Annotated in this window: 56 protein-coding genes and 5 tRNA genes (2 of these 61 running past the window's edge); 7 read left to right on the top strand and 54 right to left on the bottom strand. The window is 39.5% G+C overall.

What is annotated here, in order from left to right:
- From pduL to ACXYMX_RS04960, 32 genes are all read right to left on the bottom strand, one after another.
- On the bottom strand, positions 1-761 hold the 5' portion of the coding sequence (gene pduL / locus ACXYMX_RS05115) for a phosphate propanoyltransferase (protein WP_459043151.1). The gene continues 94 nt to the left of window position 1, outside the view; 761 of the gene's 855 nt are visible here — the first part of the coding sequence; its start codon is at positions 759-761; its stop codon lies beyond the left edge, outside the window.
- 105 nt (positions 762-866) lie between these two features.
- Entirely contained in the window at positions 867-1,160 is a 294-nt protein-coding gene (gene eutM / locus ACXYMX_RS05110; RefSeq protein WP_459043150.1) for an ethanolamine utilization microcompartment protein EutM, read from the bottom strand.
- 19 nt (positions 1,161-1,179) lie between these two features.
- Positions 1,180-2,709 carry an aldehyde dehydrogenase family protein gene (locus ACXYMX_RS05105; RefSeq protein ID WP_459043149.1) on the bottom strand — a complete coding sequence of 510 codons (1,530 nt, stop codon included), beginning with the start codon at positions 2,707-2,709 and terminating at the stop codon, positions 1,180-1,182.
- A 34-nt stretch (positions 2,710-2,743) separates the two neighbouring features.
- Complete coding sequence (gene eutL, locus ACXYMX_RS05100; protein WP_459043148.1) at positions 2,744-3,397, bottom strand: ethanolamine utilization microcompartment protein EutL; 654 nt, start codon at positions 3,395-3,397, stop codon at positions 2,744-2,746.
- A 51-nt stretch (positions 3,398-3,448) separates the two neighbouring features.
- On the bottom strand, positions 3,449-4,417 hold the full coding sequence (eutC, locus tag ACXYMX_RS05095; protein ID WP_459043175.1) for an ethanolamine ammonia-lyase subunit EutC: 969 nt from the start codon (positions 4,415-4,417) through the stop codon (positions 3,449-3,451).
- Positions 4,418-4,429: 12 nt separating this feature from the next.
- Positions 4,430-5,776 (bottom strand): ethanolamine ammonia-lyase subunit EutB, encoded by a 1,347-nt coding sequence (locus tag ACXYMX_RS05090; protein WP_459043174.1) that lies wholly within the window; start codon positions 5,774-5,776, stop codon positions 4,430-4,432.
- Between the two features lie 37 nt (positions 5,777-5,813).
- Positions 5,814-7,259: an ethanolamine ammonia-lyase reactivating factor EutA gene (locus tag ACXYMX_RS05085; RefSeq protein WP_459043147.1), complete on the bottom strand. Its 1,446-nt coding sequence runs from the start codon at positions 7,257-7,259 to the stop codon at positions 5,814-5,816.
- A gap of 148 nt (positions 7,260-7,407) precedes the next feature.
- Positions 7,408-7,902, bottom strand: coding sequence for a EutP/PduV family microcompartment system protein (locus ACXYMX_RS05080; protein ID WP_459043146.1), 495 nt, complete (start codon positions 7,900-7,902; stop codon positions 7,408-7,410).
- 12 nt (positions 7,903-7,914) lie between these two features.
- Positions 7,915-8,256 (bottom strand): BMC domain-containing protein, encoded by a 342-nt coding sequence (locus ACXYMX_RS05075; protein WP_459043145.1) that lies wholly within the window; start codon positions 8,254-8,256, stop codon positions 7,915-7,917.
- A gap of 131 nt (positions 8,257-8,387) precedes the next feature.
- The gene (gene eutH / locus ACXYMX_RS05070) at positions 8,388-9,626 is read right to left on the bottom strand and encodes an ethanolamine utilization protein EutH (RefSeq protein ID WP_459043144.1); all 1,239 of its coding nucleotides are present in this window, start codon (positions 9,624-9,626) and stop codon (positions 8,388-8,390) included.
- A 118-nt stretch (positions 9,627-9,744) separates the two neighbouring features.
- Positions 9,745-10,317, bottom strand: coding sequence for an ANTAR domain-containing response regulator (locus ACXYMX_RS05065; RefSeq protein ID WP_459043143.1), 573 nt, complete (start codon positions 10,315-10,317; stop codon positions 9,745-9,747).
- Positions 10,292-11,740 carry a sensor histidine kinase gene (locus ACXYMX_RS05060; RefSeq protein ID WP_459043142.1) on the bottom strand — a complete coding sequence of 483 codons (1,449 nt, stop codon included), beginning with the start codon at positions 11,738-11,740 and terminating at the stop codon, positions 10,292-10,294. The genes ACXYMX_RS05065 and ACXYMX_RS05060 overlap by 26 nt, the downstream gene beginning before the upstream one ends.
- 239 nt (positions 11,741-11,979) lie before the next feature.
- A complete protein-coding gene (locus ACXYMX_RS05055) occupies positions 11,980-12,513 on the bottom strand; it encodes an MgtC/SapB family protein (protein WP_459043141.1) in 534 nt (177 codons plus the stop codon).
- A gap of 257 nt (positions 12,514-12,770) precedes the next feature.
- Positions 12,771-14,528 carry a putative 2-aminoethylphosphonate ABC transporter permease subunit gene (locus ACXYMX_RS05050; protein ID WP_459043140.1) on the bottom strand — a complete coding sequence of 586 codons (1,758 nt, stop codon included), beginning with the start codon at positions 14,526-14,528 and terminating at the stop codon, positions 12,771-12,773.
- A gap of 70 nt (positions 14,529-14,598) precedes the next feature.
- On the bottom strand, positions 14,599-15,594 hold the full coding sequence (locus tag ACXYMX_RS05045) for an ATP-binding cassette domain-containing protein (RefSeq protein ID WP_459043139.1): 996 nt from the start codon (positions 15,592-15,594) through the stop codon (positions 14,599-14,601).
- A 140-nt stretch (positions 15,595-15,734) separates the two neighbouring features.
- Positions 15,735-16,790: a putative 2-aminoethylphosphonate ABC transporter substrate-binding protein gene (locus ACXYMX_RS05040; protein ID WP_459043138.1), complete on the bottom strand. Its 1,056-nt coding sequence runs from the start codon at positions 16,788-16,790 to the stop codon at positions 15,735-15,737.
- 56 nt (positions 16,791-16,846) lie between these two features.
- Positions 16,847-17,380 carry an MgtC/SapB family protein gene (locus tag ACXYMX_RS05035; protein ID WP_459043137.1) on the bottom strand — a complete coding sequence of 178 codons (534 nt, stop codon included), beginning with the start codon at positions 17,378-17,380 and terminating at the stop codon, positions 16,847-16,849.
- Positions 17,381-17,456: 76 nt separating this feature from the next.
- Positions 17,457-18,461 carry a histidinol phosphate phosphatase domain-containing protein gene (locus ACXYMX_RS05030; protein ID WP_459043136.1) on the bottom strand — a complete coding sequence of 335 codons (1,005 nt, stop codon included), beginning with the start codon at positions 18,459-18,461 and terminating at the stop codon, positions 17,457-17,459.
- Between the two features lie 13 nt (positions 18,462-18,474).
- Positions 18,475-19,257, bottom strand: a complete 783-nt coding sequence (locus tag ACXYMX_RS05025; protein WP_459043135.1) for a DeoR/GlpR family DNA-binding transcription regulator — start codon at positions 19,255-19,257, stop codon at positions 18,475-18,477.
- Positions 19,258-19,521: 264 nt separating this feature from the next.
- Positions 19,522-19,971, bottom strand: a complete 450-nt coding sequence (locus ACXYMX_RS05020; RefSeq protein WP_459043134.1) for a hypothetical protein — start codon at positions 19,969-19,971, stop codon at positions 19,522-19,524.
- A 3-nt stretch (positions 19,972-19,974) separates the two neighbouring features.
- Positions 19,975-20,172 carry a helix-turn-helix transcriptional regulator gene (locus ACXYMX_RS05015; RefSeq protein ID WP_459043133.1) on the bottom strand — a complete coding sequence of 66 codons (198 nt, stop codon included), beginning with the start codon at positions 20,170-20,172 and terminating at the stop codon, positions 19,975-19,977.
- 150 nt (positions 20,173-20,322) lie between these two features.
- Positions 20,323-21,042, bottom strand: coding sequence for a MerR family transcriptional regulator (locus tag ACXYMX_RS05010; RefSeq protein ID WP_459043132.1), 720 nt, complete (start codon positions 21,040-21,042; stop codon positions 20,323-20,325).
- A gap of 140 nt (positions 21,043-21,182) precedes the next feature.
- Entirely contained in the window at positions 21,183-22,205 is a 1,023-nt protein-coding gene (locus ACXYMX_RS05005) for a hypothetical protein (RefSeq protein ID WP_459043131.1), read from the bottom strand.
- A gap of 510 nt (positions 22,206-22,715) precedes the next feature.
- On the bottom strand, positions 22,716-24,146 hold the full coding sequence (locus ACXYMX_RS05000; RefSeq protein WP_459043130.1) for a carbon starvation CstA family protein: 1,431 nt from the start codon (positions 24,144-24,146) through the stop codon (positions 22,716-22,718).
- Between the two features lie 180 nt (positions 24,147-24,326).
- Positions 24,327-25,055 carry a LytR/AlgR family response regulator transcription factor gene (locus ACXYMX_RS04995; protein ID WP_459043129.1) on the bottom strand — a complete coding sequence of 243 codons (729 nt, stop codon included), beginning with the start codon at positions 25,053-25,055 and terminating at the stop codon, positions 24,327-24,329.
- A complete protein-coding gene (locus ACXYMX_RS04990; RefSeq protein ID WP_459043128.1) occupies positions 25,055-26,794 on the bottom strand; it encodes a LytS/YhcK type 5TM receptor domain-containing protein in 1,740 nt (579 codons plus the stop codon). Before ACXYMX_RS04990 ends, ACXYMX_RS04995 begins: the two co-directional genes overlap by 1 nt.
- A gap of 140 nt (positions 26,795-26,934) precedes the next feature.
- Positions 26,935-27,834: a DMT family transporter gene (locus tag ACXYMX_RS04985; protein WP_459043127.1), complete on the bottom strand. Its 900-nt coding sequence runs from the start codon at positions 27,832-27,834 to the stop codon at positions 26,935-26,937.
- Positions 27,835-27,907: 73 nt separating this feature from the next.
- Positions 27,908-28,915 carry an NAD(P)H-dependent flavin oxidoreductase gene (locus ACXYMX_RS04980; RefSeq protein ID WP_459043126.1) on the bottom strand — a complete coding sequence of 336 codons (1,008 nt, stop codon included), beginning with the start codon at positions 28,913-28,915 and terminating at the stop codon, positions 27,908-27,910.
- Positions 28,912-29,286, bottom strand: a complete 375-nt coding sequence (locus ACXYMX_RS04975) for a DUF5412 family protein (protein ID WP_459043125.1) — start codon at positions 29,284-29,286, stop codon at positions 28,912-28,914. The genes ACXYMX_RS04980 and ACXYMX_RS04975 overlap by 4 nt, the downstream gene beginning before the upstream one ends.
- A 113-nt stretch (positions 29,287-29,399) precedes the next feature.
- The gene (locus ACXYMX_RS04970; RefSeq protein ID WP_459043124.1) at positions 29,400-29,591 is read right to left on the bottom strand and encodes a YwbE family protein; all 192 of its coding nucleotides are present in this window, start codon (positions 29,589-29,591) and stop codon (positions 29,400-29,402) included.
- 76 nt (positions 29,592-29,667) lie between these two features.
- Complete coding sequence (locus tag ACXYMX_RS04965; RefSeq protein WP_459043123.1) at positions 29,668-30,264, bottom strand: class I SAM-dependent methyltransferase; 597 nt, start codon at positions 30,262-30,264, stop codon at positions 29,668-29,670.
- Between the two features lie 34 nt (positions 30,265-30,298).
- Entirely contained in the window at positions 30,299-31,867 is a 1,569-nt protein-coding gene (locus ACXYMX_RS04960; RefSeq protein WP_459043122.1) for an amidohydrolase, read from the bottom strand.
- Positions 31,868-31,951: 84 nt separating this feature from the next.
- Between ACXYMX_RS04960 and ACXYMX_RS04955 the strand changes: the two genes are divergently transcribed.
- The 5 genes from ACXYMX_RS04955 (at position 31,952) to pstA (ending at position 36,453) form a co-directional block, all read left to right on the top strand.
- On the top strand, positions 31,952-32,392 hold the full coding sequence (locus tag ACXYMX_RS04955) for a YtoQ family protein (RefSeq protein ID WP_459043121.1): 441 nt from the start codon (positions 31,952-31,954) through the stop codon (positions 32,390-32,392).
- Between the two features lie 182 nt (positions 32,393-32,574).
- Entirely contained in the window at positions 32,575-33,348 is a 774-nt protein-coding gene (pstB, locus tag ACXYMX_RS04950) for a phosphate ABC transporter ATP-binding protein PstB (protein ID WP_459043173.1), read from the top strand.
- Positions 33,349-33,549: 201 nt separating this feature from the next.
- The gene (locus ACXYMX_RS04945) at positions 33,550-34,521 is read left to right on the top strand and encodes a PstS family phosphate ABC transporter substrate-binding protein (protein ID WP_459043120.1); all 972 of its coding nucleotides are present in this window, start codon (positions 33,550-33,552) and stop codon (positions 34,519-34,521) included.
- A 106-nt stretch (positions 34,522-34,627) separates the two neighbouring features.
- Positions 34,628-35,566: a phosphate ABC transporter permease subunit PstC gene (gene pstC / locus ACXYMX_RS04940; protein ID WP_459043119.1), complete on the top strand. Its 939-nt coding sequence runs from the start codon at positions 34,628-34,630 to the stop codon at positions 35,564-35,566.
- A 38-nt stretch (positions 35,567-35,604) separates the two neighbouring features.
- Positions 35,605-36,453, top strand: coding sequence for a phosphate ABC transporter permease PstA (gene pstA, locus ACXYMX_RS04935; protein WP_459043172.1), 849 nt, complete (start codon positions 35,605-35,607; stop codon positions 36,451-36,453).
- Positions 36,454-36,684: 231 nt separating this feature from the next.
- Here pstA and ACXYMX_RS04930 read toward each other — a convergent pair whose 3' ends face one another.
- From ACXYMX_RS04930 to ACXYMX_RS04865, 14 genes are all read right to left on the bottom strand, one after another.
- Positions 36,685-38,289 (bottom strand): diguanylate cyclase, encoded by a 1,605-nt coding sequence (locus ACXYMX_RS04930; protein ID WP_459043118.1) that lies wholly within the window; start codon positions 38,287-38,289, stop codon positions 36,685-36,687.
- Positions 38,290-38,384: 95 nt separating this feature from the next.
- Complete coding sequence (glmM, locus tag ACXYMX_RS04925) at positions 38,385-39,734, bottom strand: phosphoglucosamine mutase (RefSeq protein ID WP_459043117.1); 1,350 nt, start codon at positions 39,732-39,734, stop codon at positions 38,385-38,387.
- A 39-nt stretch (positions 39,735-39,773) separates the two neighbouring features.
- On the bottom strand, positions 39,774-41,063 hold the full coding sequence (locus tag ACXYMX_RS04920; protein ID WP_459043116.1) for a CdaR family protein: 1,290 nt from the start codon (positions 41,061-41,063) through the stop codon (positions 39,774-39,776).
- Positions 41,056-41,895 (bottom strand): diadenylate cyclase CdaA, encoded by an 840-nt coding sequence (cdaA, locus tag ACXYMX_RS04915; RefSeq protein ID WP_459043115.1) that lies wholly within the window; start codon positions 41,893-41,895, stop codon positions 41,056-41,058. The genes ACXYMX_RS04920 and cdaA overlap by 8 nt, the downstream gene beginning before the upstream one ends.
- On the bottom strand, positions 41,883-42,011 hold the full coding sequence (locus tag ACXYMX_RS04910) for a hypothetical protein (protein WP_459043114.1): 129 nt from the start codon (positions 42,009-42,011) through the stop codon (positions 41,883-41,885). Before ACXYMX_RS04910 ends, cdaA begins: the two co-directional genes overlap by 13 nt.
- Before the next feature lie 73 nt (positions 42,012-42,084).
- Positions 42,085-42,723 carry a zf-HC2 domain-containing protein gene (locus tag ACXYMX_RS04905; RefSeq protein WP_459043113.1) on the bottom strand — a complete coding sequence of 213 codons (639 nt, stop codon included), beginning with the start codon at positions 42,721-42,723 and terminating at the stop codon, positions 42,085-42,087.
- Positions 42,724-42,735: 12 nt separating this feature from the next.
- On the bottom strand, positions 42,736-43,299 hold the full coding sequence (sigW, locus tag ACXYMX_RS04900; protein WP_459043112.1) for an RNA polymerase sigma factor SigW: 564 nt from the start codon (positions 43,297-43,299) through the stop codon (positions 42,736-42,738).
- Positions 43,300-43,536: 237 nt separating this feature from the next.
- The gene (gene rocF, locus ACXYMX_RS04895; RefSeq protein WP_459043111.1) at positions 43,537-44,442 is read right to left on the bottom strand and encodes an arginase; all 906 of its coding nucleotides are present in this window, start codon (positions 44,440-44,442) and stop codon (positions 43,537-43,539) included.
- 66 nt (positions 44,443-44,508) lie between these two features.
- A complete protein-coding gene (locus ACXYMX_RS04890) occupies positions 44,509-46,620 on the bottom strand; it encodes a sensor domain-containing protein (RefSeq protein WP_459043110.1) in 2,112 nt (703 codons plus the stop codon).
- Positions 46,621-47,837: 1,217 nt separating this feature from the next.
- Positions 47,838-47,909 (bottom strand) — tRNA-Gln (locus ACXYMX_RS04885).
- Between the two features lie 43 nt (positions 47,910-47,952).
- A tRNA-Tyr gene (locus tag ACXYMX_RS04880) sits at positions 47,953-48,037 on the bottom strand.
- Positions 48,038-48,171: 134 nt separating this feature from the next.
- Positions 48,172-48,243: transfer RNA gene (locus tag ACXYMX_RS04875), tRNA-Glu, on the bottom strand.
- A 234-nt stretch (positions 48,244-48,477) separates the two neighbouring features.
- Positions 48,478-48,553 (bottom strand) — tRNA-Thr (locus ACXYMX_RS04870).
- A 3-nt stretch (positions 48,554-48,556) separates the two neighbouring features.
- Positions 48,557-48,631: transfer RNA gene (locus ACXYMX_RS04865), tRNA-Asn, on the bottom strand.
- Between the two features lie 252 nt (positions 48,632-48,883).
- Here ACXYMX_RS04865 and ACXYMX_RS04860 point away from each other — a divergent pair.
- A complete protein-coding gene (locus ACXYMX_RS04860) occupies positions 48,884-49,546 on the top strand; it encodes a hypothetical protein (protein WP_459043109.1) in 663 nt (220 codons plus the stop codon).
- A 43-nt stretch (positions 49,547-49,589) separates the two neighbouring features.
- Here ACXYMX_RS04860 and ACXYMX_RS04855 read toward each other — a convergent pair whose 3' ends face one another.
- Positions 49,590-50,273 carry a KinB-signaling pathway activation protein gene (locus ACXYMX_RS04855; protein WP_459043108.1) on the bottom strand — a complete coding sequence of 228 codons (684 nt, stop codon included), beginning with the start codon at positions 50,271-50,273 and terminating at the stop codon, positions 49,590-49,592.
- A gap of 149 nt (positions 50,274-50,422) precedes the next feature.
- On the opposite strand from ACXYMX_RS04855, the gene gerD reads away from it, so the two are divergent.
- Entirely contained in the window at positions 50,423-51,010 is a 588-nt protein-coding gene (gene gerD / locus ACXYMX_RS04850) for a spore germination lipoprotein GerD (protein ID WP_459043107.1), read from the top strand.
- Positions 51,011-51,034: 24 nt separating this feature from the next.
- Here the strand turns inward: gerD and ACXYMX_RS04845 are convergent, their stop codons facing one another.
- The 7 genes from ACXYMX_RS04845 to ACXYMX_RS04815 all read right to left on the bottom strand — a co-directional run.
- A complete protein-coding gene (locus ACXYMX_RS04845) occupies positions 51,035-52,093 on the bottom strand; it encodes an Mrp/NBP35 family ATP-binding protein (protein ID WP_459043106.1) in 1,059 nt (352 codons plus the stop codon).
- Positions 52,094-52,176: 83 nt separating this feature from the next.
- Positions 52,177-52,887, bottom strand: a complete 711-nt coding sequence (locus tag ACXYMX_RS04840) for an N-acetylmuramoyl-L-alanine amidase (RefSeq protein ID WP_459043105.1) — start codon at positions 52,885-52,887, stop codon at positions 52,177-52,179.
- A gap of 113 nt (positions 52,888-53,000) precedes the next feature.
- Positions 53,001-53,297 (bottom strand): rhodanese-like domain-containing protein, encoded by a 297-nt coding sequence (locus tag ACXYMX_RS04835; protein ID WP_459043104.1) that lies wholly within the window; start codon positions 53,295-53,297, stop codon positions 53,001-53,003.
- Between the two features lie 61 nt (positions 53,298-53,358).
- Complete coding sequence (locus ACXYMX_RS04830) at positions 53,359-54,066, bottom strand: YetF domain-containing protein (RefSeq protein WP_459043171.1); 708 nt, start codon at positions 54,064-54,066, stop codon at positions 53,359-53,361.
- Between the two features lie 175 nt (positions 54,067-54,241).
- Complete coding sequence (locus ACXYMX_RS04825; protein WP_459043103.1) at positions 54,242-55,441, bottom strand: M20 metallopeptidase family protein; 1,200 nt, start codon at positions 55,439-55,441, stop codon at positions 54,242-54,244.
- A gap of 335 nt (positions 55,442-55,776) precedes the next feature.
- Positions 55,777-57,042, bottom strand: coding sequence for a DNA cytosine methyltransferase (locus ACXYMX_RS04820; RefSeq protein ID WP_459043102.1), 1,266 nt, complete (start codon positions 57,040-57,042; stop codon positions 55,777-55,779).
- Positions 57,043-57,586: 544 nt separating this feature from the next.
- A protein-coding gene (locus ACXYMX_RS04815) for a peroxiredoxin-like family protein (RefSeq protein WP_459043101.1) crosses the window boundary here: on the bottom strand, positions 57,587-57,671 show its end. 560 nt of this gene lie beyond the right edge of the window; only the last 85 of its 645 coding nucleotides appear in the window; its start codon lies beyond the right edge, outside the window — the gene reads right to left on this strand; it ends in the stop codon at positions 57,587-57,589.

Here is a 57,671-nt window from a genome sequence, read left to right as displayed (position 1 = left end):
GAGCCCGTACTGTTTTCGACGTCTAGCTGAGTTAACAGCTTGCCTTCAAATGTACTGCTCGATACTTGCGGTGTAGCTGCTACAGGTTGAGATACATGTGTTGTGGCTGGTTGCCCTTCTACAATAAGTCTACCTGCCTGTCCTGTTCTAATAAAACCAGCATTTGCTTCGTCTGTATCAATATGCATTTCCAATCGATACGATGAAGAAACTCGAACAAGAACGCGATCAAATGTCATTGGACGTTCTGTTTCTGCTTTCACCTGTACATATTGACCATTTGAAACTCCAAATCCTTCTGCATCACTTGGCGACATATGAATATGAGATTGAGCAATAATGAGCCCTTCCTCCAAATACAAACTGCCTTTAGGCCCAATAATTGTAACTGGTGAAGACCCTTCTATATTACCTGATTGACGAAGTGGTGGCTTAAGCCCCAATGCAAACGCATCTGTTTGACTCACTTCTACTTGAGTTAGATTTCTAGCTGGACCAAGCACCCTCACTCTACTAATAGAGCCTTTAGGTCCTGCCACCGTCACTGTTTCTTCCGCCGCAAACTGATTCGGCTGAGAGAGTTCCTTCAGTTTTGTTAGTCCATGTGAAGGTCCGAATAAAACAGCAAGGTCATGTTCCGATAAATGAACATGACGCGCTGAGACTGCGATGGGAACCTCGGACGGCTTCAACGTCGAACCTTTTTTATTCACTTGCTGAAGTACCTCTTCCACAATTGACTGTATCCACTGTGGATCCATAACGGTTCACCCCTCTTTCCTTACATAATTTCATTGGCGTAAACAACAAGCCTTAAAATGAACAAATTATGTCACTTCAAGACTTGCGATAACGCACCATATTGATTACTTATTATCTGAAAGTTGTGGAAGAATTGATTCAATTTCGTTGTGAGGACGTGGAATTACGTGAACTGAAATTAGTTCTCCTACACGTTGTGCTGCTGCTGCTCCTGCTTCAGTTGCCGCTTTTACAGCACCAACATCTCCGCGTACCATTACAGTTACAATTCCTCCACCTACGTGAACTTTACCTACCAAATTAACGCTAGCTGCTTTCACCATTGCGTCTGCTGCTTCAATCGAACCTACCAAACCTTTTGTTTCAATCATTCCTAGTGCTGACATTTCTCTAGCCATAATATATTCCTCCAATTAGTTAGTTTTTATATTGTTTTAATACTTGTGAAACCAATTTTGATACTTCGTCTACATCTACTTCGCCGCTTTTCCCCATGGATTCAACAACACTTTTCACAATTGCACTTGTGTCGTCTTGAGGCGCCTCGCGTTTTTCTGGTGCTGGCATCGACCCTTTTTTCGGTATCGATACTTCCTTAATACCATACGCCATTCGTTTGATATTAAGTAAATGCTTCGCTGTAACGTTGTCTGATGTAATATTCCCACCAAATGTTCCACATCCAAGCGTCAATGATGGAGCGAGGGCTGTTGTGCCACCAACCGCACCAATCGATGATAACGTGTTTACCATGATTCTTGAAACAGGTAAGTCAAGAGAGAACTCACGAGCTATGTTGTCATCTTCCGTATGGATTGACAAACTGTGACCACGGCCACCCAAGTCAAGTAAATCGCTACAAATTTGTTTTGCATCAGCTGTATCTTGTGCTTTATACATCGCGAAAATTGGTGAAAGTTTCTCCAATGAAAACGGAATATGTTTACCAATTTCGGTTTCTTCAGCAACAAAGATTCGGATAGAGTCATCTATTTCAATTCCAGCAAGTTCTGCAATAAGTGCTGGGCTTCTACCGACAATTTTCGGGTTAACTTTTCCTGGGACTGGTGAAATAACTTTTTCCATACGTTTCTTTTCTTCAGCGTTCAGGATGTAAGCACCATTGTTTTTTAACTCACGGACAACCATTGAGTAAACATTTTTGTCTACGACCATTGCTTGTTCTGTTGCGCAAATTGTTCCGTAGTCGAATGATTTACTATCTACAACCATCGCTACTGACTTTTCAATTTTAGCTGTCTTCTCAATATAAACAGGTACGTTACCAGGACCAACACCATAAGCTGGTTTACCTGAGCTATACGCAGCCTTGACTAGCGCTCCGCCACCTGTTGCAAGTATTAAATTGGTATCCTTATGCGTCATTAAAGCTTGTGTCGCTTCCATTGATGCGAGTGACAACCAACCAATTAACCCTTCAGGTGCTCCTGCTTCAATTGCTGCCTTTTCACAGACTTTCAATGCTTCAGTCGTACACTTCACCGCATAAGGGTGAGGACTCACAACAATCGCATTTCGTGTTTTAAGCGCAATTAAGGTTTTAAAGAATGCCGTTGACGTTGGATTTGTTGTAGGAATAATTGCTGCAACAACTCCAAATGGAGCTGCAATTTCAACTAAACCTTTTTCTTTATCTTCTGAAATGATGCCGACAGTTTTAAGATCTTTAATCGATTCATATACATCTTTAGAACCTACATCATTCTTGATCTTTTTATGTTCGACGACGCCCATTCCTGTTTCTTCAACAGCTAAGACAGCAAGATCATAAGACTTTGCATACGCTGCATCAGCGACTGCTTTTACAATCTTATCTACTTGTTCTTGCGAAAAAGACATATATTGAAGTTGTGCGTCTTTCGCTTTCCTTACTGCATTTCTCATTTCCTGAAGTGCTAGTAAGTCTTTATCAGCGATTGCAGACATAGTATCACGCTCCTTTAAGAAGTTACTAATTTATTTAATAACGTAATGGGTTTTTAACTAATTCGATGATTGCATCCCTAAATGCATCCGCTGCTGCTTGGCATGCAGACTGGCTACCTGTTAAGAGTCCGCCTCCAAAGTTTGTTTCCGAAGGGGGTTCAAACAGTACCTTTATATCTACGTCTGCAGCTTTTAAAGCCGCATCCAAGCCTACAATGGATTCAATTGGCGGTGCAATGAGATAAGCGATAGCGTCTCCCTCTTTCACACCTGCAAGTTCTGATAAATAACTTCCAGTACGAGAAACGACATGTGCATACAATACATGACTTGCATCGTCATTTAACGCTTCAAAATGTGCACCAGAATCAACCATTGTTTCTATAGCTTCAAGCCCACTTCGCACTTGCTCTGGTGTAGGACCTGCAATAACACCAATAAATTCACCAGACAACGGGCCTGATGGATGACCCGAACCCGCGTAGAAAGATTTTGCATACACAACTTCGACGTCTGCATACTTCGTTGCTTCATCCAAAGCAGTGTAACCAATATCATCAATCGTCGATGTAAACATGCCAATGCTACGATGTTCTTTTTTAAGGTTGTATTTCTCAGCCAATCCCGCATCGACATTCGGAATTATTTTCACAGATAACAAGTCTGCTTTCACTCTAGGTAGTTGCATTTCGTCAATCAACCTCCCTTAAATTATTGGTGCTTCTAATTCTCGGTTCGATTATCCTTCTTTTTCAACAAGCTTTACTCCACTTGCCTCGTACTTCAATACTTTTTGAATAACCGTTCCTAAGTAAGCACCTGCTTCAACTGGTGGGATTCCACCTTTATGAATGTTCGAAACGACCATTCGATCGGCTTCAATTGCACCAGATCTAGGCTTATAACATAAGTAGGCACTCAATGAATCAGCACTTACAAGTCCTGGACGTTCACCTATGAGGATGATTACAACGTCCGGCGTCAATAAATCACCGATTTCATCCATTAGCGCGACTCTGCCTTTATCTACATAGAATGTTGTTCCAATTGGAATGTTTAAGTTGCTTAGCGATTGCTTTAACGATAAATACACATCTTCAATATTTGTCTCAACCGCACTGGCACTCAATCCATTTGAAATAACAATCTGAACCGTTGGAGACTTTTCACAGCGCTCTAAAACGGTTTTTTTCGACTCGTCAGAAAGTTTTCGACCGTAATCTGGACGGCGAATGTATTCTTCTTTGTCAGCTACTCTCGTTTCTACAGAAAAAATATCCAGGTTTTTCAAAATAGATGGATCTACTTCACCATAAACAGCATCTACAGCAGCTGCATGGTCATATCTGAATTTGAGCCATGTGTCTGTTCTAGGTCGACTCCCAGTACCCGTTCGACCGACAGCAATTCTTGAAGGAGTTTTCTTACGCATTTCTTCAAGCTGCTGCTCTTTTTTTGCTAGTGCATCTTCTGACTGGGCAGTGGGTTTCCTTATAGATGTCGATGTCGGTACACTTTTAACTTCCTTCGTTACAAGTGGTTTAATCGAAATTAAGGAATCATTTGATGTCTTGTTCAGTTGTTCAATAATTGGTTGACCGACAGATTTATTGTCTCTCAACGCAACTTCTGGTTGTTTCGTTTGTTTATCATCATTTAAACGCTCCACAACCAATTTCGTAATCGATGCAATTAGTTCTTCATTCAACATAGTCGCCTCCTATCCCGTGAAAATTGTCGGATCTCCTGCACGAGCACTTAATCGCCCATTTTCAAAAATCCCCATCTTCTCCAGCCACTCAGCATATTCCGGAGCGGGGCCTTTGCCTAACGTATGTCTTAATGTTGCGATGTCATGGTAACTCATCGATTGGTAATTCAACATACAGTCATCACCCATAGGAGCTGCAATGATAAAGTTTACACCCGCTGCTGTCAATAACACACCAAGGTCTTCGTTATCATTTTGATCGGCTTTAATATGGTTTGTGTAACAAATGTCTACTCCCATAGGGATACAGTGCATTTTCCCCATAAAGTGATCTTCGAGACCAGCTCGCGTTACTTGTTTGCTATCATATAAGTACTCAGGTCCGATAAATCCAACTACCGTATTCACGATGTATGGATCATAATGACGCGCAAAGCCATAGTTACGTGACTCAAGTGTTACCTGGTCAATACCATAATGAGCTTCTGCTGACAATTCAGATCCTTGTCCTGTTTCAAAGTACATACGATTAGGACCTGCACTTGTGCAGTAATTTTTCGCCATATCCGTAGCATCTTGGATAAGTTGAGCTGAAATACCAAATGAACTGTTTGCTTTTTGTGTTCCTGCGATACTTTGGAAAATCATATCTGCAGGGGCACCTCTCTCAATCGCCTTCATCTGCGTAGTTACGTGAGCAAGTACACAGTTTTGCGTAGGGATTTCCCATGTATTAATAAAATCATGACTCGCTTCAAGCAATCTCTTTACACTCTCAACTGAGTCATCAACTGGATTTATTCCAATAACCGCGTCACCAACACCGTAAGATAGTCCATCTCGTAAAGATGCGAGCATTCCTTCTACACTATCTGTTGGGTGGTTTGGCTGAAGTCTCGAAGCTAGCGTTCCTTTTTGGCCAATCGTAATATTACATGTCGATAAAACTTCAATCTTCCCAGCCGCATGGACAAGGTCTAAATTGGACATGAGTTTAGTTGCAGCTGCAATCATTTCACTCGTCAAACCTCGACTGATGCGTTTTAATTCTCTATCGCCGTTTCGATCATCTAAGATAAATTCACGAAGCTCAGCAACAGACCAGTTTTTCATGCTGTTATATATCGGTTCGTTGATGTCATTCTCAATAATAAATGACACTTCATCTTCTTCGGGATCTAAAAAAGGGTTATTACGGATGTCCGAAAGTAAAATATCACTCAAGACAGTTTTTGCCGCAATTCGCTCCTGCACCGTTTCAGCTGCTATTCCAGCTAGGCGATCCCCCGATTTTTCTTCGTTTGCTTTTGCGAATACTTCCTTTAAATTTTTAAATTGAAAGGTTTCTGCGCCCATGGTTGTTTTCAAGTTCAACTTGTCGTGCCCCCTTACTTTAGGAATGAAAGGTCAACGTTTTTATAACAACAGGTACAACACCTGACTGCATAATCTGACCAATATCCATATAATCCCCATGCTCTACCTCAATTTGGTCGACACACAGGATGCTTTGTTGCTTATCCAACGCTTGTAATGATTGTCCTAATACTTTCGCGTGATCACTTTGCAACACAATGATTAAAGGTTGTCCTGGATTAGGCTTTGATAAACGAGCTTCTAGCAGTTCTTTAGCCATTTGTTGAATATCTTTAAATCGAAGATAGGGTAAGTTTGTTAAATAGAGAACAAAGTTTTGGCCTTCTTTTCCAGGGTCATAGACCTCAACAGCCTTGTCCATACTTACCTTTAGTTTATTCAGGCCCACTGTAAAGTCATCTTCGAATGAAATTTCAAATACCGGGAGATTCTTTTGTGGCAAGTCATTGCTATCCACTTGAATCGTAGCTCCACTAATATTCGTCGTTTGTGTACCTGCACCTAACACGGTTGCGCGAACTGTCTCTGCCGGAACACGCCATTCAAACTGGTTCTTGTCCATCTCATTGCGCAGTTCAGCCGCCAGTTCCATTCCGATATCATCGTAGACAGCATCTGAGTCAGAGTGTTCTTCATGCTTGTAAATACATTCTGAAATACCGCCTGAAATAAATACAACTTCTACATTCCTGGTCCAATTTGGTTTGTGACCTAAAAGTAAAATATCGTCTTCAGGTGCATCTTTTTTCGACAATGTTCGAACCAATGCCTTCGTTAGTTCCGAAACTACTCTAGTTACAGTTGACGAAGATTTGTCATCTCCAACGCTTAAATTCCAGCCTTTCCGTTCCAATAATTGCTGAATTGGTCGAGAAATACTTTTCACTTTACCCATTTCAAACTCGATCAACCTACCGCCTACGTGGAGAGTTGCAGTTCCCGCAAGTTTTTCGCCATCGTAAACAGCTATGTTAGCTGTACCGCCACCAATATCTACATTCGCGACCATTCGATCGGTTCTTTTCGCATAATCAAAAGCACCAGAACCCTTAGCCGCAATTATTCCTTCAAGATCCGGTCCAGCTGTAGCAACTAAAAATTCTCCCGCAGTATCGGATAAATGATGAACCATTTCTTCTGCGTTTTTCTTCGTGGCTGTTTCACCAGTTATTATAACTGCACCCGTTTGAATTTCTTTGGGCGAAACACCCGCCTTTTCATATTCTCTGCTTACGATTTCAACGACTTCTTGTAAATCAATCACTGTTGGTGACAAAAGCGGTGTGCGGAAAATCGGACTACGATAAAGAACTTCTTTATCCACAATTTCAATTCTCGGAACATGCATGCCTCCTGCCATATTCATCAACGTAAATCGACTGATGACAAGCTTCGTCGTACTCGTACCTATGTCTATGCCTGCACTTAGTAGCGTTTCTTCATGAGAATGTAAACTTCTCAAATCCTTACACCACCTCACTAAAAGGAAAAACGCCCCTATAAAGCAGAATCTGAGTTCTGTGAATAAGAGGCGCCATTGCCTAAATGCTATACTTTTTTTAATGAATCCTCTTTAAAGATAACGTAAATTTTGCTTAATGTAAAGGTTTTCACATGCAAATAGCGGGATCTTCATTATGTTTTTCAATGTAGTTTTCCACTTCTTTTTTGTTTGAACAGGAAACTAAATCCCTAAGTATTTGTATCCCCTGCCCCGTAAGTGCAGAAGTCTTAATAATGGGTCCACCTGCCACTACTTGTTTTAAGCGATGTAGCGCTAGCTCTACATCCGCATTTGGGTGATCTACTTTCGTAATTACGCCTACAGGTATTTTAGAGATGCCTGTACTAAAACCGGGAGGAAAGATTAACTTATCTCCTGTAGCGTCTTGAATATAAAAAACATGCGTTACTTCTAAAGAGGTGGCCATTATATTTTTATAAAACATTGGGTTCTCTGTATATTCTCCAGGCGTGTCCACAACCCAGTCCTTATAAACAAGAGTTTGTGTTTTCATCGCCTTGACTTCTTTACCTAACAACGCATTCGTAAGTGTCGATTTTCCTGCACCAATCGATCCGATTAACATGACTCTGTTTTTCAAGTCAACGACTCCTTATGATTTCGTAATAGAGGGCGTCGAAAATCCTAATGAAGTAGACAAAAATCGATTTACTTCTTGCATCGCCATCTCTACCTCTGATACAGAACCTACAAGAACCAAACTTCCTGTGAAACGGTCTAAAAATCCTATTCGTGCACCTGAAGCTTTTGTTGCAATGTCTCCTGCAATGATTACAGTTTCACTAGGTGTCAACGTTAATATCCCAAGTGCGCCTACTTCTTCAATACCTAATTTGACAAACATATCCGCATCCGGGTTGGCAATTATATGACTAAGGGTTACTTGTTTACCTGGTACAAACTCTTGTATAAATCGTTGTTTCTCTTCACTCATCTTTGTCCGCTCCCGTCATTTGGCTTATAGACCATTTTCACCTTTTGTAACCGTCTTTGTCAACTAATCAGGACGCAACTTCGCCTAAGCGTAGTTGCGTCCTGATCAAAGTTCCTATTCAAACTTAATTCTTATTTTTCGTCTAAATATTCACCTTCGCGAATTACACCACTAGCTCTGTCTTCTGCTTCAAGTTTCAATGCTGTAGGAACAGATAACCAATAAGCTAGTCCAACTGCAATAAGTCCCGCTGAAAGTTTACCTATTAAGATCGGTAAAATAAGTGTTGGTTGGAAGTTTGCTGTGAATGATAAGTGATCTCCCAATAGGAAAGCCGCACAAACTCCGAAAGCAATGTTAATAACTTTATCTTTTGGACGCATGTAACGAACAAGTTGGAACATCGCTAGAATGTTAGCAATTGTAGCCAACATACCCGCACTCCCTGTAGAGTTCAAACCAATCTTTCTTCCTGCTGCCTCCAAAGGTCTTGAAGCATATTTACGTAGTAAATAAACCATCGGGAAAGCCCCTGCTAACATAATCCCTATATAACCGGCTGTTTCAAGTGCACGGAATTGGTCTGCTTCGTCTGCCATAATTGGGTCGAATCCCCAAGCTCCGAACATTGTCGAGAATACACCCGTGAAAATTTCAACGATAGAAAATACTAGTACTAATTTAATCGCTGCATCCATTGTACGACCAAAAATCATGAAACCTCTGATCATTAAGTTTGGTGCAAATTTTAATCCTGCGGCAATTGCAATAACAAATATAAATAAAGGTGATAAGTTCGCTAATATTTTGCCGATGGACAACGAAAACTCTAATGTGGAAGCACTTGTTGTATCGATAACTTCACGTACTTTTGTGTTGAAAACTAATGTGAGCACACTTGCGATAAACGCACCGATTGGAATTGTCAAAACCCCAGCCATAATACCTAGTGCCATGAACTTGTGATCTCGCTTGTCTAACATTGCTAGACCCATTGGAATTGAGAATACTATTGTCGCTCCCGACATAAATCCAACAATCAATGCCATAACTAGTCCGTCTTGTGTCTCTTTTAATACGTTTGCAAGTTGATATCCACCCATGTCTGAAGCCAAAATCGTCGTTGCAGCAATTGCTGGATCTGCTCCGATCGTACGAAAAATTGGCCCAAGAACTTTATCAATAAATTGCGATAAGTATGGAATAGATGCCATGATTCCTGCTGCTGGTACAAAAATATGTCCGACTGCTTGGATTCCAGTCATAAATTCTTTTCCGATTCCTTCTTCCGGATTTCGGATTGCTCCAAAAGCACCTAAAACCGCACAAACCATAATAATATAAACTACGTAATTACCTATATTCTCCATTCCAGTTTCCACCCCATTAATTATTATATTGATATATAAAAAAAGATGCGTCTCGTTGGATTGAGTAGTCCAACGCGAAGCATCTGTGCTCCCATACTATTCACTTGTAGATGCAAACTTATTTCTCACTTTCCGAAATAATGATTTGCGACGTCTTTAACATAGACTGGTGTTTATTCATACTTGTCCTCCGAATCTTTTGATAAGCTTCATCTTCAGAAAGACCTTCTTTTTCCATCAGTAAACCTTTTGCTTTTTCAACAAGTTTCCTTTGTTCCAACTCATTTTTCGCCGCCGAGACTGAATCACGAATTTCTTGAATTTTCTCAGCTTGATGAAAAGCTACTTCCACTGCTGGTATCAAATTCACTTCTGAAACCGGTTTCACTAAATACGCCACAACGTTTGCATGCTTTGCCTGTTCGATGAATTCCTTTTGACTATACGCAGTTAACAAGATAATTGGTACATCTAATTTCCCAGAAATTATTTTAGATGCTTTAAGTCCATCTAACTTCGGCATTTTTATATCCATAACAATTAAATCTGGTTGCAACTCAAAAGCTAATTCAATTGCTTTTTCACCATCTCCTGCTTCCCCAACGACTTCGTAGCCATTCGCAGTGAAAATAGATGAAAGATCCATTCGAATAATAGACTCATCTTCAACGATTAATATTCTTTTTTTCATCGTCTATAAAGTCCTTTCCTTCCTTCGGAAATGTCACAAGCACCATTGTTCCATTCGATGATGAATCAATAGTGTAGGACCCCGTTAGATCGTGTTCAATGATCGTCTTCACAATATCCAAACCAAGAGAACTTTTCATTTCGTTTTGAAAACCGGATCCGTTATCACGAACTTTTAATATAATTTGATTTCTTTGCTGTTTAAACTGTACTCGAATATATCCAGTTTGTCTATAAGAAAATGCATGATTAATAGAATTTTGCACCAATTCGTTTACCACAAGTGCAATCGAGACCGCTTTTTTAGAGTTTTCAATAATTTCTTCATTGCTCACTTCTAGCTCTATTGCTTTGTCTGTAGCATTATTTTGCAAAAGCATGCTTGCAATTTTATTGGATAATTGAACGATGTCTACTTGGTCTTCATCCGCATGATCCCCAGACAAAATAATCTCATATACCGAAGCAATACTTAACACTCGATTTAAACTATCCGTTAAATAACCTTTACTTTCGTTTGAAACGCCTCTTCTAATTTGCAAATTCAATAAACTTGCAACCGTTTGCAAGTTGTTTTTTACTCGATGATGAATTTCTTTTATTGCTACTGACTTTAGAACAAGTTCTCTTTCTTTCATTCTCAAGTCTGTGATATCCCTAAGAAGAATGAGCATTCCATGCATATGGTCATCTTGATAGATATCTACTTTTCGAACTTCCAAAAAGGTTTTCCCTACTTTAATTTCTTTTAATACCAAATCTTTTTCTGTCTCGATAAAAGGTGAAATGAACGGAATCACCTTCGTAACTTTTTTTCCGATTCCACCTTCAACACCAAACTTTTCAGCAAAATAGTTTTGAGCAGCAGGATTCGCATAGACAATACGAAGCGAAGAATCGACGAGAATAAAGTGCTCTTTTAAAATATCGGAAAGTGCTGGTCGCCCTAAGTCGGTTCCAAAATATAATTCCCACAAAAGCGCTTTAGAAGTTTTTGCATTCTTTTTCGTTGCTGTCATCAATTTATCTTCAAATTCAAGTTCTTCTTTTATTAATGTTGCAATTACGACACCAGAGTCATTCTTTATTGGTACAACACTTTGATGCACAAGTCTCCCATTTTGCGTGACAGCATTATTAAAAAATAGTTTCTTTCCCGTTCGAAACGACAAAAAAACACTTGGTTCAAACTCTTCGTAAACCATAGTTCCGACATAGGGATCGTTATAAATAGATTCACCTGAACTTGGTGAAGCTTCAGCAACGACAATTGCATTCAAGGAATCTTTCACTAAGCAATCTATAAAAATATTCGTACTCGTCATATCTGCAATTAACTGAAGTTGCTCTGCAGTTCTTTCTATTGTTTGTATTTCTTCTTCATTTAGCAATGTGTATTCTTGACATAGTTGTCGAACTTTCAATAGGTGCTTCACTCATGCATCACACTTTCAGTATAACGTTAAAATATACAATAAATCTTATCACACTTTTCTAAAAAATGCGAAACGAATCCAAAAGGGAAAGGAAATTTTAAATGGAATGGAGAAATGAAAGATGAATCTACTCTTAAGAGATTTCGAGGTTTTACCAATTAAATCATTCTATAAATGCAATAAGCATTCAACTTCAACTAGTTTTTACTAGTATGAGGCTGAACTACTTATTCAGTAACGTTTATTTGTTCTACTTCCTTCTTCAAATCTTTCAATCTTTTTTTCTTCTTTAAATCCTTTTCTCTATTTTCAATCATGTTACTGATTTTCGTTAAGATAAATGTTACCGCAACCGTGAAGAAGACCAATCCGTAAAAACCTGCACCTATTCCAATTCCAACTCCACCAGCAAAAAAGATCATCGCCGCACTCGTTAAACCTTTAACTCTTAACCCGTCCTTCATAATCAAACCCGCACCTAAAAAACCGAGTCCTGTTACAATTTGAGCTGCAAGTCGCATAGGATCCATTCTATTATTAAAGTTTGAACCACCAAAAAATTCTGCACTATAAATCGAGACAAGCGTGATTAATGTACATGAAACTGCTACATACGTAAACGTTTTAAGTCCGGCTGGTTTGTTTTTAGAAGTTCTATCCCATCCTATAAACATTCCAAGTAACGCACTAATAAGTATTCTTGCGTATACCTCAAGGTTCTGGCCAAATTGTTCCTCATAAATGAGCCCTAAGTATTCCATTTGCGTTCCCTCCCCCCGAGTTAGATAAAGACTGCCGCAAAATGTAGAATTCCATTTTGGACAGCCTTACTAATTATAACTCATTATTTACAATAATTTCAAGATTCTTTCGCTTTAGCTAATAAAGATAGATTCGCCCTTCACTAAATAGCTTTTCTATCCAATAAAAAAAGACAGCTTTAACTTCCATAATAACTGGAGTAAAAGCAGTCTAGAATGTTCTCTTATGTGTTTCAACAAACTAAACTTGCCTCAATTCACCTTCCACTATCCGGCGACTGCCATTTCTCTGTTTTCTTCCTTACCTTTCTGGTGAAAAACTCATAAGCAACTCTAACAAGGATATTCGTTAGAATAATAATGATTGACATTGCAGCTGCGGATTCTGTATTTCCTTCGTCCATCATCGTTACTATCGCTACTGAAGCTGGTTGCGTTTCTGATGTATAGAGGAAGATAACAGCAGATATCGTTGTCATAGAATTGATAAAGAAATAGATAAACATTTCTACGATTGCAGCGAATGACATAGGTACAGTAACCCTGGTGAATGTTTTATAAAAAGGAACATCCATCGTTTCTGATACGGGTTCAAACTCCTTATCTAGTTTTTTTAATGCCGTATTAGCTGTGAAAAAGTTAACCGAAAAAAAGTGAATGATGTTTGCTAGTATCAATATCCAAAATGTTCCGTATAAGAAATGAAGTGGGTTTGAAAAATAAATATCCGTAAAAGGGATTGAAAGCTCCGTTTTATTAAAGAAGAATATAAACGCTAAACCAATAGCTAGACCAGGTAACGCCAAAGGTAGTATCGATAAAAAGTAGCCTAGTTGGCGCGTCTTCCTCATGAATCTTGACTTTTCAATCATGTATGCACCTAAAAACACAATTATCGTACCTATGATTGCCGTCATTAGTGCAATCCACAAACTATTTAAATAAGGTTGAATTCCACCTGTAGAAACTCTTTTAAAACTAAAGTGATCCAGAGTAAATGACGGATCATAAGGCCAGTATTTGCTTAGTGCAGGTATCAGCACCGCCGCCATAACGAGAAAGATTGCACCTACAACGATACCGCAATAAATGAAATAAAATCGATCACGCATCTTGTTTACTTTAATTTTATAGGGGACAGATTGCGCAGTAATAACGGTACCCTGTTTTTTCTGTAATATTCGATCCGCAACAAACGCAAAAACTGCTGGGATTATCAATATTAGACCTACAGTTGCACCCATCGACATGTTAAATTGACCTACTACTTGTTGATAGATATCCGTTGCCATAACGTTATATTGTCCACCAACAACTACTGGCGCTCCAAAATCCGTGAAGCTAAGTATAAAGGCTATGATAAAAGCACTAAAAAGTGCGTATTTTATGCTCGGAAGTGTCACTGTAAAGATCTTTTTAATTGTACCTGCGCCTAATGAGTCTGCGGCTTCGTACAATCGATAATCCGTTGTTGCCAACGAAAGACTTAACAATAGAAATGCTTGAGGTAGCGTATATAACACTTCTGAGATGATAATTCCAACAGGACCGTACAAGTTAATATTAAGACCAAAATCACTTCCAAATAAGCCGAAAAATCCGGTAGTGATGATCCCTTTATTCCCGAATAAGTTAATCAGACCAATTCCATAAGTCATTGTTGGAGCGAATAACGGCAGGAATATCATATATCGAAAAAATGCTTTCCCTTTAATTCGTGTGCGTGTAATTGCATATGCGAAAAAGAAGGCTAATGCTACAGATATTATTCCTGTCGAACTTGCGATAAATAATGTATTGAACATCGATTTTACTAATGATGGGGTAGAAAAGTATTCGATGAAATTTGATAGTCCTATGAATTCCTCATTGCGATCATGAATTGCCTTTGATATTAATTCAAGCATCGGTAATACGAGGGCTATAACCAATCCCACTACGAACAGTACCAAAACGATTCTTTGTATGATTCCAGCTTTATCAATCTGCTGTCGAGCTTTACGCTTCTTTTTCATCACACCAATAAGATCCTCCTTCACCTCGAATTCTCAGATCAACTATCGCGATAAAATTAGATTTCTATACTTAGTACTGGAGGAGTCTTTCTTTTCTAAACTTAATGTAGAGTACTTTGTCTTTTGCAATTCGCATCCGTCCAATTTCTTCAGCTAAAACATCCACAATTAAAAATTCATGGTCTGTCTTCATATCCGTCTGGTCTAAAATATTTAAGTACACCCGAATAGAAGATCCTCGAAACTCCACCGCTTCGACAATTGCTTTTATCGAGCCCTCTGTCTGCTCTTCTTTTACCATTACGTGCTCAGGTCGTATCGCACAATACGATTCCTTATTTCTTATAAAATTAGCCGTTCCAATAAAGTCGGCTACAAATGGCGTTTTGGGTTGTTCATACACTTCAGTCGGCGTTCCAATTTGCTCGATTACCGCTTCATTCATCACAATAATTCGGTCTCCCATTGTCAAAGCTTCTTCCTGGTCATGTGTAACCATAATTGTAGTGATTCCTAACCTTTCTTGAAGCCTTCGCATTTCCATTCGAAGCATGACGCGTACTTTGGCATCGAGTGCAGATAAAGGTTCGTCCAATAGTAGAAAACTTGGCGATAAGGCTAGCGCTCTAGCTAAAGCGATTCGCTGTTGCTGACCACCTGACATCTGCGATGGGTAGTAGTTTTGGATTCGCTCCAAATTTACAAGAGCAAGTGATTCATTTACTTTTTCTTTTATTTCATTTTTATTAAATTTATTGTTTTTAAGTCCATAGGCAATATTTTGCGCAGCTGTCATATTTGGAAACAAAGCGTAGGATTGAAACACTATACCAAAATCCCTTTTTGAGGGAGGATAGTCAGTAATATCTTTATTTCTCATAAGAACACTAGAGCCAATATCAGGTTCCTCCAAGCCCGCTATTATTCTTAACAATGTTGTTTTCCCACATCCGCTAGGTCCCACTAAGCAGACGAACTCCCCCTCATCCACATCAAAGCAAATATCTTTTAACGCAGTAAATTTACCAAATGTTTTAGTCACGTCTTTTATTGCTAAAAAGCTCATTGGGTACTCACCCCTTATAGATTCATAGTTTCGTCAAGACACACAGTTCTCTACTTTGCGAAGGCATCAAGAACCCCCTTGAAATTCATGATGCCTCCACTGTAGAAGACTAAAAAGCTCTGTACTCTACCTTTAGAAATTTAATCTTTAGGTGCATCTTTTGATCCGTAGCGCTCGATCCACTTTTCATTAATTGAATCTCTACTTTTTGCGGCCCAACTAAAGTCATTCTCTATCATTTGTTCTTCGATGTTCTCTGGGTAGCCTTCCGGCGGCGAACTCCCAACGTCCGCTCCAATCACACCATGATTCATGTGATAAGCTTCTAGCGCGTTATCACTGATTGCCCAATCTAAGAATGTCTTTGCAGCAGCTTTTATTTCTTTTTTATTTACAAGCGCATTCGCCTCAATTTCCCAGCCCAAACCCTCCGTTGGCAAAATCAATTCCACAGGTGCGCCTTTTGCAATTTCTTGTACAATAGGGTATTCAAACGTTAAACCTATCGGGAACTCACCTCGAGCAACGTCTTTTGCCGGCTTAGAACCTGAGTGAACGTATTGATTTATGTTTTCATGAAGACCGTCCATAAACTTCCATCCCTCATCCTCTCCAAAAATTTGGAGCCATGAAGAAACCGTTAGATACCCTGTACCTGAAGAGGCCGGATTTGACATAATTACATGGTTTTTGTATTCAGGTTTCAATAAATCTTTGTACGACTGAGGTGTTTCGAGTCCTAATCTTTTTAGCTCCGCCGTATTTACAGCGATTGCTGCAACATATGCATCTGCACCTGTCCAAAGGGCGGGATCATTTATTGTATCTTTAAACTGTTTACTTAAACGATCAATGCCTTCCGGGTTGTATCCCGCTAGTAAATCGTACTCTTCCAAAATCATAATACTGCTTGCTGCTACACCAAAAATAACATCTGCTCTAGGATTATCCTTTTCTGCAATTAGTTTAGCAGTAGTAACACCCGTAGAATCTCGAACTAAATCCACCTCAATTTCTGGATGTGCTGCGTTGAATCTTTTAATATACTCAGGTAGCTCATCAGACTCCATCGAACTATAAACTGTTATCGTATCTTTTTTACCCTTTTTACCCGAGGCTCCTCCACAACTTGCTAGCATGACTGACAACAACACGACCACAAAAACGAAAAACCAAGACATTTTCACCTGCTTCACGCCTTCTCCTCCTAGCTATAATTGTGTTTATACGTTTTCAAAACTCCTACATTCAGCTATGAAATGGTTGGACTTGACGATTCTTTATCCTTCTTATTCTTTGTTTTCATTTTACTTTTTGCGCGTACATCTTTTTGTTCAATATAATGACTAACTTTTGCTAAAATAAAAGTTAGTATTACTGTGAAAAACACTAGACCATAGAATCCTGCTCCTATGCCAATACCCACACCTCCCGCAAAAAAGATCATGGCTGCACTGGTTAACCCTTTGATACGTAAACCATCCTTCATAATTAAACCGGCCCCTAAAAAGCCGAGTCCAGTTACTATTTGGGCTGCAAGACGCATTGGGTCCATTCGATTGTTATAGTTAGACCCTCCAAAAAACTCTGCACTATAAATGGAGACCAGTGTAATTAAAGTACATGACACAGATACATAGGTGAATGTCTTTAACCCGGCAGGTTTATTTTTAGAGGTTCTGTCCCACCCTATAAACATTCCAAGAAGTGCACTAACAAGTAACCTCAAATAGACTTCAAGGTTTTGAACGATTTGCTCTTCATAGATGAGCCCAAGATGGCTCATTGACACCAACTCCTTTGAACAATCCAAAGTCCATTCTTGCTGTATTTTTTCTTGTATACTAAATTACTTGAATAATTTATAACTTTTTCATGATTCTCTCTCGATTTTGAAATGTAGCGATATGTGTTAACCCTATTTTTTTTAATAATTCTCCATTTTGAGCCGTATAGTTTCCTAAATCATCAGGGTAATGCGAATCTGAAGAAGTTGTAAATTGAACGCCTTTCTCAACTAATATTGAAAGGAACTCTGGTCCTGGACACATTTCCTTTACTGGATATCGATAGTAAAGGCCTGCATTTACTTCCGTTGCTGTGTTTGTATCGACGAGTGCCTGACCTATTCTTTCGTACCAATAATGATTGAAGGCTTCATCGTCTACGCGAATATTAAACACTTTCAAGTTATCCAGATGTGCCACAAAATCAAAAAGGCCGGAACGAATCATTTTTTCTACACTTTCAAAAAAATGAGTATACAACTCTTTTACATCCCACTCACTATACACATCCACCATTTTAGGATTATCGAATCCCCAGCCTTTGACAAAATGGACTGACCCAATTACGTAATCCCACTCATACCCTTCTAGCAACTTGGACAATTCTTCTTCGCCACCAGGAAAGTAATCGGCCTCAATTCCAAGCCTTAACTGAATGCCTTCCTTTGCCCAAACCTCTTTTTGACTAGTTATAAATTCGGTGAATGCCCCCATATCCTCTGTCATGACAATTGTTAGCCAAGCTCGTTGTTCCGTTCCAATAACATCGTCTTCGTCTATATTCATATACTTTTCAAAGTAACTTGCAGTCTCTTTGAAACGATACAAATGATCTACGATTCCCACTTCTTTGAGTCCGATTTCTTTTGCTTTTCTTAAATATAAATTCAGCCACTCTTCACTAAAACAACCTCGCTGCATTCTTTCATCTAAGTTTTCAACTTGCTTGAATGCCCTGTTCCTTGTGGCGACTCCTCTTTGACTATCCTTTTGAAATGCATCAAGGGCTTGGATTGTCCTTTGCATCCAACTAAAGGTATAAGGGCCTTCTTCTAAATGAACATGGTAATCTACTAGCATTTTTTATCTCCTTTCATTCAACAGTTGTCCACACGACTTCATTTTTCCTCATTATGGTTTCCCATTCAATTGGACAACTCCGTTCACTGATAATCTCATTTACTTCTTCAGTCGGACATATCGAAAAATAAGAAGTTTCTCCTACCTTTGTAGAATCTACTAATAAGATCTTTTCAGAACTTTGCTCAATCATTTTTGATGAAATGAGAGATTCATCCAGATCATAATCATAAATACCTTTTTCGGTTAGCCCCCCACAGGATAAAAAGACCTTATCTATTTTCATATCACCCAGCATATTGAGTGTAAATACACCAGAAACCGCAAACTGCTCAGGATTTGAAATGCCACCTAGCATGATTACTTTTCCCGTCATTCTTTTTTCTTCCAAAGCCAAGTTAAATCGCTCTGTTGCCGCTAAGGAATTTGTAATTACTGTGACATCGTGTACATCCTCTATCGCATCGGCAATATGAACCGTAGTCGTACCTATATCAATAGCGATATAGTCACCATTTTCGATTCGTTTAGCGGCCTGAACCGCAATTGCAATTTTCGCATCTTTATTCACTTCTAATTTTCGTTGAAACACCATTTCTTTCGCATTTGGAACAAAAGGAATGGCCCCTCCATGGATCCTAGTAATTACCTCAATTTGTTCCAACTCGGACAAGTCTCGACGAATTGTTTCGGGAGTGACTCCTAGCGTAGATGCGAGTTTTGCTACCGTAACTTTCCCAGAATCCAAAACGTGCTTTGTAACCGCTTTCATTCTATCGTCTTTTGGTAGATTCATATAAAGCCACAACCCCTTCCTATCAAACAACGGTAAACATATTTGTCCTTCCACTAGTCATCATATGTTTCATTTTGATTTGTATTCACGCGATAGTTGTTTGGATGGTTTTTGAATACAGCTTCACGGTAATAGATAGACAAACAAACACTACTAGCAGCCTTTCACACTATAAATTCATTTTTTTATTTTTTGCAAACAAATACCTCCATAGCTTCCCAGCCGTGGAGGTACCTAACATCTATGTATACTATTTTTCCGAAATCAGTCATTCTCATTTTCTAACATTTTCTTATTTCTAACTCTTCGGATAAATAGAGCAGCCGTTGTGCTACCAGCAAATATCGTCAAAAACACACTTCCTAATTGATCTGAAAGTTGGCCATTCTCGACAAGTAGAAACATTCCGCTAGTAACACTCGAAATAACTGAAGCGCTACTCAGAATAAAAGCAAATCCCATTAGAACTATAAATACAACGGGATGATCTTTCTTTCGTAAGTACGCATTTTTAGTAATGGATGTAAGAGTAAAATACATAGCCGGGATATAGATCATTACCAACATTTCTATCATCGGATTTGCTGCCCAATCACCGTAGATAAGTTTTGTATAGCCATTTAGCATAATTAGGACAAAAGTAATTAGTAATGTTTGAAAGGCAATTTTATGTTGAGTTGCTTGTTGAAATTCATCGTATCCTTCAGTTTTCATTGCTCATTCCTCCCAAAATAGATCATTCAATGTAAGGTTTAGTGCTTTGCATATGGCAATACAGAGATTTAATGAAGGGTTATAATCCCCATTCTCAATCGCATTCATCGTCTGGCGTGTTACACCAACTGCATTCGCCAACTTCGCTTGCGATAAATCCTTTGTTGCACGTGCAGCTTTTAGACGTAAGTTTCTGGCCATAACGGAACCCCCTCATTGTGTTCAACTATATGATATATAGTTCGTTATGTCAATTATATGTGACATATAGGAATGTATACTTGACATTACTACTATAAAAAAAGAACAGCATTTGTATCCTGCTGTTCTTCGGGCTTCATCACTATCCGACTATTTTTCTGCGTAAACCAGCATTGCGTCTTTCATGAACCTAGCTAGACCTTCTCCAAATTTATCGATGTTTTTTGTAAATCGCTCGTCTTCTACATACATCTGACCAAGTCCTGCAAACGCTTCTAGTGAATACGTTCCGATTCGATTGAGAAATGTAAACCATTCACCTATCGCTACTTGAGCTTCTGTTGATGCAGGATCCAAATGTCTGACATCCGCTAACCTAAAGTAGATGCGATTCATTTCTTCTTCCAGCTCAGGGCCAAACTTTTCAATATTCTTCTTTGACTTCTGGACCGCTTCTGCACCCCAACGTTCTCGAGCTTCTTGTTCATACGGATTATCGCTGAAATCAAACCCTTTAAACTTCTCCTCATTTGTCATTTCCATTTCCCCCCTTCCATGTTGAATAGTCTTTTCAATGGTTTCAATCATAACGTCCAGCTGCTTCCGTTTATCCAACAACATATTTCGTTGGATTTCAAAAGCAACTTGTCTGTCGAATGAAGGGCTAGTAAGTAGTTCTTTAATTTTTTTCAAAGGAAAACCAAGCTCACGGAAAAACAGTATTTGTTGCAACGTTGCCAAGTTTTCATCTGAATAAAGCCGATATCCCGCTTCCGTAACTTGATCAGGCGTTAATAAATCAATCTCGTCATAGTGATGAAGCGTGCGCACACTTACACCAGTTAGATTGGATACTTCCTTCACTTTCATCTTTGGATTCCCACCCTTCACTTATGACTATAAAGTATAACGTAACGTTAGAGTCAAACGTTATTTTTAATTCAATGAAAAAAGCACAATATGCCGATAACATCCGGATTTTGTGCTTTTCAAGCATTTATTTAGTTTTATCAATTCACATAGTCAATATAGATTCCCACACGACCATCCGCTCGATCCGTCAGCTTCATCGAAAACTCCATATTTCCTTCACTCGCAACTACAATTACGTCTGCATCGTCACCGTCTCTTATCGATTCACTAGTGATGCCCTTTGTGGTAAAGAAATCTTTATAGTCTTCACTGATCCAATCAGCAATTCCATCATCTGTGGAATATACTGCACTCATGCTATTTTGATTGTTTTCATAGTCTACACGTAAAAAAGTGACATCTAGACAAGGCTTAAATGGAAAACCTTCTAGCATGTTCCCTACTAGAACATAATGTTCATCCGGACAACTTCCATGGCTCTGAGTTTGTTCATCCCAATTAATAAGTGCTTCGACGACAGGATAGACTCTCGGCGGTGACTCAGAATACGTCAGTTCAACGATCGCTTTTTCATAATTATTTGCTTCCGCCATCGATATTTCCACTTCCATATTCATTTGGTTGTCACTTACTACTAAGTTCGCCCATTCACCGCGTACACGATCTGAATCAAACGTATAGCCTTTTTCTTCAAAGTAAGCTTTTAACCAATCGTATTGCTCGTAAACACCTTGTTCCACTTCATATTTCGCAAAAATTGTACGTTGGTCATCACTTGCGTTCACTTCAATCGAATAAAACACTGGACATGGGGATAACGGAAACCCTTCTGTAAGTCGATTTAGTAGAAGGTAATATTCATCGCTACATCCTCCAAATCCCTCGTCAATCAGAAACTCTTCTTCCTCTTCTAAGTTATCCGACTCGACCGCTTCGCCATTTTCAGGTCCATCAACTTCTGTTTCGAGTTCTGGTATTATTTCAACGGGTTTTGAGACTTCAACTTGATTATCATCATCCGTACTTTCAGTTTCATCTTTTACTTGGATTCCTTCAGGAGAAACTTCCAACTTGTTTCTATCCGGAAGCGAAATAGAAAGGCAGCCACCGAGTAAAACCGCTACTAGAAAAGTTGATAGAATGACTATATACTTTTTCACCCTCATCGACCTCCGTTGTACTGTATTTCCTTTATTCTATTCCCAGAAGGTTAAGTTGGGGTTAAGTTATAGCTTGCCCAACCAGATTCTCTTTTTTTGCGGATGTCCGCGCAATTGCTTGGATTGTCCGCCCTTTCCTCGAGAATGTCAGCGCTTTCTTCGATAATGTCAGCGCTTTGGCTAAAGATGTCCGCCCTTTTTACCGATGTCCGGGCAATCGCTTGGATTGTCCGCGCTTTCCTCGATAATGTCAGCGCTTTGCCAGAAGATGTCCGCTCTTTTTACGGATGTTCGGGCAATCGCTTGGATTGTCCGCTCTTTCCTCGAGAATGTCAGCGCTTTGCCAGAAGATGTCCGCTCTTTTTACGGATGTTCGGGCAATCGCCTGGATTGTCCGCTCTTTACTCGATAATGTCCGCTCTTCACCAAATAATCTCCGCTCTCCAAAATAACTTCAGTTTAGTTCAATCAAAAATGCCACCATCGCTAGGATAGTGGCATTTCTATTAGTTAATCGACGATAATGTCTGTTTCTATTTTGTTTCTTTTGTTATGCTTCGCTTTGATGAAGAAGAGGATGACTAACACAATGGTTAGCACCAATCCAACGATATAGGAAACATTCAAGTCGAGCTTGAAACCAATTTTGGCGTTCAGGATGTAGATAAACACCATATAAGTGATAAATATCGCAGGAATTAGTGACACGATGTAGTTCTTCCCTTTGATAAATAAATACATCGTAGCAATCCACAATGCAATTGCTGCAGTTGCTTGATTTGCCCAAGAAAAGTATCTCCATAAGATGTTAAAGTCGATCTGAGTTAGCAAAGCAGAGATTGCGAACAATGGAAGTGCAATCATTAGACGCTTTACTGTTTTAGCCTGATCAATCTTTAAGTAATCTGCGATGATTGAACGAGCTGCTCGGAATGCTGTATCTCCTGAAGTAATCGGAAGTACAATAACCCCTAGTACCGCAATTGTTCCACCTACAGCACCTAACAATGTCATGGATACTTCATTTACAACAGATGAAGGCGTGCCTGTTTTGATAAATTCGCTTAGTGTTTGACCATCAAGCATACTCATTGCAGCAGCTGCCCAGATCATTGCGATAATTGCTTCAGTAATCATCATGCCGTAAAAAATATAGCGACCTTGTGATTCTTTTTCTACTGTTCTAGAAATAATTGGTGACTGTGTCGCATGGAAACCTGACAGAGCTCCACATGTAATTGTAAAGAATAAAATCGGGAAAATTGGTAAATTGTCTGGATGCATATTTGTTAAACTTAACTCTGGAATCGTATAATCCGAGAAGACCAACATTACTCCGACGCCCACTGTTCCAATCAAAAGTAGAGCACCTAAGAATGGATATATTCTACCAATAATCTTATCGATCGGCAAAATGGTCGAGAAGAAATAATACGTGAAAATCAAACCGATCAGTATCCACAAAGCAACTTTACCATTTAAAACGATACTCAATAAAGATGCTGGAGTTGTAACAAAAACAGTTCCCACGAGAAGAAGAAGCAACAGCGCGAAAACGTTTACAATATGTCTAGAAAACTTGCCTAAGAACCTACCCGCTAGCTCTGGAATATGAGCGCCTCTGTTGCGGATGGAAATCATACCTGTTAAGTAATCGTGTACTCCACCAGCAAAAATTGCGCCTACTACAATCCATATGAATGCGACTGGACCAAACAATGCCCCCATAATCGGACCAAAAATTGGACCGGTTCCAGCAATATTCAATAGTTGAATTAACGCGTTCTTTTGTTTACCCATCGGAACATAATCCACACCATCTGCGTTTTCATAAGCTGGTGTCTTTCTTGCGTCTGACGGATCAAAAATCTTTTCGATAATTTTTCCGTATGTAAAATAGGCAACAATTAAAAGTGCTATAGCGCTAAAAAATGTAATCATCTGTACACCCCTACCCCTTTTTTAAACCATTCTTACTTTATTACCAAATCATACATATGCCCTAATTTGTCTCTATGCATTAATTCTAAAGTAGGTTTTCTGAAAATTGACCTTTTTGGCGTATCATGTATGTTTGGCCGAACAAGAGGTATAGAAAATTGATTAACGTGTAATAGCGTCCTATAATTCCAAACGACTTCGTAAACCTTTAACATAATTTCTACTAACTGAAAGCTTTTCATTCGACCCTTCTAGTTCAAGTTGATAAGCTCCGTTAAACCACGGAGTCAAGCGAGTGATAAATTTCAAATTCACGATATAGCCTTTATGAATCCTATAAAATGAGAATGGTAACAAGCGACTTTCAAGTTCTTTTAATGTCATTCTTACTTGGTAATCTTTTGTTTGTGTAACAATTTTACTTACTTTCTCGTCTCGATAAATATATAGAATCGTATGCGGATGAATATAATCAATTTCACCATCTGCCTCTACGGCTAATCTGTTTAGTTTTTCGGATGAATCCGTGACGGTAGGAAGAAACATCACCTTTTCAATACGATGGATGGTTTGCTTCAATTGTTCTTCGTCATACGGTTTTAATAAATAATCGATTGCATTGATGCGAAAAGCCTCTGCAGCAAATTGGGGATAGGCAGTCGCGAAAATAATTAGGGGCACTTTTTTTAATTCAACCATCGTCCGTGCCACCTCAATGCCATTTAATTTAGGCATTTCCACATCTAGGAAAACTACATCCGGTAAATACTGCAACGTTTTCAATATAGCTGCCTCTCCACTTTCGGCCTCACTCACTACTTGAACATTTGGAAATTTACTAAGTAAATACGATAATTCTTCACGTGCATAGCGTTCATCGTCTACAATTAGCGCACGAATTGTTCGCATTACAGTCCCACCTCTAATTTTGGAATTCGAAATGAAATAACTGTTCCTTCGTTTTCCTTACTTTGAAACAAAAGTCTAGCTTGGTCCCCAAAAGTCATCATTAATCGGCGATTCACGTTAAATAGACCTACCCCTGTTCCTGTTTCCGACTCCATTTTCATCAAACCTAAGTCTGCCATTCGTTCAGGAGAAATCCCCTTGCCGTTATCCTCAACTAAAATTTCAATTTCCGTCCCTAGATTACGCACACTCACTTTAATGAAACTGGCTTTCTCCATGTCATTTACACCATGGTGGATCGCATTTTCAACGATAGGTTGTAATGTAAATGGTGGAATTTCCACATTCAATACATCTTCGTCTACATCATACAAAACAGTTAATCGATCTACGAAACGTGCCTCAATTATTTCTAAATACGATTTCACATGTGACAATTCTTGTTCTAACCCTATTTGGGATACCGTTGTGCCGGTAACGTTTTGACGTAAAAAATAAGAGAGTGACGTTAACAACTTCCTTGCTTGGTCTGGATCCGTGCGAATTAAGGAAACGATAATATTCATTGAGTTAAATAGAAAATGGGGGCTGATTTGTGCTTGCAGCGCATTAATTTCTGCCTCTTTCGCTAATTGGTATGCATGATCTGTTTCCGCAATTTCCAGTTGATTACTCAACAGCGAACTAAGTCCTGCGATTAGTTCAATACTTACATCCGTAATTACTTTTTCAGATGGATAATACAGTTTTAACGTCCCAATCGTTTCTCCGCGTCGAATAAGTGGTGCAATAACCGCCGCTCCTAAAGGACAGCCTGGATAGTCACAGTGAATCGTACCTTCATTAACAACAATAAGCTTTCCATCTCGGATCACATCTTTTGTTTCAGATGTGCGAATCGGAACATTGACTTGATGGTGGTCTTTTGCAATTCCAACGTGGGAAAGGATTTTTGTTTTATTTGTCATTGCAACAGCACTTGGTTTTAATTCTTCATATAAAATCGTACAAACTGCTCCTGCGGTTTCCGCATTCATTCCTTTTCTTAAATAACCCAGTGTTTGATTCGCGATACGCAAAGTTTTTTGCGCTTGGAGTGCCGTCATTCGCTCTTGTTCGTTCATAACATTCCGCACAATTAAAAGGAATAATGCGGTTCCGACTCCATTCGCGAGTATCATAGGGAACCCAATTATTTCAACGAGGGACACCGCCTTTTCAAAAGGCTTGGACATTAAAAGAATCATACTCATTTGCATCGCTTCCGCTAAAGCACCTATTCCAAAAACAAGGAATGGGTTTAATGCTTTTCCTCTTTTATGGAAAGCTGCCGCCATGACTCCTGCAATAATTGTAGAAAGTCCGCAAGAAATTGCCGTAAATCCACCTAACGTCATCCGATGAATTCCAGCAATTAAACCTGCTCCGATTCCTAAACGATAACCTCCTAGTAAACCAGCAACTACAATCCCAATCACTCGTGAGTTCGCGATTGCCTCGTCTGTTGTTAGTTTGGTAGCGACGCTATTTAACTTTAATGTGTCTGCATTGAGAGCCACGCCTAAATAAGTCCCAATAATGCCGAAAGAACCGAAAAATAATATGGCAGTAACTTCTTGTTTCCTGTCTAATTTATCGTGATGAACTAGGTTCTTAAAAAACTGGAATCGAGTTAAGATGAAAGCCACTGCTACAATCACGCCAACTCTTTCCAACATTATGACAAGTAGATCAAGCAATGAAATCCCCCTCACCTTAGACATTGTTGGCTAAATTATTATGCATTATCTATAGAACAACGTATCTTTGTTTCCAGTTTTCATTTAAGAATACAAAAAGCCACCCCTTTCAATTTAAGAATGGTGAGGCTAAATGATTCCTATTTAATAACTCGGTTAGGGAGGCTGTTGAGCGGCCCTTTCCGATTGAATAGATTGAATTTCGTTTCAGAAATTAAGATCGCACTGAGTATAAGCACTGCGCCAATTCCCATTTTTAGCGTTAGCACTTCACTTAATATCACTACTGAAAACGCCATGCCCCAAAAGGATTCAGTCGACAGTATAATGGCCGCCTTTGTTTCAGTAATAAATTTTTGTGCCGTAGTTTGCAATAGAAATGCGATTGTTGTCGAGAATACAGCTAAATAGAGGAGGGGTAGTAAACCTGCTGTTTCCATCGAAAAAGTAGTTTCTCCCTTGAAAAGAATTGTTACACATCCAATAATCGCCGCCGTTACCATTTGAATAATCGTGATGAGAACAGGATCTTCATCTTTAACAAACTTTGACGTATAGAAAATATGAAATGCGAAGCAAACTGCACAACACAACGTCAAAAAGTCACCAAAATTAATTTCAGAGGATAGTTTAAGGGATAACACCGCAACACCTATAACTGCCATAACAGCGCCGACCAGTTCGAACCCATCAATTTTCTTTTTGTAAATAAAAAATCCGATAAACGGAACAATCACGACGTTTACAGCCGTTAAAAACGCATTCTTAGAAGGTGTTGTATATTGTAAACCTACTGTTTGCAAAATAAAAGCTAGATAGAGAATCGTCCCTAAAATTGCACTTTTAATCAGGACCTGTTTATTGATTTTCCGTAACTTTTTATGAAAAAACAAACCTAAAAGGAATGCCCCGATTAAAAAACGCCCTGCTAAAATTTGATAGGGCGTGTAATGTTCGAGCGCAACAGCACTGCCAACAAATCCACTACCCCATATAATTGCTGTAATAATTAACCCTATTTCACCTATATACTTCCTCATTTTCTCCACCGCCGATTTCAGTCAATACGATGATTATATCTCATCTATGTACATTGTGAAATGAGAGAATTAATTAAAGTAGACGGTTAACGATTTCTTGAAGCGAGCCACGTTCACTTAAATGAAGATTTTCTCCTGCCCACATGGACATGAACTCTACTTTTTCTTGCCTTGCAGCTTCTTGTCGAATGTTCTTCGTCAAGTCATTTTGATAGGGATACGGCGCGATCGGAACAGTTGCCATTTCGTCTGTAAAGCGATTACGAATTCCACGCGCGAATTTTCCTGAAAACGCACGCGTCAGCACAGTAGTTCCTTCCTTCGCATGCAAAATCGCTTCTTTATATAAGGGATGGGCTCCGCTTTCATTTGCCAAAAGGAATGCCGTTCCGATTTGGACAGCTTGTGCACCCAATTGGAATAGCTTCTCTTTCGTTTCTTTACTTGCAATTCCACCTGCTGCTATAACTGGAATTCCGACAGCTTCGATAGTTTCTTTGAGCAATGCGATAAGAGGAATCATCGTTAATTCACCTGAAAATGAACCGCGATGTCCACCTGCTTCGCTTCCTTGCACAACAACTGCATCCATTCCCGCCTGCTCTACAAGGATTGCCTCTTCCCGTGTTGTTGCTGTACCAATGAGAAACACATCGTTTTCTTTTAAGATGCGAATTGTTTTTTCATCTGGAATTCCAAATGTAAACGAACAAATTATTACTTTTTCATCGATGACCACTTGGATTTGTTCTGCAAATTCGGACTCGGACAGGGGTGCTTTCCAAAAAGGCATACCCAATTGTTCACCAATTGGTTGAAGCGCTTCATATGCTTGTCGTAAAGTTTGCTGCTCCATTTCAACTTGTTCAGGCACAAATAAATTTACTGCGAATGGTCGATTCGTTTGCTTCTGAACATCACGAATAAACCCGCGCGTTTCTTCTGCGGAAAAGTAACCAGCTCCGATTGAACCTACTATTCCTGATTTCGCAGACGCGACCACAAATTCTCGTGTCGTCACGCCTGCCATCGGTGCTTGAATTATTGGATGTTCGATTCCTAGTAAAGTGGTCAATTTCATTTCACTTTCCTCCAATCGTAAACGTCTTTTCGTACATCGAGCTTTCTACCATTAATGGATACCGTATGCTCATCTATCCAAGTGATTTCGGCATCCTCCTTACGATATGCCCAATAAATGTTTTTCTTCTTCTCTTTCTTTTGATGATAGATAACTTCGCCTCGAACTGCAAATGCTACCGTTGCTCCACCATTCGCTAAGTATGCCTTTACCGTATAGTCTCCACTAGGCGAAACCGATTCCGTGAGTAATTCACCTTCGGGTAGTCGATTTGTATTATAGAAGAAATAGTTCACTAGCAGTAGAAGGATTATAAGAATTGCAGTTAGTACTCCCAAAACAATCCCCGCTACTTTCCATCCTCGTTTCATTGGCAAACACCTCACTTCTTTATAAGACGTATCCCATCGTCCAGATGTTCTCGATGTGCATTCAAATGGCCCCGTTTTTTATCCAAAATAAAAAGACCCTAAAAAGGATCTTTTTACAGGATTTCGCTCACACGGCCAACTTGTCCGTCTTCAAGACGCACTTTAATGCCATGTGGATGAAAGCTTGAATTCGTTAATAAATCTTTCACAACACCCTCAGTTTTTACACCCGAGCGTTGGTCTTTCTTCAAAACAACAGCCACTTTCAAACCTGGCTTAACATCTACACGATTACGTCCATCCATTTGTTTCATTCTCCTTTTGTTTCTTGATTCTTCTTTCACTATAGCTTATTTCAAGTAAGAATGCGTTCGACACTACCTATCTTTTCTGAAACTGACATTGGACAACGTGTGCGGTACCCGTATGATTTAACCCCTCTTCACGGTTCACTTCACCAATATGAAAATGCTTTACGAAACTATCGCTAAACGCTGACAACATTTGTTTCGGATCAATAAGCAGTTCCAATTTCCCTGGTCCCCCTGTTCCATATTTTAATTGTTCTTTTGTGTACAGCTCACTTATATAATAACCACCTGGCTTCAATGCTTTATTTACACCAGCTAACGTCCGACCAAGAATTTCTGTCGGAAAGTGACCAAACACATGAACGATTGCATCCCACTCTTCTTCATCCCATACAACATGCTCCAAATCGCGAAGCTCGATCTTCAAAGTGACTCCTTTTTCATCGGCAAGTCGTTTTGTTTTCTCAAGTCCAATTTTTGAATAATCCCAAGTTGTTACGTCATGGCCAAGAGATGCTAAGTAAACTGCATTACGACCTTCACCTTCTGCGATACAAAGAATCTTTCCTTTCGGTAAATGTTCCGTCGCTTGGACAATAAATTCATTCGGTTCTTTTCCAAAAATATACTCTTCTCGTGAAAATTTTTGATCCCAATGGTTCGTCATAGTTCACTTATCCCCTTTTATACACTTTTGCACCTTACTTCTTATACATAATATCACCAGCAACAACAGTCATCTCAACTGTCGCTTCAGCAATGCATTCTATATCCACCGTAAATAAATCTTTATCTAGCACAGTGAAATCTGCATCGAAACCTACATCTAGCTTACCACGAACAGATGCCTTTCCGATTGTTGCAGCACTTCCAGTTGTAAACAAACTTACCGCTTCAAAACGGCTTAACTTCTCCTCTGGCAAATAACCCTCATGCATTTCGCCAACTTTCCGTCTTGCCACTGCAGCATAAATCCCAAGCAATGGATTCGCCTCTTCAATCGGTGCATCGGAACCCCCACCGCAAATAAACCCACGGTCGAGTAAGCTTTTCCACGCGTAAGCCCAGTCCAAACGATCTTCGCCTAATCGATCCATCACCCACGGAAAATCGGACGATACAAATACGGGTTGAATATCTAGAATCACGGGTAACTTCTCCATTCGATCAACCAAATCATCCCGCAATACATTTACGTGAATCAGTCTATCTAGTTTCCCCTCTGGCGCTGGATGTTGTTCAATCACATCGAGTACCTTTTCGACAGCGGCATCTCCAATTACGTGAACTGCAATCGCCTCGCCGTAATTTCGAGCAAGGAGTACCACCTCCTCAATTTCTTCATCTGAATGAACAGTCATTCCTGATGTTTCCGGCGTATCTGAATACGGCTTACTTAATAAAGCTGTTTTGCCACCCAGTGCTCCGTCGATAAAGAACTTCATGGCACCCGGTTCTATCCACGGTGCGTTGTACGTAGCGTTTTCTTCCATGAGCTGCGAAAAGACAGTTTGTCTTCGAAGCAAATGTGCTCTAAACTTTTTTCCTTCCCCAATTACATTTTTAAAGGCTTGAAGCGGATTCCCATAATGTCCGTAATAGCCTAAATCGTCTGTAACAGCTCCCGTCAATCCCAGTGCGAGTAAATCATCCACAGACTTATGTAACGCACGAGTTAACGATTCTTCTGTAGCCGCAGGAATTAGACTGAACACCATTTCCTGCGCACCTTCCAATAAATACCCTGTCGGTTCTCCGTGTTCGTCCCTTACAATAACTCCGTCCACTGGATCTTTTGTTTCCTTTGTAATACCTGCTCGTTCTAGTGCTTTTGTATTCGCTAATGCTGCGTGTCTGCAAGCTCTTTTCAAAATCATTGGAGAATCTGTTACTATGTCGAGTTCTTGGCGTGTGAAAATTTTCTTATCTGGAAAGTTGTTTTCATTCCAACCTTCCCCAACAAACCACTCATTTGCACCTAATTCTTTATGTGCGCCAATCAGCATGTCCATCATTTCATCAGAAGAAGTAGCTTTCGCCAAATCTAAACTAAGCAACTTTTCACCATGCCCGATCATATGCATATGACTGTCCACAAATCCTGGATACAAGACCGCCCCTTGTAAATCAATCTCTTCATCTGCTCTTTCACGAAGTTCTTCATACGTCCCTACAGCACTAATTTTACCGCCTTCGATTAATAATGCTTCTATAGTATCGCCATTCTTTTTCATCGTATATATCGTGCCGTTATGCCATAATGTTTTCATTCGACTCGCCCCCATACACTATATTCTAAACTTTTGGTAAATAAATGCTACAATTAATGTATTATACTTTGGAGGGATTCATAAATGAGACTAACTGTTTATCTAGCTGGAGAAATTCACACGTCTTGGCGTGATGAGATCAAGCAAAAAGTAGCTGCACTTAATTTGCCAATCGATTTTGTCGGCCCAATGGAAGATCATGACCGTTCAGACAATATTGGTGAAGAGATATTGGGTGAGCAACCAAACGCCATTTTCAAAGATGCCGCCGCTTCCAACTTCAATAATCTACGGACAGAAATTCTACTTAAAAAAGCCGACCTTGTCATTGCCTTATTCGGAGAGAAGTACAAGCAATGGAACACTGCAATGGATGCAAGCGCTGCTGTCGCATTTGGTAAACCGCTAATCCTCATTCGTAGCGAAGCACATCATCATGCACTTAAAGAACTTTCCCGTAAATCGAGCGCGACCGTCGAAACGGTTGATCAGGCCATCAAAGCACTGCATTATATTTTCGAATGAAACCTAATGAACCTTGCTGATTTTAATTCAGCAAGGTTTTTTATTACGAATTTACAAAACCTTAACACGACCTTTATATTTCCTCAACAATCATTCGGTACAATAAAGCCACATACATCGAATAGAGGAGGATTCCCATGACAGTAATAAAAGAACGTAGTGAGAGTAAGCCATTTCGTGTAATGGAAAATGCCAACTGGCGAAAAGCTGTTTATGAAACAAATGGCTTAAACTTATGGTACGGAACAACGCATGCCTTAAAAAATATTGATTTATCGATAAATGAAAAAGAAGTTACGGCTATTATCGGTCCTTCCGGCTGTGGTAAATCAACGTATATTAAAACGTTGAACCGGATGGTGGAATTAGTGCCAGACGTGCATATTTCCGGAAACATATCACTAAATAGCGAAAACATACTTGATAAGTCTATGCCCGTTGAGCTACTTCGCTCAAAAGTCGGAATGGTCTTCCAAAAACCAAATCCATTTCCAAAATCTATTTTTGAAAATGTTGCTTTCGGTCTTAAAATTCACGGCATTCGAGACAAGAACAAACTTGAGCAAGTTGTTGAAGAAAGCTTACGTAAAGCGGCACTATGGGACGAAGTAAAAGATCGCCTTCACAAAAGTGCTTACGGGCTTTCTGGTGGTCAGCAACAACGACTTTGTATCGCACGTTGCCTTGCTGTAGATCCTGAAGTCATTTTAATGGACGAACCTACATCTGCACTCGACCCAGTTTCAACCCATAAAGTAGAGGAGCTTATAAATACAATCAAAAATGACGTAACGATTGCGATTGTGACACATAATATGCAACAAGCTGCTCGTATTTCAGATCGGACTGCATTTTTTCTGAATGGCGAAGTCATTGAATGCGACCGAACACATACAATTTTCAATAACCCTTCGAACCAACTAACAAACGACTACATCAACGGGCGCTTTGGATAAATTTTTAAGAACAATGATTTACTTACTCAGGACTCCTTGATCCTGAGTTTTTTAATTACATAAATTAACCATTTAATACTTAACTTTACAAAACCTTTACATGATATTCATATCACCTTAACAATCGATGTTTATACTTACATGTGAAAGAGATCTTCTTTCGAATACAAAATAGAGACCATTTAGGGGAGGACAATTCAAATGAAATTCAACAAACTTTTTTTAACTTTAGTCATCTCGGCACTTGCTGTACTGGTGGCTGCGTGTGGGACTGATTCAAAAGAAAGCAGTTCTGAGGTTAAATCAACGACTCAAAAACAAGTAGAAGGCAGTGTCGTTATTGATGGTTCTGGAACTGTGTATCCGCTAATGGCAAGAGTTGCTGAAGAATATATGTCTACTGAACAAGAAAATGTTTCTGTAGAAGTTAGTCGTGCTGGTACGAGCGCCGGTTTCAAAAAGTTCTTAGTTAAAGATGGTACCGACTTTAACGACGCTTCTCGTGAAATTAAAGATGAAGAAGTTGCTGAGGCAAAGAAACTAGATATCGAAGTAAAAGAATTAAAAGTCGCTTTAGATGGACTAACATTCGTTATCAACAAAGACAACGAATGGGCGAAGGAAATGACGCCTGAACAACTAATAAGTATTTTCAAAGCAGATAGCGGTATAAAAATGTGGTCTGATATCGATCCAACCTGGCCTACTGAAGAAATTAAACCTATGGGACCCAACGAAAACCACGGTACGTATGAATTCTTTTATGAAAAGATTCTTGATAAGCAAGATCTAGTCGACAGCGTCAATCTTCAACAAGATTATTCAACGCTCGTTAACTTAGTCTCGCAGGACAAAAATGGAATTGCATTCTTCGGATTCGGTTACTACGTCAACAATAAAGACAAGCTTGAAGCTGTACATGTGGACTTCGGAAGTGGAACAGTTGAACCTTCACTCGATACGATTGCAGAAGACGGTGACTATGCCGACTTTACACGCCCTGTCTTCACTTATTTAAATATCAATCATGCGAAAGAAAAAGAACAAGTACTTGATTTTGCGATCTATGCAATGAATAACGTGAATAACTTCGCAGGCGAAACAGGATTCGCGCCGATTCCTGATGCTGAAGCGAAAGAAAATATCGACTTCCTAAATGGATTGAAAAAGTAACGAATAAGCTACTCTTCGGTGCCGGTTGTTGTCGCGACTTACACAACATATATCGTGTCAATAACCGGTCATTCGTTGTGATCTAAATGAAGGAGTGTTTCGTATTATGCCTATCAATAATGAAATTGGCGTGAGGGAATTAATCGCCGAGAAAAGACAATCGAAAAACTTCAGAGATTCGTTTGAGCGGTTGATTCCCCTCTTCCTATTTTCAATAACCGTCTTATCTATTTTCACAACGGTTGGGATTATCTACACACTACTTTCAGAGACGATTGAGTTTTTCAAGCGCGTTCCAGTTGTAGAATTCTTTACGGGGACAAGCTTAAAACCTTTAAGCCAAAACCCTGAGTTTGGTGTACTCCCTCTCATAACGGGAACAATTGCATCATCACTTATTGCAATGCTCGTTGCGGCTCCGATTGGATTAATGTCCGCAATCTACTTAAGTGAATATGCCTCAGTTAAAGTGAGAAAGGTTTTTAAGCCCCTTCTCGAATTACTCGCAGGCATACCAACAATCGTCTATGGCTTTTTTGCCTTTACCTTTGTAACGCCACTTTTACGAATGATTATTCCAGGACTTGAAGCAACGAACATCCTAAGTCCCGGCATTGTTATGGGCGTCATGATCATTCCTATGATTGCCTCATTATCAGAAGACGCGATGAGCTCCGTTCCCAACTCAATGAGAGAGGGAGCACTCGCTTTAGGTTCAACAAAATTAGAAGTGACGAAAAAAATTGTGATTCCAGCTGCTTTGTCCGGAATCATTGCTTCATTTGTCCTCGGGATATCTCGTGCAATCGGTGAAACAATGATTGTCACCATCGCAAGTGGAAGTACCAAAAACTTCACTTTTGACGTTACGCAATCGATGCAAACAATGACTGCTTATATCGTTGAAGTAACCGGCGGAGATGCGCCAGCAGGCTCGACCATTTACTACAGTCTATATGCGGTCGCCATGACGTTGTTTGTTTTCACACTTCTCATGAACATTTTCGCAAGATATGTTTCTCGAAAATTTAGGGAGGAATATTAATGATTGGGCAAACAAATCAACGTTCCTTCACTAGGCGAATGAATTTACGTTTATTGCTAAATTCGGTTTCACGCTATATCTTTTTACTTGCTACTCTCTTTGGACTTATTGTACTTGCCGTCTTAATTTCCCGTGTCGTGTCACAAGGCATTGGCTGGATCAATTTCGACTTCCTTACGGGGAAATTATCTACACGACCCGAACGTGCCGGCATTATGGGAGCGATTCTTGGTACGTTTTGGCTCATGCTTGTTGTTACCCCAGTCACCATGTTCTTAGGCGTAGGAACTGCGCTATACCTAGAACTCTATGCAAAAAAGGGAAGACTAACAGGGTTCATTCAAACAAATATCGCAAACTTGGCAGGCGTTCCTTCTATTGTCTATGGGATTTTAGGATTAACAGTTTTTGCTCGTGCAATGAATCTTGGGAATATCGTTTTAGCTGGTGGACTTACTATGTCTCTTTTAATCCTTCCAATCGTTATCGTCGCAAGCCAAGAGGCGATTCGCTCTGTTCCAAACTTTTTGGGCGAGGCTTCTTATGGAATGGGCGCAACAAAATGGCAAACAATCCGTCACATTATTCTCCCTGTAGCACTTCCTGGAATCTTAACGGGTGCTATTTTATCGCTGTCGCGTGCGATAGGTGAGACTGCTCCCTTGGTCGTTATTGGCATTCCAGCGTTGTTAATGCCTTTTCCAGGAGGAATTCTTGATAAATTCACAGTCCTTCCCATTCAAATCTATTACTGGACACTCGATTCTTCTTTAACTGCTGAATATGCAAACCTTGCTGCAGCAACAATTATCGTGTTATTAATTTTCCTATTGCTACTTAACTCAACTGCGATAGTCATACGAAATAAATTTCAAAAGAGCTTCTAACTGTCTCATCTAAAAGACCGTTGTCATTTAATATAACCTAGCATCGACCAACCTTAGGAAATAAATCTTCACCTTACCCTTTGAGTAAACACAAACTGCATTTAGACTAATAAAAAAGCCAAAAGGACACCCCCATGAACTTCATCCCAGGGTTGTCCTTTTCATTTATTCTTTCAAAATACTTTAGTGTAGACAAACCAGTTCGGTAGAGCTAAACGATTTTTCCATACATCAGTTGAACAACCTGGATGTCAAATATTGGATACGCGCGACGACATCAGATGGTTGAAAAGGTTTCATGATATAATCATCCGCGCCTAGCTGTAGAGCTGACTTTTTATCCGATTCACTTACGCGTGCTGTCATCATTGAAACCAAGAAATTCTTTCCTTCATAATTACGCTTCAAGTGTCCAAGCACCTCTAATCCGTCCATATTTGGCATGATTCCATCTAACAATATGATGAAAAAATCCTCCGAATTATACCAATTTTCTTCCAAAAAAGAAACACCATCACTAAAAATGCGAACGCTAATATCAACATCTGGCATTTTCCATTTTGAAAGTTCCTCATATAGAATCGTCCGGACGAGTAAGTCATCATCAATAACCAAAATATGTAGTTTACGCTTCATTTCTGAATCTTCCGGGTTAAAGATTATTGTTTGATTCCGCCCAGATCGTTTGGCCCGATAAAGCGACCGATCCGCGGATACTATTAACTTTTCTCTGTCCCCTTCATACATGGCTATTCCTGCTGAAAATGTAACCGTAAAGGATTCGCTATCTTTTTGAAAAGTAATTTCACCAAACTTTTTTCGTAGTCGTTCGGCAAAAACAAAAGCCTCTTCTGCATTAACTCCATTTAAAAGAAAGGCAAACTCCTCTCCTCCATAGCGAAAAACATGATCCGTTTCTCTTTTTATTTTATTTGAAACTTCTCCGATTTTACGTAGTACTTCATCTCCCATCGGATGGCCGTATGTATCATTAACTTTTTTAAAATCATCGAGATCCAATATAATAAGTGAAAACTTTGACCCTTGTCGGTTGGCATTTTCAACAAAGTAATCCAGCATATCATCAAAATGACGTCGATTCCCTACGCCGGTTAAGCCATCTGTGGATACAGATTTATCAATCAACTTTCTCATTTCCTCACGATTAACAATATATGAGAGAAAAATATCCGTGTCAAGTGGTTTCGTTATGAAGTCCATTGCTCCTCTTTCATAGGCCATCACCTTATTTTCCCTTGCTTTGTTGACACTCGTAATCGCAATCGTTGAATTTCGGGCTCTTGCAACATCTGCAATTTGATCCAACACTTCAAAGCCAGACATATCTGGAAGATAGAGATCAATCAGTACAAAATGTGGTCGCGTGGAGTAAAATAAATCCAGACCACGCTTTCCATTTAAAGCGATAACAACTTGCGCACCAATCTCTTCTAATAATTCCTTCACAAAAGAAACAAACTCCAAATCATCATCGATAATCAGAATCGACGTTTCCTTATCTAAGAGGTTCCGGTAAGTTTCGGGCAATTGAAAGTCTGGAGTATCTACTGAGCCATCTACCAACTCCAGAATTCGTTTCATAAAGTTTTTTAATGAACCAACAGGAATCGAAGTTTCATTATCTACTGATAGAACTGCTAATTGGGAAGTACAAAATTCTGAGACCAAGCCCATTCCAATCGTTCCAGATGTGCCCTCTAAATTATGCAGAAAATGATAGAGTTCGCTTTCTTTAATTTCTCCTTGGCCTAGCCATATTGTAAATTGTTTTTTCACTCTTTCCTGTAACATTTGCTGATATGAAGCTTTTCTCATATTTGTTAGAGTCCCCCTACTGTTGCCCTTTAAAAAATTGTTTTTAAAAAAGGAAATACCATTTTGCAGGTATTTCCCAGAAGGTACAATATAAGTTAATCCATACCCATTTCCTCTTCAACAACAGCTACAATTTGCTCAACATATCTTTGACATGCTTCTTCTGTCAATGCTTCAACCATCACTCGAACGAGTGGCTCAGTTCCCGAAGGACGAACAAGGACACGACCGTTTCCAGCCATTTCTGATTCTACACTAGCAATCACTTTAGCGACAAGATCATTTTCCGTAACCGCATTTTTATCGCTAACACGCACATTAATTAGACGTTGAGGATAAATTTTCATTTCTCCTGCTAAATCAGATAATGTCCGACCGGTTGCCTTCATAATATTCACTAGTTGCAAACCTGTTAAAAGGCCGTCACCCGTTGTATTATAGTCTAGAAAAATAATATGGCCTGATTGTTCCCCACCAAGATTATAATTTCCTTCTCTCATTTCTTCAACGACATACTTATCGCCAACATCCGTTTTCACACTTGTCATACCATACTCTTCCAACGACTTATAAAATCCAAGATTGCTCATTATTGTAGAGACAATCGTATCCGATTTTAAGCGTCCTTCCGTTTGTAGGTAACGCCCAATGATAAACATAATTTGGTCACCATCGACAATGTTCCCTTTTTCGTCAACTGCAATCAATCGATCTCCATCGCCGTCAAATGCTAAACCTATATTTGCTTCTCTATCCTTAACAAATTCCGCGAGTTTTTCAGGATATGTTGAACCTACACCCTCATTAATATTTAATCCGTTTGGAGATGCGCCCATTGTAGAAATATCTGCATCAAGATCGGCAAATAGGTGAGTTGCTAGCGTCGAAGTTGCCCCGTGTGCGCAGTCAATTGCGACATGTACACCGGTGAAGTCTTCATCAACAGTCTGCTTTAAATATTGAATGTACTTTTGACCACCTTCAAAATACTCCATTACCGAACCAACTCCGGCTCCTGTTGGACGTGGTAAAGTGTCTTCTTCTTTATTTAGAAGGATTTCAAATTCTCGTTCCTGCTCATCTGTTAGTTTAAAACCATCTGCTCCAAAAAACTTAATGCCGTTGTCTGCAACAGGATTGTGCGAAGCGGAAATCATAACTCCAGCATCCGCGTTCATAACCCGCGTCAAATAAGCGACGCCTGGAGTACTAATTACACCAAGAGTCATAACTTCTACCCCTGTTGATAATAGTCCAGCAATAAGTGCACCTTCAAGCATATGTCCCGAGACACGAGTATCTCTACCGACAAGCATTTGTGACTTACCTACTGAATCCTTTGTCAACACATGCCCACCAATTCTACCTAACTTAAATGCAAGTTCAGGTGTCAATTCCTTATTTGCTACTCCACGAATGCCATCCGTACCGAAATACTTTTTCATTTCCATTCTCCTTTTCAATCCTGTACATGTAATTTCTACCTATACAAGTTCAATCTGCACCGTCACTTCATCTTCGGACAGCAGCCAACTTACTTCTTCCGGACCATCGACAGAGACGGTAAATACTTGCTCGCCTGTCTCTGTTGTCCTCTCTGCATTTATATACACACTAAAATCCGAGCTTTCAAGTGCATCAATTCGATCAGGCTCTGCCTTTATAGTTAACGTAACCAAACCGCTGACGGGTTTCAAAAACGTACTTTTATATTTGTTGTTTAATCCTTGAATTATGATTTGAGTATTGTTAAAAGTCTTCGTTCCTATCGTTTGGGTTTCCTCGTCAGAAAGATCGGAGAAAGCAACTTCCTCTTCATCTTCCTCCTCCACTTCTGACACAGTAGCCTCGATTTTCACTTTAATTTTATCAAAGGATATTGAAGATACATTTCCAGGTTTTTTCAATTCAATATCAATCGTCGTTGAATCAGTCACTTTTGAAACATCGACTTCTACAATAAACTCATCAATATCTTCCAATACTTTACGTGGCCCGGTTAAAGTTATCTTTGTTTCCACTGGGGTTAGCGAATCAATCCCAACTCCCAATGGAGGTACTCCCCTCGTCTTTAACACTACAGGTACTTCTTTAGCATATTCGGCAACATCGACTTTCACCGTAACCTCTTCTGGTGAAATCACAACGCCTAATTTATTTAAATCTTTATCCAACACACGAACTCGTGCTTTTTGTTCAAATGACTTATTAAGTCCCTCTTCACTTGTAGCTGTAACCTTTACAAAACTAATCGACTCAATCACACTCTTTGCACCGGTTATCTCTACAGTTGATGGTTCCACTTCCATTTTTACAACATGAAAGTCTTCCGCCAGTAATCTATCGTTTAACTCAGCATCTACACGGAAGCTTTGTGTGATTTTCTCCTCAATAACAATATCAATTGTCGCTGGATCGAAGCGTACGTTTAGTTTAGGCGAAAGGTTTTCATGTTGAATCTCAATCGTATGACTACCCATTGTTAAAGTATTTAAATCCACAAATAAAGAAAAATCTTTTAATAATAATGTCGTTTGCACAATATTCGTTGGACCTTCAATTGTCATATTAACGGTTTCAGGAACTCCAGAAACGACCAAGTTTTCATTATCATAAAAAATTGCAACAGGGATATCTCGAATCATTTCAAGCTGATCCCCCGGTGTTGTCCCATTCACTTTTCCCTCTTCTGCTTTTATCGAGATGAAAAGGATAACTGCCAGAAACAAAGCTATAAAACGGAGGAACCATGGGCTGTCCATTAATTTATCCATTTTTTCGCCCCTTCCATTTCCATTTGAAGGTTTCCACTTGTTCTGGTATGTCTCCAAACCATACTTTTCGCAAGCGCGCTTCAAAGTCTTCCAAGCTTAAATCTCTATTCAGGTCTCCGTCAGCAGCAATACTAATTGCACCTGTCTCTTCAGAAACAATTACTGTAATCGCATCGGTAACTTCAGTTAGTCCAAGTGCAGCACGGTGTCGTGTACCCAGCTCTTTCGAAATGAACGGACTTTCCGACAAAGGTAAATAACAACCTGCCGCCGCGATTGAATTACGCTGAATAATGACTGCTCCATCATGAAGTGGCGCATTTGGGAAAAAGATATTTATGAGCAATTCAGATGTCACATTTGCATTTAAAGGAATTCCCGTTTCTATATACTCACTTAAACCAGTTTCTTTCTCAATTGAAATGAGTGCACCGATTCTTCGCTTAGCCATATAACTTACTGATTTAGACATTGCCTCCAATAGTCTTTCTCTTTCTTCCTCTTCCTGCAACATAGATCGTGCAAAAAGTCGACCTCGTCCTAATTGTTCCAGTGCGCGGCGCAATTCGGGCTGAAAAATAATAATAATCGCGAGAAAACCCCACTTGATTACTTGATCCATCATTGCTCCAAGCGTATCCAAATGGAAAACCTCTGTAATTACACGGACGATGACAATTACAAAAATACCTTTAAGCAATTGAACTGCCTTCGTTCCTTTAATAATCTTGATTAATTGATAAATAACAAACCAGACTAGAAGCACATCCACGATATTGATGAAAATCGAAGTAACGGGGCTGAACTCAACTAATCTTTCTACAAATGGCATGTGCTCCACCTACCTTTATCCACTGTTTCATATGTGTCTAGTATATCATAACTACCTAGAATCTTTCCTTCTTTGACAAACTCATATTCATCTAAATCAATTTTCAATGGAAACAAGATTTGTTCCTACCCTAGATAATTAAAAACGACCCATATGAATCGCTGAGTATACGATTCATATGGGTCAATCTTATTCCTCGTCTTTAGTTGAATCTTTTTGAGGTGTAGAGAAAGTTTCTTTCGCTATCTTTTTGACTTTATACCACAGCCAATCAAATGCTTTGTCAATCTCTTCATAAGTCCCGGTCACCACTGCAGTGGATGCCATATACTTAGATCCTTTTATCACAGTCACATTGCCTTCAACTTCCCCTTCAATTCGAAGGTTTCCGTTTTCTACAACAATATCTCCTTTTACTACTTCTCCTGCTGGAACAATTACCATTTCACCGTCCACGATTAAATTGGGCTGTTTGGTCACTGAAAAGTTTTGATTGCTATCAAAACTAGAAAACATGGAGGCGCTCATAAGAACAAGGAACATTGCTGCCGCAGCTAGTATTGGATGATTCCTTAACCACCTCTGGATTCCTACCCTGGATTTCTCCTTAGGAAGACGAGCCATCACTCCATCAACAAACCCCTGTGGAGCTTGGATCGGTGAGACGTTACGCATTAAGATAATAGGATTATTCAATTCATTCATTAGCTCTTTACATTTTGTACAAGTGTCTAGGTGTTCATTCAATTGCCGTTCTTCTTCATGACTTATATCACCGTCTAAATGCGCATGCATAAGGTGTATGATTTGTTCTGGGCATGTATTCACATTAACTACCTCCTACAAGTTACCCATCTGTTTCCGAAGCGCTATTCTTCCTCGGTGGACCCGGGTCTTTACAGTCCCTAGTGGCAGTTCTAAAATATCACCGATTTCCTGCAATGGTAATTCTTCAATATACCGCAGAACAATAACAGAACGATATTTATCGGGTAGCTTACTAATTTCGTATTGAACCCTTTCTTGAGTCTCCATGCGTTCAACCTCGTCTTCCGGTAGTTCTCCATCCGCTGCAATTTGTGAGTACATGTCTAATCCCTCTGTACCTGGCACGTTCGCATCAAGATAGTAATCCGGTTTCTTCTTTCGAATCCTATCGATACATAAATTAGTCGCTATTCGAAATAACCAAGTTGAAAACTTTCTTTTTTGATCGAATGTATGAATATTAATATAAGCACGGACAAAAGCTTCTTGCGCGATATCTTCAGCCTCTTGTGCATTGTTTAACATTCTGTAACAAACATGATAAAGGCGATGCTGAAATAAGGTCACAATCTCCTCGAAAGCATCCTGATTCCCTTTTATAACTTCGTTTATTCGTTTATTTATCAATTCATCCATAAAGTCATTTCCTCCGCTCTATGCGGCTGTCCCTTCTTATACGTACGAAGGTATCAACAGGTTTCATTTTTTCGCATATTATTTTCTTAAGCGGCAATTTATTCGCTTCCTTAATATGTTAGCAGAAAATAGAAGTGATTTCCTCATTTTACCTAGACTGAAATTGCATTATGTATTTTTATTAGATTCTTATATATAAAAGACTTATCTTTTTACAGATAAGCCTTCCAATTGATATTAAATTAACTTTTCTCCAAACAATGAACCCATCAGTCCAACTGCTACATCTGCAGTCTTATTTTTTTCATCAAGAATTGGATTAACCTCTACAAATTCAGCTGAAGTAAGCATCCCTGAATCTTCAAGTAGTTCCATAGCAAGATGGCTTTCACGGTAACTAATTCCACCCGGTACCGGAGTTCCTACACCTGGTGTGTAAAGAGGATCAAGACCATCTAGATCTAATGACAGATGAACACCATCAACTTCCCTCGATCGCAAATAAGCAATTGCATCTTCCATAACAGCCGACATCCCATACCTATCGATTTCATGCATTGTAAATACTTTAATGCCTTTTTCTTTAATTAAAAGACGTTCGCCTGGATCTACCGAACGCGCACCTATTATTACAATATTTTCCGGCTTAACTTTCGGTCCTGTTCTGTGTAAATTTACAAGACTTTCATGTCCAAGGCCTATGCTAACCGCAAGTGGCATCCCATGAATATTACCGGACGGCGAGGTTTCAGCTGTGTTCATATCTGCATGTGCATCGTACCAAATGACTCCGAGGTTACTATAGGATTTTGCAAGACCCGCAAGCGTACCAATCGCTATACTATGATCTCCACCAAGAACTAGTGGAAAGTTTCCGTTGTCCACAACAAATTCTACTTTCTCCGCAAGCTTGGTGTTTGCTTGAATAACTTCGACTAAGTTTCTCAAGCTCGTATCCTTATTCTCTATTCTTTCTTCAGCACTTACTTGTATATCTCCTTCATCTTGAACTTCATGACCTATTGCATTAAGTCGCGCTACGGCTCCAGCATAACGAATTGCACTGGGCCCCATATCAACGCCACGACGACTTTGCCCATAATCCAATGGTACACCTATTAATGAAATCCTTTGTTTTTTCATGGCTTCTACCTCCTAAAATCTATACTTTCATTGTAAGTCTTTAGGGGGTATTGGCTCAACTCAACATTAAAGTGAATATTTATTCACCCCTTGTGATTTCTGCATAAAATCTTCAAGTTCCCTGCCGGATATTGGTTTACTATAATAATAACCTTGACCTTGGTAACAACCGCATTCCACTAAAACTCGCACTTGCTCTTCATTTTCTATACCCTCTGCAATTACGTTCAATCCAACTGCATTCGAGAGAGAGACAATCGCCTGAACAATTGCCCGACTCTCCTCGTTTTTATGAATATCTTTAGTGAAGGCCATGTCAATCTTTATTGTATCAACCGGTAACTCTTTAATATAACTGAATGTACTGTAACCTGTCCCAAAGTCATCTATAGAAACCAGAAATCCAAGTTCTCTTAGTTCTTTAATTTTCATTCGAGAACCTTCTTTATTCGCAAAAGCACTTTCCGTTAATTCAATTTCAATGAATTCAGGACTTAATTCAACCTCGTCTAAAATAGCTTTGATTGTTTTTACAATATTTTCATCTTCTAGTTGGATTGCAGAGACATTAACCGCAACGCGAAATTCTTTATGATTATATCTTTGCCACTCTTTCGCCTGTTTACACGCTTCACGCAGTACCCATTCACCTAGTGGAAGAATAAGCTTTGTCTCTTCTGCTAGCGGAATAAATTGATTCGGTGGAATCCTCCCCAACTCGGGATGATTCCAACGGACAAGTGCCTCTACACCTATCACCTTTCCACTTTTCATATTAACTTTAGGCTGATAATCCAGATTGAAAAGCCCCAGTGCAATACTTTTTCTTAATTCATTTTCAAGTAAGATTCTTTCTAATGATTTCTCGACCGTACCTGGCAGATAAATTTCATATCCATTGCCACCACGAGCCTTAACATTTTGATGAGCCTTTTCAGAGAGCGTCATTAGTTCTGTTGATATATTGCTATGTAATGAAGAAAATGAAATTCCTATACTAACAGAAGGTGTATACATTTGACCTTGAATATCTAAAGGTTCCACAACATATTTTCTAACCTCTTCTACAAATTGTTCCATTTTTTCTACGTCATTCATATCTCTTATAATAAATGCAAATTCATCTCCGCCTAATCTGGCAACACAACCTTCTTCCGAGAACACTTCCTTCAATCTATTGGCAACGACTGACAAATAATAATCACCAACTTCATGCCCAAAAGAATCATTCACGTTTCTAAGTCGGTCAATACTTAGCAAGGCGACTCCTAGTATTGCATCGTACTTAACAGCTTTCTCTACTTCTAAGTATAATTTTTTTCTGAAACTAGAGCGATTTGGTAACAGTGTTAATTGATCGTTATCGGCAAGATCATGAATTTTCAGATCCGCTTCTCTTCGTTTTGTAATATCACGAATAACTAACACGTTTTTTCCTTTATATTCACCAGTATCTTGGATAAAGTCAATCCTAGCTTCAACATATATAACTTTTCCCCAAATGTCCTGAATACGAAACTCATTTGAAACAACTGACCCCTCTGATAAGCGGGCTTGATTTAAAAACTCTTTGATGTGAGGTTGATCTGCTTTTACAACGATTGAATAAATATCTCTAGAAGAAATATCAGAAAGTTTATATCCTAGTATTTTTTCGTGAGATGGGGATGCATAATAAAACTTTCCTTTCTCATCAACTACAGAGATAAAATCGATTGAGTTATCTGTAATCACTTGGTACGTTGCTGTACTTTTCTTAAATGCCTTCTCCAATTGTTTTTTCTTTGTGATTTCATTTCGAATCGCAATGTATTTATATGGGATACCTTTTTCATTTAGAAATGGAACAATTTTCGTATCTAGCCAGTACAGCGAACCATCTTTCTTGCGATTACAAAGTTCACCATGCCACATTTTCCCTTGACCTATCGTCGCCCACATATTTTTAAAAAACTCTTTCGAATGGCGTCCAGAGTTAAGCATTCGATGATCCTTCCCTATAATCTCTTCTTTACTATACTGAGATACTTCCACAAATAAATCATTTACAAATGTAATTTTTCCAGTTCGATCTGTAATTGCAACAATCGCGGCCTGATCTAGTGCCGACTTAATATCACTTAGATCCCTATCAATTTGGACATGATAGTCATTTTTCATCATTTCATTGAACTCCAATATGCTTCCCCCCCTCTTGCAATGAATTAATAAATCGATTCGACCATTTTTATGTTGAGTTCAATATTAATTATACTATATAAAAGATCTATTTGTTCCGTAAAGACTCCACTCTATGCCTTTGATGAAATAGATTGCCACTCATTGCGCGGACATCCCACTCGGGACCGGACATTACCGGAGATTGCGCGGACATCCAGCGGAATTGCACGGACAAGACGAGGAATTGCACGGACATCCCACTGGGGAGCGGACATTACCGGGGATTGCGCGGACATCCAGCGGAATTGCACGGACAAGACGAGGATTTGCACGGACATCCCACTCGGGAGCGGACATTACCGGGGATTGCGCGGACATCCAGCGGAATTGCACGGACAAGACGAGGATTTGCACGGACATCCCACTCGGGACCGGACATTACCGGAGATTGCGCGGACATCCAGCGGAATTGCACGGACAAGACGAGGATTTGTGTGGACATCCCACTGGGGAGCGGACATTACCGGGGATTGCGCGGACATCCAGCCGAATTGCACGGACAAGACGAGGATTTGCACGGACATCCCACTCGGGACCGGACATTACCGGAGATTGCGCGGACATCCAGCGTGATTGCACGGACAAGACGAGGATTTGCACGGACATCCCACTCGGGACCGGACATTACCGGAGATTGCGCGGACATCCAGCGTGATTGCACGGACAAGACGAGGATTTGTGTGGACATCCCACTGGGGACCGGACATTACCGGGGATTGCACGGACATCCAGCTTGATTGCACGGACAAGACGAGGATTTGCACAGACATCCCACTTGGGAGCGGACATTACCGGGGATTGCGCGGGCATAAAGCGGAATTGCACGGACAATACGAGGATTTGACCGCACATCCCACTCGGGAGCGCACATTACCGGCGATTGCGCGGACATCCAGCCGAATTGCACGGACAATACGAGCATTTGCGCGGACACCCCACTCGGGAGCGGACATAACTGGAGATTGCGCGGACATAAAGCGGGATTGCCCAGACAATACGAGGATTTGCGCGGACATCCCACTCGGGAGCGGACATAAACGGAGATTGCGCGGACATCCAGCCGAATTGCACGGACAATACGAGCATTTGCGCGGACATCCAATAATTTTCCCTTAATAAAATAAAAAAAACCTTCGCCACTTTACATGACAAAGGTTTTACACATTTTAATTATACTGGGGTAGCTGGATTCGAACCAACGAATAACGGAGTCAAAGTCCGTTGCCTTACCGCTTGGCTATACCCCACCGATTTTCATATTCCTTTATAAAACTACAATTTAAAAAAAGTTGGTGGTGGGGGGCAGATTCGAACTGCCGAACCCATAGGGAGCGGATTTACAGTCCGCCGCGTTTAGCCACTTCGCTACCCCACCATGATTAAATAAAAGCTTTCCGGCAACCCGATTTCCGATTAATGCCTCGGAAATTGCCTCAGTGTCAAAACAAAGTTTTGACAAGTGCTTCTATGGAAAGTATTTTAAACGCTTTGCGTTTAAGATACTTTAAATGACCCCTACGGGATTCGAACCCGTGATACCGCCGTGAAAGGGCGGTGTCTTAACCGCTTGACCAAGGGGCCTTGGTTAAAATTGTGATGAGCGGCGCATTACTGCGTCAGCTTCATTCGTTTTGTCGGTCACGTACTTTTGGGTACGCTCCCTTCTTCACTCAATTGCTTCCTTGTTCTACTTGCTCCTCCCAATTTTAACTAGAGAGGTGATGAGCGGCGCATTACTGCGTCAGCTTCAATCGTTCTATCGGTCACGTACTTTTGGGTACGCTCCCTACTTAATTCTACCTGTTAGGTACTTTCTGGAGCTTCCAGCCGGAATCGAACCGACGACCTCCTCCTTACCATGGAGGCACTCTACCTACTGAGCTATGGAAGCATATGGCTCCGCAGGTAGGATTCGAACCTACGACCGATCGGTTAACAGCCGATTGCTCTACCACTGAGCTACTGCGGAATAATAAAATAAACGGAATATGCTATTCACAACATTATTTATTATAACAACAATAAATAATTTATCAACCTAAACTTCATTTCCTGACAGCGACTTTTCAAGGATAACATATTCTTTGCATAACGGTCAAGCCCCTTTCATAAAATCAATTATGAACGAATGGCTTTCAACTAGTTTTTTTGAATTTTACCTATGCAAATGACACTCGTCTGATTAAGTTAAAGATAATCTGTGGCAAAAGGGAGACAACAAATGCCAAAAAAAATATTTATTATTGCTTTAATGTGCTTCGGGTTAATCGTGTTATTTCCACCACTCTCTCAAAACGATTCGTTCATTCCTACTTTTCGGGTTTCTGAGAATCCCGTTGCTATTACACGGGGATCTAACGGCTCCGCCTTAACCATCAACATTGCCTTTGGAGACAAAGAAATTGCAAATTGGATTGATGAGCTTCAAAAACCATATCCGTTTTTATTCATTGATATGGATTGGGCGAGTCGTTTCCCTAAAACCATTCAACTTATTAACGAGAAAAATATTCCAACCGGCCTTCTTGGAAATGATGGCTCAGCTTATGAACAAGATGCAACATTACTTCTTAAGCAGCTTGATCAATACGAAAAACACTTCGGTATGAAGCCACTTTGGTTTCGGACCGCTGACGAAGACTTTCCTGTCTTTTTACGAAATCTACTTGTTGAAGTTCAGGTCAACGCACTTGGATCTTCTTTGCAATGGAACGGTGGGGATATTCCATCTTCGTCTGAAGGTGAAATCATTTCAATTCCTCACTATCAAGGAAATCATATTTCTTTATTGGAATTAAGGAGACTTTTTGACAGTCGGGAATTTCAATCCGTGGAAGATGTCATTTTCGGAATATCCGTTAAAACAAAGAAAACTCCGCACTAATTAAAAACAGGGCATACCACAGAAAGTGTGGCATGCCCTGTTTTTATTTTGTTGGCTTAGCTGACTTCTTTACTTTCTGTGTTGCTTTTCGACGCGCTTCTAATCTCGCTTTATCTTTATCCGACATTGTATTGTACTTAGGAAGTGCAAGTATCTGATATGAATTCACTGCAAGCAATGGGAAAAGAAGGATAGTTACCCATTCATCAATATTTCCTGAACGGACCATAAGCGCCGGTAACCACTCAAGTGTAGTAACAACAATCATGAAAAAGAATGCAGATATCAGCGTGTGTTTCTTCGTCCATTTAGCTTTTAGATACGCCGTTACTCCGGCAGTTATTATTAGTGACGCAAGAAGTCCTAAGTATAGTAATGATCGTCCTGTATCTTCGGATGTAAGTCGAAACCTGAAGAAAATCAAATCAAATAAAACGACCATAATAATGAGTAATTGAACCCAATTCCACAATGTAAGCGTCTTGAAAATATTTACTCCAAATTGGTGCACTGTCAAATATGCGAAAAAACCCATTTGAGCCACGACACTCATAGTAAATCCCAGACCTACCATAAACATAAGTGCTCTTACAAATTCCCACCATTCGCCAGCTTCCAAATATCCTGAAAAGAAGTCCCAGCGAACAATTAACCCCAAAACCGCTGTGACGAATCCTCCAATTAGTAATGCCTTAAAGAAAAATTTAACCCAATTTCGAATTGTCACTACAATAATCCTCCGTCTTCAATTAATTCTATTCTCAACAGTGTACCAACGTTTAATAAAAAAATCTATTTCCTTTGTTTGTTTAATGCATATATTACGCTAGGTTGTGAACAATAAATGAAAACATGGATTGAAGGGAATGAAATCCCATGAAGAATAAAATATCTTATATAGTAATGGTCGTTCTTTTAATGGCTGGATGTGGGGTGCAACAAAGCAGTCCATCCTACGATGAAATGAAAAAAATGATGACGGATGCGCTTCAAACAGAAGATGGTAAGAAAGCAATTCGGCAAATGTTAACCGATCCCGAGTTTAAAGAACTCGTTATTTTGGAGCTTCCGGAAGTTAAGAAGTCAATCGAAGAAACAATGCTTTCTAAAGAAGGCGAGGATTTTTGGAAGAAGACATTTGAAGATCCAAAGTTCACAGAAACCATTGCAAAGAGCATGAAAGAACAGCAACAAGATGTTATGAAGGAGCTGATAAAGGATGCTTCCTTTCAAAAAGAATTGGAGGACTTCTTTGGTCAACCTGACATGCAAAAACAAATGGAAACAGTCATGAAATCTTCAAATATGAAAGAGCATTTCGAAAAAGTTATCGAAGAAACAATTAACAGCCCCTTACTTCAGACGAAGTGGCAAGAGCTTATCCTTAAAGCAGGAGGTTCCTCTGAAAGTGGTAAAAAAGAAGATAAGAAGGAAGAAGACAAAAAAAGCGAGGAAGGCTCATAAACCGCCCTCCTCGCTTCACATGTATTATTTCTTAGTTTTCTTTACAATTCCTTTTGCAATATCGGTATAGATTTGTCCAATCGGATGATCTTCCGCATATACAGAAGGTGCAAAGTCCTCTTCATCCCAATCCGGTTGACCAAGTGGAATTTGTCCTAATAAATCTGTTCGAAGCTCTTCAGCAAGTCGAACGCCGCCCCCTTGACCGAATACAAACTCACGTTTTTTCGTCTCTTTTGATTCGAACCAAGACATATTTTCAATTACACCAAGCAATGTATGCTCTGTTTGCAAAGCCATTGCTCCGGCACGGGCAGCAACAAATGCAGCCGTCGGATGTGGTGTTGTAATAATGATTTCTTTAGATGCAGGAATCATTTGATGGATGTCTAAAGCAATATCGCCTGTTCCAGGAGGTAAATCGAGCAGTAAATAATCTAAATCTCCCCAGTCAACATCACGGAAGAACTGGTCAAGTGCTTTTCCTAGCATAGGGCCACGCCATACGACGGGTGCATTATCCTCAACGAAAAAGCCCATTGAAATAACTTTGACACCTAGGCGTTCTACAGGAATAATCCGATTGTCTTTGACAACAGGCAACTCAGTAACACCCATCATATCGGGAACACTGAAACCATATATATCTGCATCAATTAAGCCCACTTTTTTTCCTAGACGCGCTAGAGCAACAGCTAAGTTGACAGACACAGTAGACTTTCCTACGCCACCTTTACCCGAAGCAATTGAAATAAATTCAACTTGACTTAGGGGTGATAAAATATCCTGCGCTTCCGATGCCGTCACACTTCCGCGAAACTGTGCAAGCACCTCTTTAGGTAATTCCTCAAAACGAATCCCTACCGAATCTGCACCGACACCTTTTATTACTTCAACCACTTTCATCTGAAATGGAAGTTGCTCTGCAGTATTGATTTTAGCAAGAGCAAGCTTCACACTTACATGTTTCTTTTCTTCTTTAATGGATACTTCGGTAATGCCACTTGTTTCCGCTAGTGTTTTATGTAAAAACGGATCTTTTAGTTGGCCTACCACTTCACGAATCGTTTGTTCATTTAGCAAAGTAAACACTCCTCGAAGGATTAGTCATATACATCCCAAGTATAGCACAGTGTCTCATCGCTAGAGGTTGTATTTGTTCCTTCTCACTCTTCCTCTTGCATGAAAGCAATAACCCCTTGCATGATTGCGTCCGCTAACTTATCTTGGTACTTCGGATCGGTCAATAGAGCCCGTTCTTCATTGTTGGATAGAAAACCTGTTTCTACAAGAACTGCTGGCATTGGGGCCTTTTTCAAGAGATAAACACCTTTAATTTTCATTGCAACACGATCGGTGTTCTTTAAATTCTCAACAAATGCTTCTTGAATTGCCTCCGCTAATTTTTCACCACCTGGATGACCGCCTTCATGATAAAACACTTGCGCCCCTCTCCATCTTTCTTCAGGAATTGAGTTGACATGGACACTTATAAACACGTCTGGCTTTTCATTGATGGCTATATCTTCGCGTAATTTTAGATCTGCTAACTTTCTTGAACGTGTTGTAGGAAACTTTTCACTAGGAGCATGTTCAGCAAGAGCATCTCCTTTTTCCTTGCGCGTCATAACAACTAGAGCACCTTTCTTTTCAAGTCGTTGCGACAACTTGTGACCAATACTTAGTGTGATGTCTCGTTCCACAATATCACCCGAGGATGCACCACCATCAAGCCCACCATGTCCAGGGTCAATTAGAACCTTCACCCCTGCAAGTTCTTCTGGCATGATAAACTTTTTCTCCGAAGCATTTACACCATAAATGACGATTCCAAGCGAACATACTAAAATAACCCCAATTACTATCCATCGCCTCAACTAGACACCGCCTTTTTCTTCCACTATACGCAGATGCTATGAAAGATATGTCCAAGGTGTTTAGTTCTTTTGAAATGAAAAAAGGAACCTACTAAGGCTCCTTCAACTAGATCTTATTCAGTTGCACCTTCCCATTCAAGCATTCCACCAACCATATTGGTAGCGTCATATCCTTCTTCAGTTAGGAAGTCCGTTGCGCGTCCGCTACGGCCACCTGAACGACAGATAATGATGTAAGGCTTGGATTTATCTAACTCATTCACACGAGCCTCTACTTCACCTAGAGGAATGTGGATTGCACTCGGAATAATTCCTTCTGCAACTTCATCCGCTTCTCGCACATCAATCAGGTTCAGCTGTTGCCCACTTTTTAGTAATTCCTGTAGTTCTGATGTCGTTATTTCTTTCATAAAAAATCCCCCTTTGTTTGCATATAGTTGTATCATATCGGATTTTTCACGAAATGGAAAATCAATCGTCCTCCCTTTTTAAATCTGTAAACAAAGAACCATCCGTTTGAATTTGAGCGAAAAATACCTGTTCAACAGAATCAATTCCTTTTTTACGCAACTTCTTTAGCACCCACTCTTCTGTTAATTTCAGCTCAATTAAATTCTTATAAACAATTTTACCATCTGAAATAATTTCGGTAGGTATATATTCAGGCAGAGTTACAGGTGCTTGGACATCTTGTTTCGTTGCTTCTTGTTGTGCCGTTTTCTTCATCACACTCAATTCACCGTTTGTTTCCATTACTGCATAATGAACATCTTGAATGGAGAATATTGATTGTTCCCGTAACATCATCATTAGATCATCTAAATGTAAACGTAGTGATTTCATCTTTTTTTCCATAAGAACACCATCTCTTATTACAATAGAGGGCTCATCGTCTACAAGGACACGAAACCTAGGCGATTTCATTGAAAGATAACTCATTAGTAATGTCAGTATTGCCCACCAAGTTAAAGCAATCAGTCCATCCATGAATGGGACATCTGTTTGTCCCGCCATTTCCGCGGCAATCGAACCAAAAGCAATCCCTGTTATATAATGAAAGAATGTTAATTGACTTAATTGTTTCTTCCCTAAAATCCTTGCCAATATTAAAAGTGCAGCAAATGCGATTGTCGTTCTTAAAATCATTTCCCAAAAATTAAAATCCATCAATTCATCTATTCCCACTGTGCATATCCCCTTTACAAAAAGGTCTTTTGATATGCTATTGTTTCCTATTCTCTATTCACTTATTCTTTTTCCCTAAGATATATCAAAGACTCAGATTCGTTTCATTTAACAAATAAAAAAGCGGAATCTCCTGTGTTATAAGGGATTCTCGCTTTAATCTACTTTTTTATGATTCCTGAGATTTGTTAATATAATCAAAAGCAAATTGCGCTAACATCGCTGCTCCATAAGGCAGTGCATCTTCATCGAGATCAAAACTTGGATGATGGTTTGGGTAAACACAATCTTTCTCTTCATTATAAATGCCTAAACGGAAAAAGATTCCTGGAACTTTTTCTGCAAAATAAGCGAAATCTTCGCCTCCCATACTCGGCTTTACTATTGAAAGTTTATTTTTGCCCATTATCTTGTCTGAGGTTTCTTCCAATAAAGGAATTAACCTATTATCGTTTCTCACCGATGGATAACCTTCTTCGTAAGTAAACTTATAGGTCGCACCCATTCCTTCACATACACCCTTGACATATTGTTCCATCCGAGCAGCTATCACTTTTCTTAATTTCGGGTCCAGTAATCGAACAGTACCTTCCATTTTAACCTTTGGGGCTATAACATTACTTTTGAACCCGCCTTGAATCGTACCTATCGTCACAACTGCTGGTTCAAGTGGATCAATAGACCGGCTAACAATTTGTTGCAATGACGAGATCACTTCAGCTGCAACTGCGATGGAATCTATCGAATTATGTGGGTGAGCAGCATGTCCGCCTTTACCAATCACTTCAATCTCAAACGTATCCGCACAAGCCATCGCAATATCTTTTGCTACGGTTAGGTAGCCCGTACTTGCCGTAGGATGAACGTGTAGGGCTGCAATCACATCTACTTGTGGATTCTCCAATACACCTTCATTCACCATGTGTAGTGCGCCTGCAGGACCTTCTTCAGCCGGTTGAAAAATAAGTTTTATATTGCCATGAGTCGGTCGATGTTTACTAATAATGTGTGCGACTCCTATAAGAATCGCAGTGTGTGCATCGTGTCCACATAGGTGTGCTACGTTAGGCACCTTTGAAGCATATGCTACTGTTTTATCGTCCTGTATAGGTAAAGCATCCATATCTCCACGTAATGCAACAGTCGGACCAGGATTCGCTCCTCGTAGAAGAGCAACAATTCCTGTTTTAGCTACAGGAGATTGGATTTCGAAACCTAAATCTTTCAGTTTATCTAAAACAAATTTTGATGTTTCATATTCCTCAAAAGATAATTCTGGATTCATATGTAAATGTCGTCGCCATTCAATAATATCGCCTTTTAAATTAAGTGCCTCGTCCAGTACAGTTGAGTCCAAAACGTTCTCCATTGATCATTACCTCTTTCTTAAGTAAAAATTTTATCCAGTTGATACGCAAATTAGCAACCTGTTTTCCATTACAAGATCTTTTATAATCAATCATTAATATGTAAATGTATAAAGTATATTTTAATATTCCCTTTATTAGGATATATACAACCATTATAACACTAAGGATTTTGTGTTCTAGCACTATTCGAATAATTCCTATTTAAATGGTTCACTGTCGCAATAAAACCCATAAAACCCTTTTCCGAACCAACCGGGGAAAAGGGTTTTAACTTTTGTAAATTTAACGCTTAGAGAATTTGGGAGCTCTATGCTCGCTTTTAAAACCGCATAAACTAAGAATTTACTGGTTCCAATCTTTCACTCGTAGCACCTTTTTCAAGCATAGGCTTGATTGTTTCAGCAATTCTTTGAGCTAACAATACTGGTACTGCATTCCCGATTTGAGTATACATTCTATGTAAACTCCCTTCAAAAATAAAGTCATCAGGAAAGCTTTGAAGTATCGCTGTTTCTCGAACTGTTAGTCTTCTGTCTTTATTAACATGTATCTCTGGGCTTGTGGCAGTTATCGTATCGCTTGGTGTATCCCAATTGGTAATTCTCAATGACTGTTCAAAGGTAATGTCTTTTTCAATCATTGTGGTAACTTCTTTATCGTATTTGTCATCAAACTTCAATAACTTTTTTAATTCCCACCAATCATGGGGCTTTGGAATACTTCCAGAATTATTGTCTTTTCTGAACCAATGACCTGCAGTATGTCTATATCCAAAGTGTTTATCAATCTTATTTGTAGTCCATTCAGAACGATTTCTCCACTCTTTTAAATAATCACAGATATCAGCTTGGTTCACTTCGTATTTTCTCCCCCAAAATGTATCCGCAACGTTTGTTGATGCAATATGATTATATAGCGTTTTATCTCCGATCTTTATTGGATCAAAACTTATAGGTATATCCGCTAAATGACCAATTGCTTCCTGAGTTGTAATTGCAGGTAGTAATTGTTCTTCAGTAAAGTTTTCAACATCAAAGAAAGTTTGCTGTCTTTTTGTTGTTAGATAATGTGTAGGTAAGGGGAATTTGTTTTCTTGTCCGATGCGATTTCCAAGAATAATAACCCTCTCCCGTGCTTGAGGTACTCCATATTCTGCCGCATTAAGTAATTTAGCATCTACTTTGTATCCAATTTCCTCAAAATCTTTTTTAATCAATTCCAAAACTTTCCCTTTTCCAAGCGACATTATTCCCTTTACATTTTCAGCAACAAAAAACTTGGGTTGTTTATCTTTAACAATTCGTAACATCTCTAAGTACAAAAAGTTTCGTTTATCTTCTTCATTTCTTTTACTATTAGCAATCGAGAAGCCTTGGCAAGGAAATCCGCCAATGATTACGTCCGCTCCATCGGGTATATCTTTACTGTCGACTTGTGTAAGGTCTGCTAACTCTATTTCTGGTCCTATATTCTTCTTGTATGTGTTTACAGCTTCTATAAAAATATCCGAGGCCCAAATAACTTCAAAGCCCGCATTAATAAAACCAAGGTCCATTCCGCCTGCTCCAGAAAACAAAGATACTACTTTAGGTTTGTTCATTCATCTTCACCCTTTCAATCTGCTACAATTATAACAAGAAATAACCTTTTTTGCAAATTTAGCATCACTTTTATTTGTCAGGAAGGAACTTTCAGTGACTTTAGATGAATTTAAATGTTATTTTCATCTAAAATGGCATGAGAAAGCCTTTAATAGAGATTTTAATAACCAACTTAATATTTTAGGGCAGCGTCAAGGAATGCCGCCTTGTATAGTATACACAAAACTTCATCTCAAGACGTTTTCATTTACCTTGTCAATAATTGGATTGAAAAAACATTGAGGATACGTAGAGGTAGTTAACTGTCAGGAAAAATCAAAGGAGTTATTTTTCGATAAAACGACTATGAAAAAGGGTAGAACGAGGGAGAACATTCCTTTTTATTCTACAATAAAAAACATGAAATATACTTACATAATTAATATAAGTATATTTCATCATGCCTAGCACCTTCATAATCTTAAACGAGGATTTAGGCTTAAAATATTCTATAGTCAATTTCTAGTGTCGAAAAAGAATAACTAACAATTTTTATGTTTTGCGTTAACTATTTTTTACGATTTCAATTACTTTGGATGGTTCAACACGTTTTGTGTAGTCAGAATCGACTTCCGCAAATACGATTTTT

Source organism: Sporosarcina sp. CAU 1771 (assembly GCF_054482775.1).
The sequence above is the reverse complement of the archived record's forward strand: the minus strand, read 5'-3'. Positions and strand labels throughout refer to the sequence as shown.

Excerpts from the sequence above, each read along its gene's own strand:
- ACXYMX_RS04965 (WP_459043123.1), bottom strand. The coding sequence starts at position 30,264 with ATGACGAACCATTGGGATCAAAAATTTTCACGAGAAGAGTATATTTTT.
- ACXYMX_RS04930 (WP_459043118.1), bottom strand. The coding sequence starts at position 38,289 with ATGAGAAAAGCTTCATATCAGCAAATGTTACAGGAAAGAGTGAAAAAA.
- ACXYMX_RS05000 (WP_459043130.1), bottom strand. The coding sequence starts at position 24,146 with ATGATTACATTTTTTAGCGCTATAGCACTTTTAATTGTTGCCTATTTT.
- ACXYMX_RS04820 (WP_459043102.1), bottom strand. The coding sequence starts at position 57,042 with ATGAACAAACCTAAAGTAGTATCTTTGTTTTCTGGAGCAGGCGGAATG.
- ACXYMX_RS05050 (WP_459043140.1), bottom strand. The coding sequence starts at position 14,528 with ATGAAAAAGAAGCGTAAAGCTCGACAGCAGATTGATAAAGCTGGAATC.
- glmM (WP_459043117.1), bottom strand. The coding sequence starts at position 39,734 with ATGAAAAAGTATTTCGGTACGGATGGCATTCGTGGAGTAGCAAATAAG.
- ACXYMX_RS05015 (WP_459043133.1), bottom strand. The coding sequence starts at position 20,172 with ATGGCCAGAAACTTACGTCTAAAAGCTGCACGTGCAACAAAGGATTTA.
- ACXYMX_RS04970 (WP_459043124.1), bottom strand. The coding sequence starts at position 29,591 with ATGGATGGACGTAATCGTGTAGATGTTAAGCCAGGTTTGAAAGTGGCT.
- pstB (WP_459043173.1), top strand. The coding sequence starts at position 32,575 with ATGGAAAATGCCAACTGGCGAAAAGCTGTTTATGAAACAAATGGCTTA.
- ACXYMX_RS05025 (WP_459043135.1), bottom strand. The coding sequence starts at position 19,257 with ATGAATCTACCAAAAGACGATAGAATGAAAGCGGTTACAAAGCACGTT.
- eutH (WP_459043144.1), bottom strand. The coding sequence starts at position 9,626 with ATGGAGAATATAGGTAATTACGTAGTTTATATTATTATGGTTTGTGCG.
- ACXYMX_RS05090 (WP_459043174.1), bottom strand. The coding sequence starts at position 5,776 with ATGGGCGCAGAAACCTTTCAATTTAAAAATTTAAAGGAAGTATTCGCA.
- ACXYMX_RS04825 (WP_459043103.1), bottom strand. The coding sequence starts at position 55,441 with ATGGAGAACGTTTTGGACTCAACTGTACTGGACGAGGCACTTAATTTA.
- ACXYMX_RS04985 (WP_459043127.1), bottom strand. The coding sequence starts at position 27,834 with ATGAGGAAGTATATAGGTGAAATAGGGTTAATTATTACAGCAATTATA.
- ACXYMX_RS04955 (WP_459043121.1), top strand. The coding sequence starts at position 31,952 with ATGAGACTAACTGTTTATCTAGCTGGAGAAATTCACACGTCTTGGCGT.
- ACXYMX_RS04920 (WP_459043116.1), bottom strand. The coding sequence starts at position 41,063 with ATGGATAAATTAATGGACAGCCCATGGTTCCTCCGTTTTATAGCTTTG.
- ACXYMX_RS05030 (WP_459043136.1), bottom strand. The coding sequence starts at position 18,461 with ATGCTAGTAGATTACCATGTTCATTTAGAAGAAGGCCCTTATACCTTT.
- ACXYMX_RS05020 (WP_459043134.1), bottom strand. The coding sequence starts at position 19,971 with ATGAAAACTGAAGGATACGATGAATTTCAACAAGCAACTCAACATAAA.
- rocF (WP_459043111.1), bottom strand. The coding sequence starts at position 44,442 with ATGAAAAAACAAAGGATTTCATTAATAGGTGTACCATTGGATTATGGG.
- ACXYMX_RS05055 (WP_459043141.1), bottom strand. The coding sequence starts at position 12,513 with ATGGAATACTTAGGGCTCATTTATGAGGAACAATTTGGCCAGAACCTT.
- pstC (WP_459043119.1), top strand. The coding sequence starts at position 34,628 with ATGCCTATCAATAATGAAATTGGCGTGAGGGAATTAATCGCCGAGAAA.
- pstA (WP_459043172.1), top strand. The coding sequence starts at position 35,605 with ATGAATTTACGTTTATTGCTAAATTCGGTTTCACGCTATATCTTTTTA.
- ACXYMX_RS04835 (WP_459043104.1), bottom strand. The coding sequence starts at position 53,297 with ATGAAAGAAATAACGACATCAGAACTACAGGAATTACTAAAAAGTGGG.
- ACXYMX_RS05035 (WP_459043137.1), bottom strand. The coding sequence starts at position 17,380 with ATGAGCCATCTTGGGCTCATCTATGAAGAGCAAATCGTTCAAAACCTT.
- ACXYMX_RS04980 (WP_459043126.1), bottom strand. The coding sequence starts at position 28,915 with ATGAAATTGACCACTTTACTAGGAATCGAACATCCAATAATTCAAGCA.
- ACXYMX_RS05105 (WP_459043149.1), bottom strand. The coding sequence starts at position 2,709 with ATGTCTGCAATCGCTGATAAAGACTTACTAGCACTTCAGGAAATGAGA.
- ACXYMX_RS05075 (WP_459043145.1), bottom strand. The coding sequence starts at position 8,256 with ATGAGTGAAGAGAAACAACGATTTATACAAGAGTTTGTACCAGGTAAA.
- ACXYMX_RS05045 (WP_459043139.1), bottom strand. The coding sequence starts at position 15,594 with ATGAGCTTTTTAGCAATAAAAGACGTGACTAAAACATTTGGTAAATTT.
- ACXYMX_RS04860 (WP_459043109.1), top strand. The coding sequence starts at position 48,884 with ATGCCAAAAAAAATATTTATTATTGCTTTAATGTGCTTCGGGTTAATC.
- ACXYMX_RS04975 (WP_459043125.1), bottom strand. The coding sequence starts at position 29,286 with ATGAAACGAGGATGGAAAGTAGCGGGGATTGTTTTGGGAGTACTAACT.
- ACXYMX_RS05010 (WP_459043132.1), bottom strand. The coding sequence starts at position 21,042 with ATGAAAGTGAAGGAAGTATCCAATCTAACTGGTGTAAGTGTGCGCACG.
- ACXYMX_RS04995 (WP_459043129.1), bottom strand. The coding sequence starts at position 25,055 with ATGCGAACAATTCGTGCGCTAATTGTAGACGATGAACGCTATGCACGT.
- eutM (WP_459043150.1), bottom strand. The coding sequence starts at position 1,160 with ATGGCTAGAGAAATGTCAGCACTAGGAATGATTGAAACAAAAGGTTTG.
- gerD (WP_459043107.1), top strand. The coding sequence starts at position 50,423 with ATGAAGAATAAAATATCTTATATAGTAATGGTCGTTCTTTTAATGGCT.
- eutL (WP_459043148.1), bottom strand. The coding sequence starts at position 3,397 with ATGCAACTACCTAGAGTGAAAGCAGACTTGTTATCTGTGAAAATAATT.
- sigW (WP_459043112.1), bottom strand. The coding sequence starts at position 43,299 with ATGGATGAATTGATAAATAAACGAATAAACGAAGTTATAAAAGGGAAT.
- ACXYMX_RS05065 (WP_459043143.1), bottom strand. The coding sequence starts at position 10,317 with ATGAAAAAAAGAATATTAATCGTTGAAGATGAGTCTATTATTCGAATG.
- cdaA (WP_459043115.1), bottom strand. The coding sequence starts at position 41,895 with ATGCCATTTGTAGAAAGATTAGTTGAGTTCAGCCCCGTTACTTCGATT.
- ACXYMX_RS04945 (WP_459043120.1), top strand. The coding sequence starts at position 33,550 with ATGAAATTCAACAAACTTTTTTTAACTTTAGTCATCTCGGCACTTGCT.
- ACXYMX_RS04960 (WP_459043122.1), bottom strand. The coding sequence starts at position 31,867 with ATGAAAACATTATGGCATAACGGCACGATATATACGATGAAAAAGAAT.